Source organism: Paenibacillus sp. MSJ-34 (genome assembly GCF_018918005.1).
Taxonomy (GTDB): Bacteria; Bacillota; Bacilli; order Paenibacillales; family Paenibacillaceae; genus MSJ-34.
Map to the genome: position 1 here is coordinate 173014 of NZ_JAHLPR010000001.1, position 56112 is coordinate 229125.

Annotated in this window: 52 protein-coding genes (1 of these 52 only partly in view); 37 read left to right on the forward strand and 15 right to left on the reverse strand. The window is 51.4% G+C overall.

Annotated features, from left to right (window positions below):
• On the reverse strand, positions 1 to 1122 hold the 5' portion of the coding sequence (locus tag KQI79_RS00855; RefSeq protein WP_216536307.1) for an aminotransferase class I/II-fold pyridoxal phosphate-dependent enzyme. The gene continues 354 nt to the left of window position 1, outside the view; the window shows 1122 of its 1476 coding nt (coding positions 1–1122); its start codon is at positions 1120 to 1122; its stop codon lies off the left edge, out of view.
• Positions 1123 to 1251: 129 nt separating this feature from the next.
• Between KQI79_RS00855 and KQI79_RS00860 the strand changes: the two genes are divergently transcribed.
• Positions 1252 to 2589 carry an MFS transporter gene (locus KQI79_RS00860; RefSeq protein WP_253297884.1) on the forward strand — a complete coding sequence of 446 codons (1338 nt, stop codon included), beginning with the start codon at positions 1252 to 1254 and terminating at the stop codon, positions 2587 to 2589.
• A gap of 39 nt (positions 2590 to 2628) precedes the next feature.
• Entirely contained in the window at positions 2629 to 3807 is a 1179-nt protein-coding gene (locus KQI79_RS00865) for an MFS transporter (protein ID WP_216536309.1), read from the forward strand.
• Positions 3808 to 3866: 59 nt separating this feature from the next.
• Here KQI79_RS00865 and KQI79_RS00870 read toward each other — a convergent pair whose 3' ends face one another.
• Genes KQI79_RS00870 through KQI79_RS00880 form a run of 3 tightly spaced genes read right to left on the reverse strand, consistent with a single transcriptional unit; the run spans position 3867 to position 6360 of the window.
• Entirely contained in the window at positions 3867 to 4499 is a 633-nt protein-coding gene (locus tag KQI79_RS00870) for a YktB family protein (protein ID WP_216536310.1), read from the reverse strand.
• Positions 4500 to 4522: 23 nt separating this feature from the next.
• Positions 4523 to 5182, reverse strand: coding sequence for a response regulator transcription factor (locus KQI79_RS00875; protein WP_216536311.1), 660 nt, complete (start codon positions 5180 to 5182; stop codon positions 4523 to 4525).
• The gene (locus KQI79_RS00880) at positions 5179 to 6360 is read right to left on the reverse strand and encodes a sensor histidine kinase (protein ID WP_216536312.1); all 1182 of its coding nucleotides are present in this window, start codon (positions 6358 to 6360) and stop codon (positions 5179 to 5181) included. The genes KQI79_RS00875 and KQI79_RS00880 overlap by 4 nt, the downstream gene beginning before the upstream one ends.
• A 194-nt stretch (positions 6361 to 6554) precedes the next feature.
• On the opposite strand from KQI79_RS00880, the gene KQI79_RS00885 reads away from it, so the two are divergent.
• The 5 genes from KQI79_RS00885 (at position 6555) to gndA (ending at position 12576) form a co-directional block, all read left to right on the forward strand.
• Positions 6555 to 7490, forward strand: coding sequence for an ABC transporter ATP-binding protein (locus tag KQI79_RS00885; protein ID WP_216536313.1), 936 nt, complete (start codon positions 6555 to 6557; stop codon positions 7488 to 7490).
• 12 nt (positions 7491 to 7502) lie between these two features.
• Positions 7503 to 8687: an ABC transporter permease gene (locus KQI79_RS00890; RefSeq protein ID WP_216536314.1), complete on the forward strand. Its 1185-nt coding sequence runs from the start codon at positions 7503 to 7505 to the stop codon at positions 8685 to 8687.
• On the forward strand, positions 8680 to 9840 hold the full coding sequence (locus KQI79_RS00895) for an ABC transporter permease (protein ID WP_216536315.1): 1161 nt from the start codon (positions 8680 to 8682) through the stop codon (positions 9838 to 9840). Before KQI79_RS00890 ends, KQI79_RS00895 begins: the two co-directional genes overlap by 8 nt.
• Positions 9841 to 10075: 235 nt before the next feature.
• On the forward strand, positions 10076 to 10672 hold the full coding sequence (locus tag KQI79_RS00900; RefSeq protein WP_216536316.1) for a hypothetical protein: 597 nt from the start codon (positions 10076 to 10078) through the stop codon (positions 10670 to 10672).
• A 497-nt stretch (positions 10673 to 11169) separates the two neighbouring features.
• On the forward strand, positions 11170 to 12576 hold the full coding sequence (gndA, locus tag KQI79_RS00905) for an NADP-dependent phosphogluconate dehydrogenase (protein ID WP_216536317.1): 1407 nt from the start codon (positions 11170 to 11172) through the stop codon (positions 12574 to 12576).
• Here gndA and KQI79_RS00910 read toward each other — a convergent pair.
• Positions 12573 to 12875 (reverse strand): hypothetical protein, encoded by a 303-nt coding sequence (locus KQI79_RS00910; protein ID WP_216536318.1) that lies wholly within the window; start codon positions 12873 to 12875, stop codon positions 12573 to 12575. The genes gndA and KQI79_RS00910 overlap by 4 nt on opposite strands.
• Positions 12876 to 13031: 156 nt before the next feature.
• On the opposite strand from KQI79_RS00910, the gene KQI79_RS00915 reads away from it, so the two are divergent.
• Positions 13032 to 13556, forward strand: coding sequence for a shikimate kinase (locus tag KQI79_RS00915; protein ID WP_367398119.1), 525 nt, complete (start codon positions 13032 to 13034; stop codon positions 13554 to 13556).
• A 36-nt stretch (positions 13557 to 13592) separates the two neighbouring features.
• Here KQI79_RS00915 and KQI79_RS00920 read toward each other — a convergent pair whose 3' ends face one another.
• Positions 13593 to 13892 carry a rhodanese-like domain-containing protein gene (locus tag KQI79_RS00920; RefSeq protein ID WP_216536319.1) on the reverse strand — a complete coding sequence of 100 codons (300 nt, stop codon included), beginning with the start codon at positions 13890 to 13892 and terminating at the stop codon, positions 13593 to 13595.
• Positions 13893 to 13974: 82 nt separating this feature from the next.
• Between KQI79_RS00920 and aroA the strand changes: the two genes are divergently transcribed.
• Genes aroA through ptsP form a run of 4 tightly spaced genes read left to right on the forward strand, consistent with a single transcriptional unit; the run spans position 13975 to position 19365 of the window.
• Positions 13975 to 15273 (forward strand): 3-phosphoshikimate 1-carboxyvinyltransferase, encoded by a 1299-nt coding sequence (gene aroA / locus KQI79_RS00925; RefSeq protein ID WP_216536320.1) that lies wholly within the window; start codon positions 13975 to 13977, stop codon positions 15271 to 15273.
• 31 nt (positions 15274 to 15304) lie between these two features.
• Positions 15305 to 15730 carry a CoA-binding protein gene (locus KQI79_RS00930; RefSeq protein WP_216536321.1) on the forward strand — a complete coding sequence of 142 codons (426 nt, stop codon included), beginning with the start codon at positions 15305 to 15307 and terminating at the stop codon, positions 15728 to 15730.
• Between the two features lie 33 nt (positions 15731 to 15763).
• Complete coding sequence (locus KQI79_RS00935; RefSeq protein ID WP_216536322.1) at positions 15764 to 17650, forward strand: glucose PTS transporter subunit IIA; 1887 nt, start codon at positions 15764 to 15766, stop codon at positions 17648 to 17650.
• Positions 17647 to 19365, forward strand: coding sequence for a phosphoenolpyruvate--protein phosphotransferase (ptsP, locus tag KQI79_RS00940; RefSeq protein WP_216536323.1), 1719 nt, complete (start codon positions 17647 to 17649; stop codon positions 19363 to 19365). Before KQI79_RS00935 ends, ptsP begins: the two co-directional genes overlap by 4 nt.
• A gap of 59 nt (positions 19366 to 19424) precedes the next feature.
• Here the strand turns inward: ptsP and KQI79_RS00945 are convergent, their stop codons facing one another.
• Positions 19425 to 20054: a transposase gene (locus KQI79_RS00945; RefSeq protein WP_216536324.1), complete on the reverse strand. Its 630-nt coding sequence runs from the start codon at positions 20052 to 20054 to the stop codon at positions 19425 to 19427.
• 718 nt (positions 20055 to 20772) lie between these two features.
• Positions 20773 to 21297 carry a type 1 glutamine amidotransferase domain-containing protein gene (locus tag KQI79_RS00950; RefSeq protein ID WP_216536325.1) on the reverse strand — a complete coding sequence of 175 codons (525 nt, stop codon included), beginning with the start codon at positions 21295 to 21297 and terminating at the stop codon, positions 20773 to 20775.
• Between the two features lie 233 nt (positions 21298 to 21530).
• Here KQI79_RS00950 and KQI79_RS00955 point away from each other — a divergent pair, with 233 nt between their 5' ends.
• From KQI79_RS00955 to KQI79_RS00965, 3 genes are all read left to right on the forward strand, one after another.
• Entirely contained in the window at positions 21531 to 21935 is a 405-nt protein-coding gene (locus KQI79_RS00955) for a hypothetical protein (protein WP_230191920.1), read from the forward strand.
• A gap of 208 nt (positions 21936 to 22143) precedes the next feature.
• Entirely contained in the window at positions 22144 to 23154 is a 1011-nt protein-coding gene (ccpA, locus tag KQI79_RS00960; RefSeq protein ID WP_216536327.1) for a catabolite control protein A, read from the forward strand.
• 14 nt (positions 23155 to 23168) lie between these two features.
• The gene (locus tag KQI79_RS00965; RefSeq protein ID WP_216536328.1) at positions 23169 to 23876 is read left to right on the forward strand and encodes a 5'-methylthioadenosine/adenosylhomocysteine nucleosidase; all 708 of its coding nucleotides are present in this window, start codon (positions 23169 to 23171) and stop codon (positions 23874 to 23876) included.
• On the opposite strand, the gene KQI79_RS00970 is transcribed toward KQI79_RS00965, so the two are convergent.
• Together KQI79_RS00970 and KQI79_RS00975 are read right to left on the reverse strand one after the other, a co-directional pair.
• A complete protein-coding gene (locus tag KQI79_RS00970) occupies positions 23877 to 25058 on the reverse strand; it encodes an acetoin utilization protein AcuC (RefSeq protein ID WP_216536329.1) in 1182 nt (393 codons plus the stop codon). It lies immediately after the preceding gene.
• Between the two features lie 31 nt (positions 25059 to 25089).
• Positions 25090 to 25722 (reverse strand): GNAT family N-acetyltransferase, encoded by a 633-nt coding sequence (locus tag KQI79_RS00975; protein ID WP_216536330.1) that lies wholly within the window; start codon positions 25720 to 25722, stop codon positions 25090 to 25092.
• 257 nt (positions 25723 to 25979) lie between these two features.
• Here KQI79_RS00975 and acsA point away from each other — a divergent pair, with 257 nt between their 5' ends.
• The 4 genes from acsA to KQI79_RS00995 all read left to right on the forward strand — a co-directional run bounded on the left by acsA (position 25980) and on the right by KQI79_RS00995 (position 31255).
• Complete coding sequence (gene acsA / locus KQI79_RS00980) at positions 25980 to 27704, forward strand: acetate--CoA ligase (protein WP_216536331.1); 1725 nt, start codon at positions 25980 to 25982, stop codon at positions 27702 to 27704.
• 217 nt (positions 27705 to 27921) lie between these two features.
• A complete protein-coding gene (locus tag KQI79_RS00985) occupies positions 27922 to 29337 on the forward strand; it encodes an extracellular solute-binding protein (protein ID WP_216536332.1) in 1416 nt (471 codons plus the stop codon).
• A 150-nt stretch (positions 29338 to 29487) separates the two neighbouring features.
• Positions 29488 to 30390 (forward strand): carbohydrate ABC transporter permease, encoded by a 903-nt coding sequence (locus KQI79_RS00990; RefSeq protein ID WP_216536370.1) that lies wholly within the window; start codon positions 29488 to 29490, stop codon positions 30388 to 30390.
• Between the two features lie 19 nt (positions 30391 to 30409).
• Positions 30410 to 31255 carry a carbohydrate ABC transporter permease gene (locus KQI79_RS00995; RefSeq protein ID WP_216536333.1) on the forward strand — a complete coding sequence of 282 codons (846 nt, stop codon included), beginning with the start codon at positions 30410 to 30412 and terminating at the stop codon, positions 31253 to 31255.
• Between the two features lie 114 nt (positions 31256 to 31369).
• Here KQI79_RS00995 and KQI79_RS01000 read toward each other — a convergent pair whose 3' ends face one another.
• Positions 31370 to 34465 carry a transglycosylase domain-containing protein gene (locus KQI79_RS01000; protein WP_216536334.1) on the reverse strand — a complete coding sequence of 1032 codons (3096 nt, stop codon included), beginning with the start codon at positions 34463 to 34465 and terminating at the stop codon, positions 31370 to 31372.
• Between the two features lie 218 nt (positions 34466 to 34683).
• Here KQI79_RS01000 and KQI79_RS01005 point away from each other — a divergent pair, with 218 nt between their 5' ends.
• A complete protein-coding gene (locus KQI79_RS01005) occupies positions 34684 to 35874 on the forward strand; it encodes an MFS transporter (RefSeq protein ID WP_216536335.1) in 1191 nt (396 codons plus the stop codon).
• 70 nt (positions 35875 to 35944) lie between these two features.
• Here the strand turns inward: KQI79_RS01005 and rpsD are convergent, their stop codons facing one another.
• Positions 35945 to 36544, reverse strand: a complete 600-nt coding sequence (gene rpsD / locus KQI79_RS01010; RefSeq protein ID WP_216536336.1) for a 30S ribosomal protein S4 — start codon at positions 36542 to 36544, stop codon at positions 35945 to 35947.
• 454 nt (positions 36545 to 36998) lie between these two features.
• Between rpsD and KQI79_RS28115 the strand changes: the two genes are divergently transcribed.
• The 5 genes from KQI79_RS28115 (at position 36999) to KQI79_RS01035 (ending at position 41852) form a co-directional block, all read left to right on the forward strand.
• Positions 36999 to 38987 carry a sensor domain-containing diguanylate cyclase gene (locus KQI79_RS28115; protein WP_216536337.1) on the forward strand — a complete coding sequence of 663 codons (1989 nt, stop codon included), beginning with the start codon at positions 36999 to 37001 and terminating at the stop codon, positions 38985 to 38987.
• Between the two features lie 49 nt (positions 38988 to 39036).
• Positions 39037 to 39846 carry a hypothetical protein gene (locus tag KQI79_RS01020; protein ID WP_216536338.1) on the forward strand — a complete coding sequence of 270 codons (810 nt, stop codon included), beginning with the start codon at positions 39037 to 39039 and terminating at the stop codon, positions 39844 to 39846.
• Positions 39847 to 39957: 111 nt separating this feature from the next.
• Positions 39958 to 41082, forward strand: coding sequence for an aminopeptidase (locus KQI79_RS01025; RefSeq protein WP_216536339.1), 1125 nt, complete (start codon positions 39958 to 39960; stop codon positions 41080 to 41082).
• Between the two features lie 81 nt (positions 41083 to 41163).
• Positions 41164 to 41406 (forward strand): HPr family phosphocarrier protein, encoded by a 243-nt coding sequence (locus KQI79_RS01030; RefSeq protein ID WP_216536371.1) that lies wholly within the window; start codon positions 41164 to 41166, stop codon positions 41404 to 41406.
• Positions 41407 to 41564: 158 nt separating this feature from the next.
• The gene (locus tag KQI79_RS01035; protein ID WP_216536340.1) at positions 41565 to 41852 is read left to right on the forward strand and encodes an Fpa/YlaN family protein; all 288 of its coding nucleotides are present in this window, start codon (positions 41565 to 41567) and stop codon (positions 41850 to 41852) included.
• A gap of 72 nt (positions 41853 to 41924) precedes the next feature.
• Here KQI79_RS01035 and cax read toward each other — a convergent pair whose 3' ends face one another.
• The gene (gene cax / locus KQI79_RS01040) at positions 41925 to 42995 is read right to left on the reverse strand and encodes a calcium/proton exchanger (protein ID WP_216536341.1); all 1071 of its coding nucleotides are present in this window, start codon (positions 42993 to 42995) and stop codon (positions 41925 to 41927) included.
• A 166-nt stretch (positions 42996 to 43161) separates the two neighbouring features.
• On the opposite strand from cax, the gene KQI79_RS01045 reads away from it, so the two are divergent.
• On the forward strand, positions 43162 to 43542 hold the full coding sequence (locus KQI79_RS01045) for an Asp23/Gls24 family envelope stress response protein (RefSeq protein WP_216536342.1): 381 nt from the start codon (positions 43162 to 43164) through the stop codon (positions 43540 to 43542).
• 116 nt (positions 43543 to 43658) lie between these two features.
• On the opposite strand, the gene ftsW is transcribed toward KQI79_RS01045, so the two are convergent.
• Both ftsW and KQI79_RS01055 read right to left on the reverse strand, forming a co-directional pair.
• On the reverse strand, positions 43659 to 44834 hold the full coding sequence (gene ftsW, locus KQI79_RS01050) for a putative lipid II flippase FtsW (protein WP_216536343.1): 1176 nt from the start codon (positions 44832 to 44834) through the stop codon (positions 43659 to 43661).
• 10 nt (positions 44835 to 44844) lie between these two features.
• The gene (locus KQI79_RS01055) at positions 44845 to 45192 is read right to left on the reverse strand and encodes a YugN family protein (protein ID WP_216536344.1); all 348 of its coding nucleotides are present in this window, start codon (positions 45190 to 45192) and stop codon (positions 44845 to 44847) included.
• 300 nt (positions 45193 to 45492) lie between these two features.
• Between KQI79_RS01055 and KQI79_RS01060 the strand changes: the two genes are divergently transcribed.
• The 11 genes from KQI79_RS01060 to KQI79_RS01110 all read left to right on the forward strand — a co-directional run bounded on the left by KQI79_RS01060 (position 45493) and on the right by KQI79_RS01110 (position 55813).
• The gene (locus tag KQI79_RS01060; protein ID WP_216536372.1) at positions 45493 to 46629 is read left to right on the forward strand and encodes a M20 family metallopeptidase; all 1137 of its coding nucleotides are present in this window, start codon (positions 45493 to 45495) and stop codon (positions 46627 to 46629) included.
• A 241-nt stretch (positions 46630 to 46870) separates the two neighbouring features.
• The gene (locus tag KQI79_RS01065; RefSeq protein WP_216536345.1) at positions 46871 to 47296 is read left to right on the forward strand and encodes a CBS domain-containing protein; all 426 of its coding nucleotides are present in this window, start codon (positions 46871 to 46873) and stop codon (positions 47294 to 47296) included.
• An 18-nt stretch (positions 47297 to 47314) separates the two neighbouring features.
• Complete coding sequence (locus KQI79_RS01070) at positions 47315 to 49030, forward strand: DNA repair helicase XPB (RefSeq protein ID WP_367398120.1); 1716 nt, start codon at positions 47315 to 47317, stop codon at positions 49028 to 49030.
• A complete protein-coding gene (locus KQI79_RS01075) occupies positions 49027 to 51072 on the forward strand; it encodes a helicase-associated domain-containing protein (RefSeq protein WP_216536347.1) in 2046 nt (681 codons plus the stop codon). Before KQI79_RS01070 ends, KQI79_RS01075 begins: the two co-directional genes overlap by 4 nt.
• A gap of 44 nt (positions 51073 to 51116) precedes the next feature.
• Positions 51117 to 51569, forward strand: coding sequence for a YlbF/YmcA family competence regulator (locus tag KQI79_RS01080; RefSeq protein WP_216536348.1), 453 nt, complete (start codon positions 51117 to 51119; stop codon positions 51567 to 51569).
• 23 nt (positions 51570 to 51592) lie between these two features.
• Positions 51593 to 51856, forward strand: a complete 264-nt coding sequence (locus KQI79_RS01085) for a YlbG family protein (protein ID WP_216536349.1) — start codon at positions 51593 to 51595, stop codon at positions 51854 to 51856.
• A gap of 108 nt (positions 51857 to 51964) precedes the next feature.
• Positions 51965 to 52402, forward strand: a complete 438-nt coding sequence (locus KQI79_RS01090) for a hypothetical protein (RefSeq protein ID WP_216536350.1) — start codon at positions 51965 to 51967, stop codon at positions 52400 to 52402.
• A gap of 59 nt (positions 52403 to 52461) precedes the next feature.
• On the forward strand, positions 52462 to 53385 hold the full coding sequence (locus KQI79_RS01095) for a selenium metabolism-associated LysR family transcriptional regulator (RefSeq protein ID WP_216536351.1): 924 nt from the start codon (positions 52462 to 52464) through the stop codon (positions 53383 to 53385).
• 4 nt (positions 53386 to 53389) lie between these two features.
• Positions 53390 to 54250, forward strand: a complete 861-nt coding sequence (locus KQI79_RS01100) for a PHP domain-containing protein (protein WP_216536373.1) — start codon at positions 53390 to 53392, stop codon at positions 54248 to 54250.
• Between the two features lie 51 nt (positions 54251 to 54301).
• Positions 54302 to 54709, forward strand: a complete 408-nt coding sequence (locus tag KQI79_RS01105) for a DUF2500 domain-containing protein (protein ID WP_216536352.1) — start codon at positions 54302 to 54304, stop codon at positions 54707 to 54709.
• A 99-nt stretch (positions 54710 to 54808) separates the two neighbouring features.
• Positions 54809 to 55813, forward strand: coding sequence for a LacI family DNA-binding transcriptional regulator (locus KQI79_RS01110; RefSeq protein WP_216536353.1), 1005 nt, complete (start codon positions 54809 to 54811; stop codon positions 55811 to 55813).
• Positions 55814 to 56112 lie beyond the last annotated feature (299 nt).

Consider the following 56112-nt stretch of genomic DNA (forward strand, 5'->3'; position numbering starts at 1 on the left):
GACCGTATCCTGGGTATCGCCCGGCGTAACGAGGCAAAGGATGTTATACATATCGCTTAATTCGACTTCGATGTTGTAATGTTCGCGAAGCCAATTTTCCGTTTCGTAGCCGGTGATGCCGAGATGGCGAACGTGAACGGTTACTTTGGTCGGATCGTAATCGAACGTCGCCTCGTCACCGAGAATATCGTCTCCGAAGCAATACAGGCCCGGAATTTCGTTGATTGCGTCCCGCGCATAGTTTGCCAATCGGATCGCTTCCTCGGCGATTTTATGCCCGTTTAACGCCAAATTCCGGCGCGATGTGTCCAGCGAAGCGAGCAAAATATAAGATGTCGATGTCGTCGTCAGCATGCTGATGATCGTTTGAACCCGCTGCGGGTTGACGTATCCGTTCTTGACATTAAGGTTCAAAATCGAGCTCTGGGTCATCGACCCTCCCAGTTTATGAACGCTGGTCGCGGCCATATCCGCCCCCGCCTCCATCGCGGACATCGGCAATTGGTCGTGAAAATGGATCAGAACGCCGTGAGCTTCGTCGACAAGTACCGGAACGCGGAAGGAGTGGGCCAGTTCGACGATTTCCCGCAAATCGGCGCATATGCCGTAATAGGTCGGGTTAATGACGAGCACAGCTTTGGCGTCGGGATGTTTCGTAAGCGCCCGTTTTACCGAACGGGTCGTTATGCCGTGATCGATTCCCAAGTTGGCGTCGCGCGCCGGGGAAATAAAGACGGGCTTGGCTCCCGCGAAAATAATGGCCGACATGATCGATTTATGCACATTGCGCGGCACGATAATTTTATCGCCGGGCGAGCAGATCGACATGACCATCGTCATAATCGCGCCGCTCGTTCCTTGTACGGAAAAAAACGTATAATCGGCTCCGAAAGCGTCCGCCGCCAGGCGCTGCGCTTCTTCAATCACTCCGGTAGGCTGGTGCAAATCGTCGAGCGGGGCGATGTTGATCAAATCTATGGAAAGGGCGTTATCTCCAATAAATTGGCGAAATTCTTGGTCCGTTCCAACCCCTTTTTTATGTCCGGGAATGTGAAATTGTACGGGATTGCTTTCCGCATGCTTTTTCAATGCGGTGAATAACGGCGTGCGTTGATGATCCATTTCACTGTCACAACCTTTCATGTGCATAAACATATAAACAAAGTTGAGTATAACAAAATCACGACGGATTGCAAGAACCGTTTTGCACCGTATGCCGAGGGCCGCTTGGCATGCGAATATCGGCTTGAAATGCAAGTTTTGACATCGTATAGGTCAGACTATAGGATAGCTTATCCCCATACAAACTATCCGGAAAGTCGTGATCGAATGAAAACCGCAACAATGTTAAGGCATAACCGACACCTGTTCTCTCCGTTCGTTATTGAACTGTTAATCATTATGTTTTTGGTCGAATTTGTGAAAGGAGCGCTCCTTGTCGCCATATTGCCGGTCTATATGGGAACGGTGCTGGGATTATCGGCCTTTTCCATCGGATGGGCTTTCGCGCTGCAATATATCGGAGACAATGCGTTTCGCAGCCCGATCGGCTGGGTGGTAGAAAGAATCGGCTACCGGGCCAGTATGATCGCGGGTTTGGCGCTGACTTTGCTAGCCGTAGCGATAATCGCTTATACGTCTTCCGTAGGGTGGATCGTAGTCGCCTGCGCGCTGCTGGGTGTCGGAACGGCGCCGCTATGGCCGTGCGTCGTGACAGGAGCTACCCAGATGGCGGGGGAGAAGAAGCAGGGAACCGTGCTAAGCATCGTCAATGCGGCGTGGTTATCGGGAACGGGAGCCGGCCCGGTCATTATTAATTTTGTGATGAAAGATTCGTTTGCGCCGGCATTTCGCGTCCTTTTTGTTTGCATGACCGCGATTATTGTGATCGCGCTGTTTCTGCCGGGTCAACGTCAAACCGAGGCGATGCATGATCGGCAAAAGGACGGCGGCAGCGCGGATGCTCGATTGGCGCCGCGCGGTCTTTGGCGCAACATTGTCGGGTCGTACCGCCAAATCGGCAGAACGCTGCATGTAAGCAGATGGTTCTATCCCGCTTTGTTTTTGCAAACTTTCGCCGTCGGGTTATTATCGCCGGTCATTACGCTCTATGCGCGCACGGTGCTGCATTTGTCGCCTTCGCAGTTCAGCATGCTCCTCGTTGCGGGAGGCGGCATTACGCTTCTCGGCCTCATTCCGGCAGGGAAATTGGTGGACAAGTTCGGATCGGCCTGGTTTTTGCATATCGGCTTTGCGCTGTCGACCGCTGCGATCGTCACGCTTACGTGGACGCGTTCTCTCCCTGCCGTTTATTCGGTTGTCGGCATGATCGGACTTAGCTATGCGCTTATTTTGCCGGCCTGGAACGCTTGGGTCGGTTCGATCGTACCGAAGGAGGAACGGGGGGCGACTTGGGGGTTTTTTCTGACGATTAACGGTTCGGGAATGGTCCTCGGCCCGATTATTTCGGGCAAACTATGGGATTTATTCGGCCCGCAAGCGCCGTTTTGGGTAAGCGCGGCAACGCAGGCCGTTTTATTTGTTCTTCATTTGTTCATTACCGCAAAGGAGCGAATTGTGGTAAGATAACGATGGATTGTGATCTACGTCACGAATGGAGGAATCATAATGAAGAAAGAAATGACGATTGTCATGCTTATCCTTATGATGGTCTTTATCGGCTTCGGCATCGTCATTCCCGTACTTCCCGTCATGATTACGGATACGGGGGCGAATGAATTTCATTTAGGCTTGATGCTGTCGATCTATTCGGCGGTTTCGTTTATATTATCGCCGTTCTGGGGCGGATTGTCGGACCGGATCGGCAGAAGGCCGCTGATCGTCATCGGGACGCTCGGCTTCAGCGCAAGTTACTTGCTGTTCGGTTTGGCGGGGGGCAGCCTATGGATCATGTACGCTTCCCGCGTGCTGGGCGGCATTTTTTCCGGGGCGGTTACGTCCGTCATTGTCGCCTATGTAGCGGATATTACGACGGCGGAGCAGCGAACGAAAGGGATGGCCCTCGTCGGCGTATCGATCGGAATGGGCTTTACGTTCGGTCCGGCTTTCGGCGGATTGCTCAGTAAATTAGGAATGAACGCGCCGTTTTTTGCCGCTTCGATTTTGACGTTTTTGACTTTTGTACTAGGGTTTGCTTTCGTGAAAGAATCGTTGCCCGCGGAAAAACGCAGAACGAAATCGGACAAGTCCCCTTCGCGGTGGACGGCCTTTACCGGACGCATGAAATATTTGTACGTGCTTGCGTTTTTCGTAACGTTCACGCTGGCGGGATTGGAGGCGACGCTACTCTATTTTACGGCGGCCAAAATCGAAGGCATCGACGCTTTTCAAGTCGGGCTCATGTTTTTCTTCTGCGGCCTCGCGGGCGCCCTCGTGCAGGGAGGAGTCGTGCGCAAATTTATTAAGAACGGGGCGGAGAAAAGAGTCATTGTTATCGGCCTTGTCGTTTCGGCGGCCGGATTTTTCCTGCTGCTGTTCTCCTCGAATCTAGTGAACGCTACCGTATTTTTATGCGTATTCGGAGTGGGAAACGCGCTGCTGCGCCCATGCGTAACTTCGCTGATTACACAGAAAACGACCGTCGGGCAAGGCGTCGCATCCGGGCTTAGCTCGTCGATGGACAGCTTCGGACGAATTACCGGTCCGCTGCTCGCGACGTTCGTATTCAACTTTAATATTCATTTGCCGATGCTGATCGGCGGCGTGCTGTGCATTGCGGCGATCGGACTCATCATCCGGTTCGGAATGCTGGACAAAGCGCAATCGCCGGTGGAAACAGCCGTATAGCTCGATATCCGGGACGAAGATAGCCCGCGCCTTTCATTCAGGCGCGGGCTATCTTCGTGTTACTTCGCGTCGCGGGCCAGCTTGTAGAGCGGCATCAACGTTTCGAACGTTTCTTGGGCCAGACGGACAAAAGCTTGTCCATCCTGCAAGACGGGATCGTCCGCCGCGATATGGCGGCCGATCAGCAGCTCCGATTTTTTGACGTCGCGGAATCGCTCGAGCGCTTCGCGCCAACGTTTCTCGGTAAGCTCCTTGGCGGAAACGGCCTCTTTTTTCATATGATCGTAGGATACGACATAATGTTGCGGCACCGTCCGTTTGACCGTCCGGACGCGCTTCAAATAATGGTCCGCGATTATCCGTTTGCCTTGCACTTCGTAAATAAGGGCAAGCCAAAGAAAAACATGGTCGTCGAACAAGCCGACCTGAAAATGCGGATATTGCTTATAGCCGCGTTTATTATGGCAGACGGCCAGCCATGTATCCTTCGGCGGATTCACGGTGCGTCTGGCATGCTTCGCGATATGCACAAACATTTCGTTCCCGGCAAGCAGCGCGATATTGCCGCACAACGCCTCGCCGATCGTTTGAAATTTCGGCTGGATTCGCGTCCGGATCGCTTCCATTCTGGCATCCAGACCGTCAATGTGAAACGTGTCGAAATCGGATTCGGCAAAACCTTGAAATACCATGTTCGATACCTCCTGCAACGATGCTAGTTTTGGGATTGTTTCAAATAAAAGATGGCAATTTGCGTCCGGTCGCGCAATTGTAGTTTGCTCAGGATGTCGGATATATAATTTTTGACCGTACCTTCGCTCAAAAACAACGATTGCGCAATTTCTCTATTCGATTGCCCTTCGGCAATTAACGCAATAATCTGCCGCTCGGTCGGCGTGATGCCGTACGACTCCAGATTCGGTCCGGAGGCAGGGCGGCTCGGTCTTTTGCGCGCATCGCCGATTAAGCCCGCCAGCTTGCGGGCGACGTCGGGATGAATGAGCAGATCGCCTTTATGTACCGTCTGTATGCCTTCGACAATTCGTTCCGGCGCAATGTTTTTGAGCAAATATCCGCCCGCCCCGTTGCGGATCGCCTCGACAATGTAATCGTCGTCGTCAAATGTCGTTAATATGAGCACGGCGATATGCGGAGCGACGCTTTTAATGAGCCGGGTGCCTTCGACGCCGTCGCACTCCGGCATCCGAATATCCATCAGCACCACTTCGACGTCCGGGCGTTCCCGCACGAATTCGAAAGCTTCCCGCCCGTTTCCGCATACCCCTGCCACTTCGATCGCGGGATGATATTCGAAAATCATTTTTAAACTTTCGCGAATAAACGCGTCGTCGTCTACTATTAAAACGCGAATCATGCTGTTCCTCCTTCCCGGCCGTCTTGGCGGTAATGAGGGAGAACGGTTGTTACGGTAAACGAGCCGTCTCCCCCCAAATCGACGCGTCCGCCGACAAGCGATACGCGTTCCTCCATTCCCCGAATTCCGAGACCTTTGCGAACCTTCGACTCGGGATCGGGCAAGCTTCCGTTGTTGCTTACGCTCATCGCCACATGATCCGGAGTATACGCAAGGACGATATCCACTTCCGTCGCTCCGCCGTGGCGTATCGCATTCGTAATGGCTTCCTGGGCGTTCCGGTATAAAATATATTCCAGGCTGGGATAAAGCGCGTACGGCAGCCCTTCCGTTCGATAGCGCACGTCAATCCCAAGCTGGGTTCCCGCAGACTCGATCAGCTTCTCCAGCGAATAGCGCCCGCTCGCATGCGTCTCCGGCGACATATTGCGTACCGTTCGGCGCAGCGTGTCCATACTTTCCGTCATTTGATCCCGCACCTGTTCGAGCATGAGCGCAGCTTTCTCCGGTTCCGCCGCGCGAATGCTCAAAATGGCCTCGACCATCATTTTTTGCCGAATCAGGCGATGCCCCAAATCGTCGTGGATATCTTTGGAGATGCGGTTGCGTTCCACCAACTGCGCGTATTCCTCGACCTGTTTGGCATACTGCATCAACCTTTTGCGCGCATGTTGCAATTCGAGATGATTGCGGCTCAATTCGTCGTACAACGATTCGACCTCCGATTTTTGCACGGCCGCCGTTTGTATAACATACAGCAGCAAGCCGAACGAACCGAAGACGACGTTGGCAAGCAGGAAGGTCTCGGGCGATTGTATCGGCTGTCCCGCCAAGGCAGCGTTCATGGCCGCGGCAGGCAGCAAGGCGGCGAGCCAAGGCGGCATTGGAAACGTCAAGCCGGCCGGCCGCCGTTCGAAGATCGAGATAAGCGCGGACAAATGGCATAAGAAAAGAATGCCGCCGAATGAATAGCTCAAATAGCCGACAAAGGCGACTTCCCCGCAGAACAACACGGCGGGAAGAAAACGGGGCCATTGGATGCGAATGCGGACGATCAATAAAGCCAATAAAACGAGCAGCGTGTATACGGAATGGGATGCGATTCGATCCGAACCGAGCGAACCGATCGCCGGCACGACGATAAGCAGGTGGCGAAGCCACGGCAACACGATATTCATGAACCAATCGACCTCTGGCGCGCAAAATGTTGTTCCCATTATAACATAACCAAGCCGGCTATGACTTTCGCCATTGACGCTAAGGTGACTTTCGTCACCCGAATTGATGACCTTTCGGACGTGTCCGGCGGCTTTCCTTCGTAATACAATCAAATTAACAAAAACGAATGGATTGCGCAATGGGAGGCTTGAAGATGGGATTTGTTGTCATGCAGGACGTTTTGAAACGTTACGGAACGAAAATTACGGTGAATCATTTGAATTTGACGATTGAACAAGGGGAAATTTTCGGGCTGCTCGGGCCCAACGGGGCGGGAAAGAGCACATTGATCAAAATGATGAGCGGTCTGCTGCCGATCGACCGGGGGGAAATCCGCGTTGGCGGCGTATCCGTCGCGGAACGTCCCTTGGCAGTGAAACGGAAAATCGGACTCGTTCCGCAAGAGTTAGCCATCTATGAGATGTTGACGGCACGGGAAAACGTCCATTTTTTCGGAAAATTATACGGATTGCGCGGCAAGCAATTGATGCAGCGCGTCGACGAAGCGCTCGAGTTCGTCGGCTTGACGGATCGGCAGAACGAGAAACCGGCCGCGTTCTCCGGCGGGATGAAACGGCGCTTGAACATCGCCTGTGCGATTATGCATCGCCCGGAATTCATTATTATGGACGAACCGACCGTCGGCATCGATCCGCAATCGCGCAACCATATTTTGCAGTCGGTGCGCCAATTGAACGAGATGGGTTCGACCATTATCTATACAAGCCACTACATGGAAGAGGTGGAAGCGATCGGCACGCGGGTCGGCATTATCGATCACGGCGAGCTCATCGCATGCGGCACGAAGGATGAACTGCTGCAAGAGCTGGGCGGGGAAGAGAAGCTGTCGTTCTCCGTGCAAGAGATGAACGAAGAGGCAGCGGAGGAGCTTCGCCGCCACCCGGGATTGAAAATGATGCAAATCGAGGAGCGCTCGATCGAGATTACATTAAAAGCCGCGGACAGCGTATTGCAGGACATTATGTTTATTTTGGCGAAGCATCAAGTCCGCGTCCAATCGTTTACGCGGACGGAGCCGAATTTGGAGTCGCTGTTTTTGACGCTCACGGGCCGCACGCTGCGGGATTAGGAGGCGACGGATATGCACATTTGGACGATTATGATGAATGAATTGCGGAAGATGATGCGGATGAAAACGGTAATGATATTAATGATCGTAAGTCCCTTGCTCATTATTTTCATTCTCGGGCTTGCGCTCTCCGGCGAATTTGCGACGGAAGAGCGGCAGCCGCCACAGGCGGCGGTTGCCGTGCTCAATATGGATACGGGACCGATGAAAGACGGTTTGGACCGTTATCTGGACGCGCCGGAGACGAGGCAATACGTTCGGGTGATGGAAGTCGGTTCCGTCTCCGAATTGGAAGAAGCGCTGCGGGAGGGAGAGGCGGATTACGGCCTGGTTGTGCCGGCCGATTTCTCCGACAAGCTGTTTCGCGCGGAAACGAGCGTATGGACGCTGTATCCCGGCCGCAGCCACGATCGGAATATTTCGGCGGAAATGGTCATCAATCTGTTTCTCGAGAAGACGCAGCAATCGTTCGCGAACCATACCGTGCTCGATCGCCAGTCGGCGGCGCAGGCGGACCTCATGGCCGCGGAGGGAGCGAAGGCCGCAGGCGGCGGGAGCAGGGTGGAGATCGGCAAGCTGCATGATAAATTGCAGAACGCGTCGGCCCTCGAATATTATTCCGCTACGATGTTGATTATGTTCTTGCTGTTCTCCGGCATGTCGGCGGCAATCAGCCTATTGGACGAAAAGGAAAAAAAGACGTTGGAACGGATGTTTGCGCTGCCGATCGCCCCTTGGAAAGTCGTCCTCGGCAAATTGCTCGGAGCAGGCCTGTTCGCGGTTCTGCAGGCGGCGATCATCATCTTGTTTTCGGCTTTCGCGTACGGCGTCGATTGGAGCGGGAATTTGCCCGGAGTCGCGGCGGTCATCGTATTGACGATCGTCGCTTCGATCAGCTTGGCGGTTATTCTCGCCGCGTACGCCAAGACGAGCAAGGCGGTCGAATCGATCTACTCGCTGCTCATCGTTTTGATGACGTTCCTAAGCGGGGGCATGATCGTTTTTTTCAGCGAAGACATGGAAAAAATCGGGCAGTTCACGCTCAATCATTGGGCGAATGGAAGCATGCTGCGGTTTATGCTGGGAGGCGAGCAGGCGGTCGCATATCAATACATGAGCGTGCTTGCGTGGATTTCCGCCGCTCTGTTCGTTTTGGCGCTGTTCAGCTTCAGAAAGGTGGGTTCGATCCATGAATAGTTGGGTCATCGCAATGCATTTGATGAAACGGGTCATCGGCAACCGCAAAGGTTTTATTACCCGCATTTTGCTCCCTGTCGCCGTTATTTCCGGCATCATCGCCGTCATCGGCGGCGTAGGGCCGGGACCGGTCAAAGTCGCGTATGTGAATGAAGACCGGGGGGAACTCGGCGCGCATGTCCTCCAAGGTTTGACGAACAAGATGAGCATCAAGCTCGTCGAATCGTCCGGCACCCCGGACATGAAAGAAGCGGTCATCTCGCATCGGGTTGCCGGAGCGCTGGCGATTCCTTCCGACTTTACGGCGAATTTGCTGGCGGGGGAACCGTCCAAGGCGATGATGTATCAATTGAACGAGAGCGAGGAATCCGTCAAATTGCAGCTTTATATCGATCTGGAAATACAGCGGATCGAGCAGGCGGTTAGCGCGTCCGGGTTCGCCGCGGCGGACGGGAACGAACAGGAGCAAACGAAGCTGCTCGAAGCGCTGCTTCAGGCTCAGGAAAAGCGGATCGTCGAAACGAAGGAGGCCGATTTCGGGTTGGCTCGCAATCCGCTCGCTTCTACTGTGATCGGTATAATGGTGCTGTTTATTTTGCTCGCTTGCAACGGTTCGATCTATTCGGTGGTCGAGGATCGGGAGCAGTTGACGATGGCGCGCATGTATACGGCTCCCGTCAACGCGTTCGAAATTGCGGCGGGCAATTTTATCGGCGCGTTTCTGGTCGGTACGATCCAAATGGCCGTAACGCTGCTATTTACCCGCTATGCGATCGGTTACGATTACGGTATGCCGCTCGTTCAATTGTTCGTCATTTTGGAATGCTTCCTGCTGGCGGCGATCGGGGTGGCCAGCGCGACGGCGAGCATGGTCAAAAACCCGGCGGGACTCGGGCACATCAACACGTTGATCGTTACGCCTACCTGCATGCTCGGAGGCTGCTTCTGGCCGCTGTACATTATGCCGGATTATATGCAGAAAATCGCCAATTTCGTACCGCAAAAATGGGCGATTGACGCGGCGGGCAAGCTTGCGAACGGCGGGGGATTCGAGAGCGTGATCATCCATATCGGAATCTTGCTGTTGTTTTCGATCATATTGCTTGCTTTCGGCGCATTCGTCTTAAAACCGGGGCAATCCGCGGCACGATAAAGGAGTGAAACCTTGAAATCGCACAACGGTGCGGTTTCAAGGTTTTTTGCATCCATCTTTCGTTTGGACGCAAAAATAGTCAATAATCCAAGTTACCGAAACATAAGATGGAGTATAAGATATGAAGTAAGAAGGAATGATCACAATATTTCGTGAATTATCGTAGGTTTCCGCTCGGATTTGCAATCGGATCAATTCATGAAAGCTTGACCCATTTCGTTTAGGAGGGATTGCCGTGAATAAAAGTTATGAAGTTGAATATTGCAATTTGGAATTACGATTCGAACGTCGGCATATCCAAAATCTCATTCGCGATTTGATTCATGAAGGGTATTCCTTATACTGGAGCGAGAACGATTCTTCGTTCATCATCTCCATCCGGACCGGGCGCAAGCTCGTTAAGCTTCGGTTTCAACGGCTGCAGAACCGTTATAAAATCGTCGGCGATTATACGATCAAAGATGAGAAGCTCGGCGAATTTATCGAACGGCTCATTGGGGATACCCGCGGACATGCGGTAGTGAAGCGATTCAAAGACAGGCAAATTTTGATCGAAAATATTTTGTTCGGCGAATTGATCCGCCAGGTTGAAGTATCCGGAATGGAGCATCGGGTCATCTTCCAGAAACGTCCGCTTGTGACAAACGAAGAAGTGGCCAAGGCCTTTCAATCGAAGCGGGCGGAAGAACGGGCCAAGGAGGTCAGGGTGGAACTGGATTACGAGCTCGCTTGTCTGTACGACGCGATGCGGCGGAACGATGCCGAGGAGACGGAAAAGTGCAAGGAAAAGCTGGCCGAATTGCGGCACGAGATGCTTTTGTTGGAATTGTAGAGAACGGTTGCGAGAAATGTAAGGGAGATGAAACATGATCACACGCAGACCACGACGAAGCGCCCTGGTATAAGAAGCCGCGAAGAGCGGACGAAGCCTGGGGCGTTTTTTTGCGTTTTTAAAGGTTGTTCAAAAAGTCCCCTTTTGATCACGAAGCATTTATGAGAGTGCACTCGACATCGAATCTTGCGTTCACCCTCGAAGAGCGTATGCTTACGAAGTATGTTTCCTCCGGAAACATTTCAGGTGCTCATGTAGGTTTGCCTACACTGCGCTCCTCCTGAAAGTTTTGCGCAGCAAAACTCGCTTCGGAAGCATGGGCTTCGGGTTCTCGCAACCTTCTCGGTGCTGAAAAGTTGACTTTTTGAACTCGCATGATTAGGGTGCGATCACTTATTTTTATCGTTATTTTCGGTCTGAACGTTCACATCTTGGGCGAAAAAGAGTAAAATAGATGTATTGCGAAAAATAATCTAGATAAAGGATGGAAGAACCAAATGTCAAAACAGCAAATTGGTGTGATCGGTTTAGCGGTTATGGGCAAAAACTTGGCCTTAAATATTGAAAGCAGAGGGTTTACGGTTTCGGTATTCAACCGTTCTCCCGAGAAAACGAAAGATCTGATTGCCGAAGCGCAAGGCAAAAACTTGGTGGGCACCTACTCCATCGAAGAATTTCTCCAATCCTTGGAAAGCCCCCGCAAAATTCTCATTATGGTTCAAGCGGGTCCGGCGACGGATGCGACGATCGAGCAGTTAATTCCTCATTTGGACGAAGGCGATATTATTATCGACGGCGGCAACGCCTACTTCCCGGATACGCAGCGCAGAAACAAGGAACTTGAAGCGAAAGGCATCCGTTTCATCGGCGCCGGCGTTTCGGGCGGCGAAGAGGGCGCGCTCAAAGGTCCTGCCATCATGCCGGGTGGGCAAGAAAGCGCGTATAAGCTTGTCGAGCCGATTTTGACGGCTATTTCCGCGAAAGTTGGCGGCGACCCTTGCTGTACATATATCGGTCCGGACGGCGCAGGCCATTACGTGAAAATGGTTCACAACGGCATCGAGTACGGGGATATGCAGTTGATTTGCGAAGCTTATCATTTGTTGAAGTCGGTATTGAATGTGGGCGCGGAAGAATTGCATCACATCTTCTCGGAATGGAACGAAGGGGAACTCGACAGCTATCTGATCGAAATTACGGCAGACATTTTCTCCAAAGTCGATCCTGAAACGGGCAAACCGATGGTTGACGTGATTCTGGATTCGGCCGGACAGAAAGGCACCGGAAAATGGACGAGCCAAAGCGCGCTCGATTTGGGCGTTCCGCTCTCCATGATCACCGAATCGGTATTCTCGCGTTTCCTGTCGGCCATGAAGGAAGAGCGGATCTATGCGAGCAAAGTACTCAGCGGGCCGAACGCTTCGGCATACAGCGGAGATAAGGCGGAGCTTGTGGAGATGGTGCGCAAAGCGCTGTTCGCAAGCAAAATCGTATCCTATGCCCAAGGTTTCGCGCAAATGCGCGCAGCTTCGGAAGAATACGACTGGAATTTGAACTATGGCGGCATCGCAATGATTTTCCGCGGCGGCTGCATCATTCGTTCGCGTTTTCTGCAAAACATTAAAGACGCGTACGACCGCGAGCCCGGCTTGAAAAACTTGCTCCTGGACCCGTATTTCAAACAAATCGTCGAAACGTATCAAGACGCGTGGAGACAAGTCGTGTCCGTCGCGGTAACGCAAGGCATTCCGGTTCCAGGCATTTCGAGCGCCTTGGCATACTACGACAGCTACCGCACGGAAAGATTGCCCGCGAACCTGCTGCAAGCGCAACGCGACTATTTCGGAGCGCATACGTTTAAACGGGTAGACAAGGAAGGCGTCTTCCACTTCAACTGGTTCTAAGATTTATGAACGTACAAGCCGTGAACGGCTTCCGCCAAGTACGATCTTAACCCATCGATTTCCTGGTCGTACACGGTGCGGCGGTGTATAAGCGATAGAGCGACCTCGGCGAAACAATGGAAATTTTTTAATAAGCGTGGCTGAGACAGATCTAGCAGGCTCGGATCTTCATCGGCCACCTTTTTTTTAATATATTCCAATATCCAGACGACGTCCTCTTTGCAGAGCGGATGATCGGGATCGAAGATCCGTTCCAATCGCCGTGTCGTGGAATTGGCGTTGAAGGCCGCTGATGGCATATTCCATTTTCACTCCTACTATTGAAAATTTTGGTATTAACATCTTTACGAAAATAACGGGTCTTTTATACATGTTTTTAAAGATTGTCTGATCTTTTGTACCTATGGTATGATATGGGAAGTTTAGCGGATGATATAGGCAAAGAAGGTGTCTTGGTGAACCCGGAAGAGATTTCGAAGAAGCGTAACATTATTTTAATCGGATTTATGGGTACGGGTAAATCCAGCGTCGGCTGCAAGCTTGCAGAGAAGCTCGGCTGGACGTTTGTAGATACGGATGCGTTGATCGAACGCAAGGAATCGCTCACGATTCCGGAAATTTTCGCGCTGCACGGCGAATCGCGATTTCGCGAAACGGAACACGAAGTGCTGCACGAAGCGCTGCGGCAATCCAGCCAAATTATAGCGACAGGAGGCGGAGCCGTTCTTCGCCGCGAGAATCGCGAATTGATGCTGGAGCGCGGCTGGGTGGTGGCGCTCACGGCTGCCCAAGATATCATCGTGCGCCGGGTAGAGCAAGATCCCGCGCGGCCGCTGTTGCAGGGCAACGCACGCCAACGGGTGGCGGAATTGATGGAACGGCGCAAAGACGCTTATGGATTTGCCGATGTGACGATCGATACGACGGATCTAACCGTCGAGGCCATCGCCGAACTCATATTGGCAAGGCGTCAAGTATGAATCGGCGACGGCGGCGATAAGCTTTGCAACGTTACTTTAAAGTTCTTGCCAAGCGAGCATTCCGCCTTGCATATTTTTGAGGCCTTGGAATCCAAGCTGCTGCAAATATTCGCAAGCCCGCTCGCTGCGGTAGCCGCTGCGGCAAATCATAATGATTTCGCCTGTTTGCTCGATTTCTTCAAGCCGCTCTGGAATTTGGCCGAGCGGAATATGTTTGGCGCCCGGGATCATGCCTTCGGCCACTTCTTCGGCCTCGCGCACGTCGATCAGATTCAAACGTTCGCCTTGATCCAATCTGGATTTGATTTCCTCGGGCAAAATAATATTGACCGTCATTTCGTTTTCCTCCAAAGAAGTGAAGTTTATTTTCATATATATCATAATCATATTAGCATAGATATTGGAAGGAGAAAAATTTATGGATGTCATCGTTCGACCTACCCCTCGATTGCAGGGCGAAATTCAAGCCTTATCTTCCAAAAATTATACGACGCGTTACTTGTTGGCCGCGGCATTGGCGGAAGGGACAAGCACGATTCTATATCCGGCGCATAGCGAAGACAGCGACGCGATGCGCCGCTGCATTCGCGATTTGGGAGCCGTATTGGAAGAGGATGATGAGAAGATCGTCATTACCGGTTTCGGAGGCCGTCCGAAGCATATCAGCGAATTGAACGTAGGCAATGCGGGAGCGGTCTTGCGGTTTTTGATGGCCATTGCGTCGTTATGTCCTGCACTGACGTTCGTCAATACGTATCCCGACTCCCTCGGCAAGCGGCCGCATGACGATTTGATCGATGCGCTGGAACAAATGGGCGTCGGGGTAGAACATCATAACGGCAAGCTCCCGATCACCATTCGCGGCGGCCGTCCGCGCGGCGGGAAAATTCAAGTTTCGGGCAGCGTAAGCTCGCAATTTTTAAGCGCGCTGCTCTTTTTGACGCCGCTGCTCGAGGAAGACAGCGAAATCGAAGTGCTGCACGATTTGAAATCGAAGGTCGTCGTCGGCCAGACGCTCGAAGTGTTGGAGCAAGCCGGAATTACGGTTGAAGCGCGCGAAGATTATATGTACTTTAAAGTGCCGGGCAGACAGAAATATAAAGCGCAGACGTATACGGTGCAAGGGGATTATCCGGGATCGGCTGCCGTTCTTGCTGCGGCGGCGGTGACGGAATCCGACGTAACGGTTCACCGCCTGGCCGAAAACAGCAAGCAAGGCGAACGCGCGGTCGTCGACGTGCTCCGAATGATGGGAGTGCCGCTGACGCATGAGAACGGTACGGTGCGTGTACGGGGCAACCGCAAATTGAAGGCGGTCGAGTTCGACGGCGACGCGGCGACGGACGCGGTTCTCGCGATGGTGGCGGCCGCCGTATTTGCGGAAGGAACCTCCCGTTTTTACAATGTGGAAAATTTACGCTATAAAGAATGCGATCGAATTACAGACTATTTACATGAATTGCGCAAAGCCGGCGCCCATGTCGAAGAGCGGCAAGCGGAAATTATCGTGCACGGCCGTCCGGAGGGCGTCGAAGGCGGCGTCGAGATCAATGCGCATTACGATCATCGCGTCATTATGGCGCTGTCGGTTGTCGGATTGCGATCCGAACGGGAAATCCGCATTAAAGACGCGCATCATGTCGCGAAGTCGTATCCCCAATATTTCGATCATATCCGCGCGCTCGGCGCGCAGGTGGAATGGGTCGAAGGTTCGTAAACTTTGCTCGATTTGAAAGGAGAGAAACGGTATGGCATTTGAAAATCCGACTCGCGAACAAATCAAGGAGATTTTAATGGCGTCCCATACGATTGCCGTCGTCGGTCTTTCCGACAATCCGGAAAGGACGTCGTATATGGTGTCCGCCGCCATGCAGCAAAAGGGTTACCGCATTATACCGGTCAATCCGAATGCGACCGAAATTTTGGGCGAAAGATGCTATGCTTCGCTCAAAGAGATTCCGGAGCCGGTCGATATCGTCAACGTATTTCGCCGCAGCGAATATTGCGCGTCCGTTGCCGGAGAGGCGGCGGAGATCAAGGCGAAGGTGCTGTGGCTGCAGCTCGGGATCGTGAACGAGGAAGCGGCTGACATTGCGGCGCGGCATGGCATGACCGCCATTATGGACCGCTGCATTAAAGTAGAGGATTCCATCCTTTTGCCGCACGGCAAATAAAGTTTCCAGCGCTCTCGGAAGGAGAGGATACGCTTGAATGGTGTAGGAGCGTTGCAGCATTTCGGAAGAGCGATCATGCTTCCTACGATGGTGCTGCCGGTTGCCGCCATCATGTTAAGCTTAGGGCATTTGCCGTGGGAACATGCCGGCATGCCCGCAATCGGCAACGTCCTGGTGGTGGCCGGTCAAACGATATTTACGTTTCTTCCTTATTTCTTTGCCGTGGGAGTCGCCCTCGGCATGGCGAACAATGCCGGTACGGCCGGTATTGCGGCGCTCCTCGGCATTTTTATTTACCAGCAAATGATGGAGCAGATCGCCCATATCGATTCCCATCCGCCGAATTTGGTCGGCGTCATCTTAGGCGTTATTGCGGGCAGCGTCCATAATCGGTATAAGGATTTGAAACTGCCCGAATATATCCAGTTTTTCGGCGGACCGCGTTTCGTGTTGTTGTTTATGGGAATCGCTTCGGTTTTCATTTCTTTTCTAATGATGTGGCTGTTCCCGTATTTGCAGGCGGGCATCCAAGCATTGGGCGATCTGTTGCTGGCGTCCGGCGGAATCGGCGTGTTTCTATTCGGTGTTTTCCAACGGATTCTGGTTGTTTTCGGCTTGCATCATTTATTGAACTATGTCATGTTTTTTGAAGTCGGCACCTATGACAACGGCAGCGGGGACGTTATACGCGGAGATTTGATGCGCTTTTTTGCGGGGGACCCGACGGCCGGACAGTTCATGACGGGACTTTACCCGATGATGATGTTTGCAATTCCCGCGATTGCCTTCGCTATCATTCACGAATCGCGCGAAGATCTTAGGCCGAAAATTCGCAAAACGTTTCTCACCTCGGCATTTGTCAGCTTTTTGACGGGAATTACCGAACCGATCGAGTTCGCTTTTATGTTCGTAGCCCCGTATTTATTCGTTATTCACGCTTTGTTGTCCGGCTTCGTCATGTGGCTTACCTATTATTTGGATATCCATCACGGGTTTTCTTTTTCGGCGGGCGCGATCGATTATGTGCTCAACGGGTATTTGGCGAAGAAGGGCCTGCTGCTTATTCCGATCGGCCTATGTCTGGGGCTGGCTTACTATTTTTTGTTTCGCTTCGTTATTCGGAAATTCCAAATTCCGACCCCGGGACGGGAGGAAGGATCGGTATTGGACGATTGGGCGGGCAGTTTGCCGTATCGGGCGCCGCTCATCTTGCAGGCGCTTGGAGGGAAAGAGAATATTGTCCGCATCGAAGCTTGCGTAACAAGACTGCGCCTGACGCTTGTGGACGACCGCAAGCTGGACCGCAGCGCGCTCCGCTTATTGGGCGCGGCAGGCATGATCAGGCTGGGAGGCGGCAATATTCAAGTCGTCTTCGGCACGTATTCCGAAATTATCCGGGCGGAAATTGAGAAACTGATGCATAAGAAAGTAAATCAGGTTCTCTTCAACGCTCCGGTGCAGGGTCGCATGATTCCGTTAGAGGACGTTCCCGACCAAATATTCGCCCGGAAGCTGGTAGGCAACGGCGTTGCCTTCATACCCGACCGGGGAGAAGTCGTAGCGCCCGTCGCGGGGCGCATCATGACCGTCTACCCGACGAAGCATGCGATCGGCATCGAAACGCCGGAAGGGTTGAACGTTCTGATTCACCTTGGAATCGATACTTCGGAGTTAAACGGGAAGGGCATTACGGTAAGCGCCCGGGAAGGAGACGAGGTCGCGCCCGGACAATTGCTGATGAAATTCGATCTCGCCTATATCCGTAAACATTGCGCGTCTTTGGCGACGCCGATGGTGATCACCAATCCGGAACGGGTTAAATCGTGGAGCTTCGCTCCGTTCAAAGCGGTTAAAAAAGGACAAGCTTCGGTGATGTCCGTTGTAATCAACGACAGTGATGTTGGAGGGGGTACACAATGATCCAAGGCATCGGCGCATCGACAGGAATTGCGATAGGCAGAGCCTTCGTGCTGCCTACGTGGGAATGGGATTTGCCCGAGCAGAAAATGGATGCGGTAGATTTGGCCAAAGAATTCGAACGGCTGTACGAAGGAATTCGTACCTCTAAAAACGAAATCGAGTTTTTGAAAAATGAAATTCGGGAAATCGTAGGACCGGAGCAATCGTCGATCTTTGACGCCCATTTGGCCATATTGGACGATCCGGTCTTTATGAATGAAATTCAAGGCATTATCGAACGTCAATATAAAGCGGCGGAAGTAGCGGTCAAAGAAGCGATCGATCATTTCGTCATGATGTTCGATCTTCTCGACGACGAATATATGAAGGAACGGGCTCTGGATATTAAAGATGTCGGCAACAGGCTGCTCAAGCATTTGCTCGGCGCGCCGGAAATTACGCTGCCGTCCGACAACCAGCCGTACATTCTCGTGGCGAAAGAATTGTCCCCTTCCCAATTGGCGAACTTGAACCCGAACAACGTGCTGGGTCTGGTGACGATGCTCGGAGGCAAAACATCGCATGCCGCCATTATGGCGCGCGCGCTCGGCATCCCGTTAGTTCTCGGCCTGGAAGGCAAGTTGATGCAGCCGATTCAAACCGGGGACATGCTCGTCATCGACGGGGGAGCCGGGACGATCAATATTCATCCTTCGGACAAGGTCTTGGAGCGCTATGCGCAGCTCCAGCGCGATCTCCACGAGGAGAAGAACCGGCTGGAGCGTCTGGCGCATGTGCCGTCGGTTACGCCGGACGGAGCGGTCATGCGTCTTTCCGCCAATATTAGTTCCGCAAAAGAATTGGATCTCGCGCTCAAGCACGGAGCGACCGGGGTCGGATTGTTCCGCACGGAATTTCTATATATGGACCGCAGCCAGTTTCCAAACGAGGACGAGCAATTCGAGGTATACCGCAGCGTTGTTGAACGGCTAGGGGAGGAGAGCGTCGTCATTCGAACGTTAGACATCGGAGGCGACAAACATTTGGACTATTTCGATCTGCCCGAAGAAGACAATCCCGCGCTCGGATACCGGGCCATTCGCGTTTGTTTGGACCGCAAGGAAATGTTCAAGACGCAATTGCGTGCGATCTTGCGCGCGAGCCGCTACGGAAACGTGAAAGTGATGTTTCCGATGATTTCTTCGATTGACGAAGCAAGGGAAGCGAAAAGGCTGCTGGAAGAGGCGAAGCAGGAATTGGAGGCAAGAGGCGAAAAAGGGATTGCGGATATTCCCGCCGGCATTATGATCGAAGTGCCGGCTGCTGTAGCGATTGCTGATTTGCTTGCGGAAGAAGTCGACTTTTTCAGTATCGGCACGAACGATTTGGTGCAATATGTGCTGGCGGTCGACCGGATGAACGAACAAATTGCCCATATGTATGAACCGTTTCATCCCGCCATATTAAGAATGTTAAGAACGATCGTCGAAGCGGCGCGGAACGGGGGCATACCGATTAGCGTTTGCGGCGAAATGGCCGGGGACGAAAGAGCCGTTCCGATCTGGCTTGCGATGGGCGTGCGTAACTTAAGCATGTCCGCTCATTCGATTTTGCGGGTGAAAAATCGTATATTGCAAACGGATAGCGGAGCTTGCGCCGAATTTTTCCCTTCGCTGTTCGAATGCCGGACGAATGGAGAAGTCGAACAATTGCTCGATACGTTCGCTCTTGAATAACATAAATATTGAAGGGGCTGCCGTGAAGCGGGCGGCCCTTTTTGCCGTCTTGCCGCATTTCAGCGATACGCCTGCGTACCGGGAAAAGATAAATAAAGTCCGGCTCTTACAAGCACGGGCAAGGCCAGTTTGTTATAGAAGTTCCGGGCAAACCGGAAATAGTATTCGTCAACATAGCTCTGCAAATAGGCCGGGCTGACTTTGCGATAGACGGACCGAATAAACCTAAGCGCTCTACGCCTCGAAATTTCTCTCGCTTTTTCAATAACAGGCTCCGTCTGCGGCCGAACGGGTTTCTTCCTGGCGGCTTCGGATAAAGGGTGAAATCCGTTGGAATGTTGCATCGCCATTCGAACCGCTCTTAGCATCCGGCTTGCGCTACGATAATTCAGTTGCAACGTTGCCGCCAATTTGCGCGCAGTACAAAGTTCGCCGGATGCGATCCAGCAAAATGTAAACATCCAATAGGATAGGGGCAGCTTGGTCCCATGCATGACGGTTCCCGATGTAACGGAAATTTGGGCGTGACAATCGAGACATTCGTGTACATGACGGGATTCGATGTAGCAATGCCGGTTACTATCGCATCTTGGACAGCAAAAACCGCTTGGCCAACGCAGTTCGCTCAAGTACGACCGGCAAGCTTCGTCATCTCCGAATTGCCGCATAAAAGCGTCCAGCGACATCATCCTATCACATCCTCATCTCCTTGTTATACATATTATAGCAAACATACGTTCGTTTATCAAGCCATAATTGGGATATCGAGGATCTTTTTGGCGAATGTATCTCTTTTACGTACCTTCTGATCAAGGTACATATATTATAGCCATGAAAGATATCGCAATACATGTTTCTATGGAATCGAAAAGGATGGAAACTATATTCAAGAAAGCGAATGGAATGCATATTCGAAGGGCAACGGAAAACGTTATTAAATATGAAAAGTGCATGCTGTAAAAGGCGAATGCGGAGCTTCTTCTGTGGAGAATAAGTAAGAACCGATATATGTATCAGAGTCAGACGGCAAAAAATCGAGATACTAATGCTGCTCTCAGTGCGATCAATGTGCATGATAAAAACGGGCAAACCGGATACGGCGATCAATTAGTACAATAAAGTTGTGATATGGAAGAAAGTTTCGATACATATTTGGCGAAACTAGGTAATGCGTGGAAGTGACATTTTCATGAAAATGTTGAAAATAACCATGAAATAAAGTGAAAATCGATGAAAATGAGTTGTGCTCGCCCCCTTTTTTCGTATATGATGAAATATAGGGAAAACGGTCGTTTCATGGAAACCGGAGCGCATCCCGGCGAACAGGCCGAACTGTATCGACGATTCAGGCGTTGCTTGGCAAATAGAATAACCGCCGGGAATGGTACCGGCGGTCTATCCGACGTGCTAACGCGCTGCCAGCGCATCGCAGAACGCTTTCGCGTATGGCGGCAAATCGGGAGGGCGGCGGGCGGAGATGATATGGTTATCGACAACAACCGCTTCGTCGAACCATTCGGCTCCGGCATTTTCCATATCGTCGCGAATGCCTGGCGTGGACGTAACTTTGCGATTTTGCAAAATTTTCGCGGAGATGAGCACCCACCCCGCATGGCATATTTGCCCGATTGGCTTACGGTCCGCATCCATTTCGCGAACAAGCGACAGTACTTTGTCGTAGCGGCGCAGCTTGTCCGGCGCCCAGCCTCCGGGAACGAGGATGCCGTCGTAATCGGCGCTGTCCGCTTCGTCGAACGAAAGCTCGGCTTCGGCCGGAACGCCGTATTTGCCGATGTATTTTTTGCCCTTTTCCGGGCCGACCAGCGTCACGATCGCGCCTTCTTCCCTTGCTCTATACACGGGATACCATAGTTCCAAATCCTCGAATTCGTCATCGACGAGCGCGATAATTTTTTTACCGGTTAAACGCATTGACCATCAACTCCTTCACAATCTTAGCTAGTTGCTATGTCTCTATTGTACCAAAGAATGTGATCAAGATCATTGCTTTCCTATAGAGATAATAATTACTACCATCGGGATAGAAGGAGTTCCGCCGAACAAGTCGAATGTATAAATTATTATTCTGATCGCAATAAAGGACGATCATTTTGACATTCAACGGGGTGGTCAGTGTGCACAAACGTTGCCAATGCGGTAATGAGATGAAATTGTTGCTTCGAACTGTCGTTTATGCAGGCAAAACGGAAATCGCCAATGTTCCGATTTTCTCATGCGGCTCTTGCTCGCAAAGCGAAGTGCTCTACGACGTGAAGCGGGATTTGAAGGAATTGATAGCGAATCTGGGTTCGAATCCGGACGAGCACCCGATTCGTTTCGAAGATTGCAACGAACTGGTCGACGTTCTGTACGAAGTCTTTACGCAGGGCCTCGCTTACGCCAATGTTCGCAATATTGAGGCGATGCTGGAAGAGAGAATTAATCAATTGCTGGATCTTTATTTATTGGCTCGATCGTTGAGCGATCGACATTGGACGGCGGAGATCGAGAAACGATTAACGCAAATTACGTCGTTTTCCTTGCATGCCTATCGATCGAATGCGAAGTAAGCTCCTAGCGATGCGCAAGCTTGAGGGAAGGACCGCCGCTCGCGGAGCTACTTTGGAGTATGATACAATAAGGTGAATGCGCTGTTACGTTGCGAAAAGTAAAAAATTGTCGTATTATTACATTTAATATGTACTGCAATGAAACGACCCATTTGGAAAATTTGCTAAATATGCTCTAAAAAATCTGTAGATATTGGAGAGAAGGAATGTGACGGTAACTATTTACGATGTAGCAAGAGAAGCGGGGGTATCGATGGCGACAGTTTCTCGGGTCGTAAACAACAACCCGAACGTTAAACCGCAAACCCGCAAAAAAGTGTACGAAGCAATCGAACGTTTGGGCTATCGCCCGAATGCGGTAGCGAGAGGATTGGCCAGCAAGAAGACGACGACGGTCGGAGTAGTCATTCCGGACATCTCCAATCAAATTTTCGCGGAAATTGCTCGAGGCATCGAAGATATCGCGAACATGTACCATTACAATATCATTCTTTGCAATGCCGATAAGAAGAAAGAGAAGGAGATCCGCGTCATTAACACGCTGCTCGAGAAGCAGGTTGACGGATTGCTGTTCATGGGAGGCACGGTCACAGACGACCATATTCAAGCGTTCCAAACATCGTCCGTGCCGATTGTGTTGTGCGCGACGAAGGACGAGCATGGCGCTATACCTTCGGTAGACATCGATCACGAAGGCGCGGCGTTCGACGCGGTCAGCACGCTCATTCGCCACGGCCATCGGGAAATCGCGATGATCAGCGGCACGCTGCAGGATCCGGCGAACGGTTATGCCCGCTTCCAAGGCTACAAACGAGCTCTGGAAACGGCGGGTATTACGTATCAGGAGGATTTGGTGCGTATCGGCAACTACCGTTACGAATCCGGCGTCGAAGCAATGAAATACTTCCTCGGATTGAAACGAAGACCGACGGCCGTATTTACGGCAACGGACGAAATGGCGATCGGCGCCATTCACAGCATCCAAGACGCAGGATTGAGAGTTCCCGACGATTTTTCCGTGATCAGCGTTGACAATATTCGGATGGCATCGATGGTTCGTCCGCAGTTGACGACCGTAGCCCAGCCTATGTACGATATCGGCGCGGTAGCGATGCGCTTATTGACCAAGCTCATGAAGAAGGAGAACGTGGAGCAATCCCATGTCATCTTGCCGCATGAGACGATCCTTCGCCTGTCCGTGAGCCATGTCAATTCGTGATGGGGAGTAACGGGATGAAACATCAATACCGCAAAATTGGAATCATCGGAGCGATGGACGAGGAAATCGAGCTGTTGCTTCAGCAATTGGAACAAGTGCGGCGTACTGAGCGGGCGGGCGTCGTTTACCACGAAGGAGTGTTCCGCGATCGCAACGTCGTCGTTTGCAAGTCGGGCGTCGGCAAAGTGAACGCCGCGGTTACGACGCAAATTTTGATCGACGCTTACGGCGTCGATTGCATATTGTTCACCGGCGTAGCGGGCGCGTTACACCCTTCGTTAAACATTGGCGATATCGTCGTGTCCACGACTTGCATGCAGCATGATATAGACGTAAGCGCGCTCGGCTTTCCGCGCGGCGTCATTCCTTTTCAGGAACGCTCGGAATTTGCGGCGGCTCCCGACTTGGTCGAGCTTGCCGCCGCAGCATGCGAAGGACTGTTCGGCGGGCGGCATATGCTCGGCAAAGTATTGTCCGGGGATCAATTTATCGCCGACCGTTCCATCGTCAAGGAGTTGTTCGAAACGATGGACGGCGCATGCGTCGAAATGGAAGGAGCCGCCGTCGCTCAAGTATGCGCGATGAACGGAACGCCGTTTGTCGTCATTCGTTCGATGTCGGACAAAGCGGACGGTTCCGCGCATACGAATTTTCCCGAGTTTACGAAACAGGCTTCCGAGCATTCGGTTCAAATTATTAGCGAAATGATAAATCATTTCTAATTAAGGAATATCTTGCATGGCGATTTCGATCGTGCGCAAATTTCTGTTGCAAATTTCCGTACGCCTCGGTATCGCTTCCCATTCGGTTAGGTCATCCAACCAGGTTGCGGGGAGCGGTAGCGAGGTTTTTTGCTGCCAGCGCTCGAGCCATGGGCGCGGCAAAGGCGTAAGCGGATTTTCCTTGATTGCGCGCAGCAGCGGGTCATCGTTCATTTCAAGCCATAGAAGGCTCCATGCCCGCGGAACGACTCGCCATATGTCATAGCCTCCTCCGCCGAGCGCAATCCATCGCCCGCCGCAGAAACGATGCGCAAGCTCGTGTATAATCGCCGGCATTTCGGCGTATATGCGCATGCTGCAATGCTGATGCGACAGCGGATCGTAGGCGTGGGCGTCGCAGCCGTGCTGGCTGACGATGACGTCGGGCCGGAAGACGGACGTGACGCGAACGACCGTTTCGCGAAAGCATTGCATCCACGACTCATCCTCGGTAAACGGTTCCAAAGGAATGTTGAAGCATGTCCCGTAGCCGTCCGATTCGCCTCGTTCATGCACGAATCCGGTGCCGGGAAACAAATATTTGCCCGTTTCGTGGATCGAGTAGGTGCAGACGTCCGGATCGGTATAGAAAGACCATTGCACGCCGTCGCCGTGATGGACGTCCGTATCGATGTACAACACTCTGGCGCCGTAACGTTTGCGGATATGAGCGATGGCGATGGAAGCGTCGTTATAGATACAGAAACCGGCCGCTCTCCCGGATAATGCATGATGCAGCCCTCCGCCGAGATGCAGCGCATGCAAGCATCGGCCGGACATCACCGCATCCGCCGCCGTCAGCGACCCGCCGACAATCGCAGCCGCCGCTTCATGCATTTGCGCGAAGTAGGGAGTTTCTTCGGTATTCAGCCCGAAAAGTTCCGCAAGCCGGGTCCAATCGGCCGCAGGCTCGGCTTCGCTGAGCGCCTTGACGGCTTCGATATATTTCGGTTGATGGATATGAAGAAGATCCTCGTCCGCCGCCGTACGGGGCAATACGATTTGCTCCTGGCGAAGAGCGCCGATCTGTGTCAGCAGATCGCCCGTCAGCTTCAGCCGGTTCTGATTGAACGGATGATCATCGTTGAAGCGATATGTTAACGTATCGTTATGGTGAACGAATAAAGCGTTTGCAGACGACATAAGTCGAACGCCACCCCCTCGCGAGCTATAATTAATACATGAATCTCCGTTGGAAACGGACGCGGTCGAATTGCTGTTCCGAGGAATTCGGAACGTCCTTGCCGATGCGGACCATCAAGCAGTTGGCCGGATGCGAGCAAATTTCCGGATCGTCCGTGGCGTACCAAATCATGCCGACCGATTGCATCAGTTTCTCCATCATTTTGCGGTAATCCCATACGCTCAACCCGCTGCCGTCCAAATCCCAATGCCAGTAATATTCCGTTGTGAACACGATATAGTTTTCCATCTGATCGTCTTCGAACGCGGTTTGGATCATTTTTTTGCCAAGGCCGAAACTGCGGTATTCTTTGGCTACTTCAACCGCCCCTAGTTCGATCAAATCTTCCATGTTGCCTTCCGACCAGCGCTCCAATTCGTCCGGATAGTGAAATGTTACGTATCCGACGATCGTATGCTCGTCCCTTGCGACGATAATTCTGCCTTCCGGCAGCTCGCTAATTTCGATCAAGGCTTCATGCTGTTCCTTCGGCCTTCGAAAGGCGCGCAGACCCGGGTGCATCTGCAGCGTTTTGAGCGTTTCGGCGCGAACCGGACCTTCGACGATCAGCACTTTATCCTGAAACTGCAACACATGGGCGTGATAAATTTTCCGATGTTCCACGAGCACAACTCCTTTCATCTCTATTAACTTATAACAAAAAAACGATTTTTTGAAAAGGAATAGGCGAATGAAGTCAGGTATGCTATAATGGTTGTTGCCATAAAATATACAAACTTTTCTGATCGATCGTATTGACAGCATGAGATTCATCCTGCGACCTACGTTTTATTTCCCTTGAAAGCGTTTAAATTGCCGTTTTTGACCTAAATTGCGAGTAAAGGAAACTTATATTTGTAAATGAAATGGGAGGATGGAAAATGGAGAACATGCAAGACGAAGTACTGCAAGTCGTGGCGACAAATTCGAACTTGAAAAATTACGAGGAAGAGTATGCGGGTTTCAACTGGGAGGAAGTCGAGAAACATTTCTCCTGGTACGAAACGGGAAAAGTGAATATGGCGTATGAGGCGCTCGACAGGCATGTGGAGAACGGGCTCGGGGATAAGATCGCATTGTACTACAGCAATGCGGAGCGCGACGAGAAGTACACGTTCGCGCAATTGTCGCGCAAATCGAACCAATTCGCCAACGTGCTGCGCAAGTATGGAATACAGAGAGGGGACCGCGTCTTTATTTTTATGCCTCGCTCCCCGGAATTATATATCGCTTTGTTCGGCATTTTGAAAGTAGGCGCGGTCGTGGGACCTCTGTTCGAGGCTTTCATGGAAACGGCGGTCAAAGACCGGCTTGAGGACAGCGGCGCCGTGGCCGTCGTCACGACGCCTGAGCTGGAATACCGCGTACGCCGCGACGAATTGCCGGAATTGAAGCATGTCGTGCTCGTCGGGCAAAATGTGGAGGCGAGTGCCGGGACGATCGATTATTTCGCGGAAATGCAGCAAGCTTCCGATGAGACGGAGATTGAATGGCTGGGACGCGAAGACGGCCTCATTATGCATTACACCTCCGGTTCGACCGGCAAGCCCAAAGGCGTATTTCATGTGCAGAACGCCATGCTGCAGCATTATTATACCGGGAAAGTCGTGCTCGATTTGCAGCCGGACGACGTTTATTGGTGTACGGCCGATCCGGGTTGGGTAACCGGAACTTCGTACGGCATCTTCGGGCCGTGGCTGAACGGGGCGACGAACGTAGTCCGCGGCGGCCGGTTCAACCCGTCCGATTGGTACAACACGATTGAGAAATATAAAGTAACCGTATGGTATACGGCACCTACGTCGCTTCGGATGCTGCTGGGATCGGGCGAGGAAACGCTCGCCAAATTCGATCTGTCCAGCTTGCGGCACGTTCTTTCCGTCGGTGAGCCGCTTAATCCGGAAGTGGTGCGCTGGGGCATGAAAGCGTTCAATCAGCGCATACACGACACGTGGTGGATGACGGAAACGGGCGGTCAACTCATATGCAACTATCCGAGCATGCCGATCAAACCGGGATCGATGGGACGTCCGGTACCCGGCGTACAGGCGGCGATTATCGACGATAGCGGCAATGTGCTGCCTCCGTACCGGATGGGCAATTTGGCCATTAAGACGCCTTGGCCGTCGATGATGCGCCAAATCTGGAACAACCCTGCCAAATACGAGGAGTATTTCCGCTTTCAGGGCTGGTACGTATCCGGCGATTCGGCTTATATGGACGAAGACGGTTATTTCTGGTTCCAAGGCCGGGTGGACGACGTCATTAATACGGCCGGCGAGCGGGTTGGGCCGTTCGAGGTCGAGAGCAAGCTGATCGAGCATCCGGCGGTGGCCGAAGCGGGCGTCATCGGCAAGCCGGATCCGGTGCGCGGGGAATTGATCAAGGCGTTCATATCGCTGCGGGAAGGGTATGAGCCTTCGGACGAATTGAAAGCGGAGATCGCCAAATTCGTCAAAGAAGGCCTCGCTGCGCATGCCGCGCCGCGGGAAATCGAATTTAAGGATAAATTGCCGAAAACCCGGTCCGGCAAAATTATGCGCCGCGTATTGAAGGCATGGGAATTGAACTTGCCGACTGGCGATCTTTCGACGATCGAAGATTAACGAACAAATATATTCAACTTTTTGCAAAAAATGTATTGACAAATTTATGAAGCAGACGTTATGATTTCTGTGAACAAAATAATTCATGAACATAACATGTTACCTTGACAGGGCATGCGTTATGGAGGTTGGCTAGCAAACTTCTTTGACGTATGCCCTTTTTGTTGTGTCGAATTGTTTTGTAAAATTTTAAACGACGCTGGAAGGAGTTTAAAAAATGAAAATCAGATGGGGGAAATCAATAACAGTGCTGCTCATCGCCATGCTCGTTCTTACGTTGGCGGCAGCCTGCGGTTCCAAAACGGCGGAACAACCGAACGAGGGAGCGAAGACGGAAGCGGGGTCCGATTCCGGTACGGATACGAATACGAACACGAACAACAATACGGACAGCGGTACGACGGAAGGCGGCGGCGAGCCCGCCGCGAAAGAGATTTCCGGCGATTTTGAAATTCAATACTTTGTAGGCGGTTACGGCGACCAAGGTTGGAAAAAAATTCTCGCCGCGTTTAAAGAAAAATACCCGAATGTAAACATTAAAGAATCCGCCGGACCGAAAATTAACGAACAAATGAAGCCGCGCTGGATTTCCGGGGATACGCCTGATTTCGTATACATCGACGGAGCGGGCTCGAACGCGACGCAAATGGTGCTCGACGGCCAATTGATGGATTTAACCGATTACATCAAGGAAGCTAAAAACGCCGACGGCGACAAAATTATGGATCAGTTGCTGCTGCAGCCGATCCAATACGAAGGCGACAAATATTATGACATTCCGTTTGTCTTCGGTTCGTGGGGCATATTTTACGATAAAGCCGAATTTACGAAAAACAACTGGAGCGAACCGACGGATTTCGAAAGTTTCATGAGCATTTCCAAGCAAATTCAAGACTCCGGTAAAATGTATCCGTTGATTTTCACCGGCAAATACCCGTACTACTTCCACGGCGGCATTTTGGATTCGGCGTTTGTCGTCAATAACGATAACGACACTTCCATTTTGCAAAGAATGGCGGCGCTCGAAGAAGGCATCTTCAAAAGCGAGCCGGTCAAAAAAGCGTTGGATCAAATGGTGAAAATCCGCGATGCCAAAATTATCGATCCGGCTTCGGCGCAAATCAATCATACCGATTCGCAAGCGATGTTCTTGCAGCATAAGGACGCATTTATTCCGAACGGCTTGTGGCTGGAGAACGAGATGAAAAAGGATGTTCCGGAAGGTTTCGATTTCGGCTTCATGCCTTCCATTACGCAAGCTCCGGGAGGGAAATATATCGCTATTCCGTTTACGGCTACGGTCGCCATTTCGAAAAACGCGAAAAATCCGGACGCTGCGAAAGCGTTCCTGGAATTCCTCTTCACGAAACAGTCGGCAACGACATGGGCCGTTGAAACGGGCGCATTAGGCAACATTAAAGTGGACTTGGAAAATTCGGATGCGAGCGCATTATCGAAGAGAGCGATGAAGTTTTACGGCTCCGACAACACGATTGTCGCACCTTACGTCCAATTGAATGCGGATGTCGACACGGAAAAGCAAAATGCTACGTTAGCGCTGATGACGGGCAAAATCCAACCGGAAGAGTGGATGGACCGGCTGGAAAAAGCGGCGGCGAAAGCGCGGAAATAACAACAATTCAACGTCTTGGGGGAAAAGCGTTTCCCCCGGGACGCTTTAACATGTTGAAAATCGATACGGAAATGGAGGGGAAAGCCGTTGAACGGAAGCTCGGACTTGGAGAGCGCGACAGGGAGAACGGTGAACAGGACCCCGAGTACAATGAGTTGGAAAACGAAACGGAAAATTTTCATTTTTATATTTATCGTACCAACATTCTTGTTTTTTTGCTTGTTTACGATTTACCCGATCTTTGACGGGCTTTATATTAGCTTTTTCGACTGGTCCGGTTCCAGCAGCCGGGCGAATATGGAATTTATCGGCTTGGACAACTTTAAGGAACTGCTGCTCCATGACAATATTATCGGCTGGGCCATCTTGAACGACTATTTTCTCGTCGTCGGCAAGACGATCGGGATTATGCTGCTCGCTACCTTTTTCGCGGTGGCGGTTACGAGGCTGCGCATGATATGGTCCGGATTTTTCCGCTCGATCTTCTTTATTCCGAACGTCATTTCGGTCGTTGTGATCGGCGTATTATGGAATTATATTTACAATCCGACCATCGGATTTTTGAATTCGTTTTTGTCGCTATTCACGAAGGAACCGGTGACGACGCCGTGGCTCGGCGACGCCGCCTATGCGATTTGGTCGCTCCTGCCGCCATCGATTTGGGCGGGGATCGGGTTTTATATGATTTTGTTAATCGCCGCGATATTGAACATTCCCGATTCGATCTACGAAGCGGCCGGCCTGGACGGGGCATCGCAATGGCAGCAATTTATTCATATTACGATGTCGCTCACATGGGAGCAAATCAAAGTGTCCGTCTTGCATATCGTCATGACGACGCTGAACGGCTCTTTCATTATCGTCTGGATTATGACGGAGGGCGGCCCGGACAACGCAACGCAAGTAATGGGCTCCTATTTGTATCAAATGGGTTTCAGGCAGTTCCATATGGGATATGCGGCGGCAATCGGCGTGCTGATCCTTGTGCTGTCTTTAATTACGATATTGTCGCTTCAACGCTTGATGCGCAAAGAAACGTACGAGATTTCATAAGGAGGCAAACGATCGAACTATGGACAATCGAAAACGATTTTCGTTTCTGCGCGCCATTGCGCTTGCCTTCATGATGATATGGGCGGTATGCGTTCTTTATCCGCTTGTATGGACTATTCTAGGCGCGTTGAAAGACAATCAGCAATTTCTGCTTAATAAACCTTGGAGTTTGCCGCAAATTCCGCTCGTTTGGGAGAATTTCTCCAATGTTTGGAACAATTATCATGTGGGCACTTATTTTACGAATTCTTTGATTGTTACGGTAGGAAGCACTTTGCTCGCATTGCTGCTTTCCTCGACGACATCTTACGTTATCGCGCGTTTCCGGTTTACCGGCAGCCAAGTTCTGTACAACACCTATTTGGCTTCCATGATGATTCCGATGATACTCGGGCTCATCCCGCTCTTTTTCCTCTTGAACAGATTCGGGCTTATTAACAATTTATTCGGTTTAACGCTTGTATACGCTGCGAGCGTCCTTCCTTTCGGCATGTTCGTCATGGTCGGATTTTTCAAAACATTGCCGAGAGAATTGGACGAATCCGCATCGATCGACGGCGCTTCGTTTTACGGCTCGTTCTTCCGGATTATGCTGCCGCTTGCGCAGCCCGGATTAATTACGGTCGGAATTATGAATGTATTAAACATATGGAACGAATATATTATGGGGACCGTGCTTGTCAACGATCCGTCCAAATATACGCTGCCGATCGGCATCGCGGTCATGCAAGCCGAAATGCAATACCGCACGGAATGGGGGCCGCTCTTCGCCGGTCTCGTACTGTCCATTCTGCCGGTATTGATCATTTATATCGTCTTCCAACGACAAATCGCGAGCGGCATGACCGCAGGCGCTGTAAAATAAACGGAAAGCTCTAGATTGCGAACGGCATCTGTCGCAATACGTTTCGAAGCGAAAATAAATCCCGTATCACGCCCGGCGTGATACGGGATTTTGCACGTTGTTGCGAAGGATTCGTTACTCTTTAAACTCCACGGCTTCGGAAGGCGAGGATTCGCCGAAACTGTTCGAGGCGGTAATGCGATACCATCCGGATAAACCGGCCCCGATATAATCAAATTTAGGTACGGTCGTGGTCGACAATTTTTTGTATGTGCCGTCTTTCGATTCGCTGTAATAGATCGTATACTGTTTAATTTGCTCGCCGGCGCCGTTTTCTTTCCAAGATAACGACAGGCCGAGCGCATTGGCCGCCACGGTCGGCTTATGCGGCGTACTGGGCGCACTTGTTGCCGTAGTATCCGAATCTTCGCCGCCATCCGATCCTTCCTCGCCGAGGCCGGGCAAATCCGGGAAGACCGGGCTGCCGCCGCCGTCAAGGGAGACGATTTGGCTTGGGGCCGATTCGTTCCCGGCGATATCCACTGCGGTTACATAATAGCTATATTGATTGCTTGACGATATGTCGTTCTTCAATTGCAGCTCATCGCCTGTGAGCACCGTGCCAATCTTCTGATAGGGCGCGCCGTTCATTGAACGGTACACGCGGTAACCGGCCACATCCGTTTCCCCGGAGGCGGTAAAAGAGATGCGCACCGGTCCGTCAAGCTTCTCCAGGCGTACGTTTTGCGGCGGATTCGGCGTCGCTCCGTCGTCGATCCTCGGATCTTCGGAAGCAGGAGCGTCGAGACCGGCATCTTTCGGCAAGTACGACTGCAAGGATCCGCGGTTTTTGCTCGTCACTCTCGGCAATGCTTGCTCGATTTCCTTCATCAGTTCTTGCAACGGCTTTTCCCGTTTCACGACGATCTTCTCGCGCAGCATGTCATCCGGCGTAGTCGGATGCGGTATATAATTGACTCCGTTGTAAGTAACGTATTTCATGCTGACAAGCACGTCTTCCTGCTCGGTAGGGACGTATTTTTTATTGAAAATATCCGTAACGAGCCGTCCGGATTGTCTCGTTAATTCCGACGGCAGCTTGCCGCTGTATCCGGAGACGGTCATTGACACGATGCCGTCCGGCTTTTCGAAACTTGTCGTCTTGAATAGATCCGGCCGCGCATCCGTTACCTCGTTCATAATGGTTGCCCAAATTTTGCGGGCGCGCGTTCTGCCGTCCGTCGAAAGCGTATGAATCGGCTGGTCGTAGCCTGCCCATACGCCGAGCGTAATATCCGGCGAGTAGCCGAGGAACCATACGTCCGCATAGTTTTGCGTCGTTCCCGTTTTGCCTACGATCGGAATTTTCTTATAATTTTTAAATTCGGAAGTAAGGCGGGAAGCCGTTCCGGACGTAACGACCGTTCTAAGCATATCGGTCATTAAGTAGGCAGTCTGTTCGGAAACGACCGTTTCCGGCTTCAATTCGTGCTGGTAAACGATATTTCCTTTCGAATCCACAATTTTGCCGATGATATAAGCGTCGTTGAACACGCCGCGGTTGGCGATCGTGCCGTACGCATTCGTCAACTCCTCAACCGATACGCCGTACTTCAATCCTCCGATGACGCCGGTCTGGGCATGGTAATCTTCCGGTTGAATGGAGTGAATGCCGACTTTTTTGACGAATTCCCATGATTTCTCGATGCCGAGCTTTTCCAAAAATATTTTCAGAGCGGGCAAGTTCAACGACTTATTCAGCGCGTGGCGCGCCGTTACCAAACCTTCGTATGTGCGATTCACGTTCATTGGTATATGATAGCCGTTCGTGCCGTTCTTCAGCACAATCGGCGCATCGTCGATAATGCTGCCCGGTTGGATTAAGCCTTCCTCCAATGCCGGCAAATACGCCGCGATCGGTTTCATCGCGGAGCCCGGCTGCCGCAGCATTTGCGTTGCAAAGTTCATTTGTTCCAAGTAATAGTCTCTGCCTTCGATCATTCCAAGAATCGCGCCTGTTTTATGATCGAGCATGACGGCGGCAATTTGCTCCACCCCTTTGACGTCGTGATTGGGGGAGAAGTGATCCGGATTGCTCGATATTTGATGCATGAGATCGTAAATTTGCTTGTCGATCGTCATATAAATTCTGTAGCCGCCCCGCAGCAAATGTTCGCGTCCTTCTTCCAAAAGTTCGCTGTATTCCTTTTTGGATAAATCCGCAGCGGTCAAGGACGAATCTTTTTGCATGACCAGAATTTTGGCCGCTTCGCGTTCGGCTTCCATCATGAGGTAAGGATATGTATTATATGCTTTGTTCGCCGCCGGTTTGGCCAGAGAACTTTTTATGTCGAATCGCAAAGCCTCATCGTATTGTTCTTTCGTAATTTTCGACTCTTCCAGCATGCGGCGCAATACCAATTGTTGTCTTTCGATCGCTCGCTTAAAGCCTTTCTCGCTAAATTCGCCTTTGCCGTTAAAGGCGGAGTAGACGGAAGGAAGCTGCGGCAATCCCGCAATATAAGCGCTCTGGGCGATGTTCAATTGGTCGAGCTGGTCGATGTTGAAAATGCCTTTCGCCGCCGCCTTGACGCCGTGCAATTGATAACCTTGGGAGCCGCTGCCGAAAGGAACTTTATTTAAATAAGCCGCCAATATTTCGTCTTTGGATAAAAAACGTTCCAGCCGCAACGCCAGGAAAATTTCCTTCACTTTCCGGTCGTTGGTCCGGTCCAAATTAAGAAAAACCCTTCTGGCCAATTGCTGCGTCAGTGTGCTTCCGCCCGTTTGCGTTTCTTTGTTCAGCACTTTTTGCAGCACCGCTCGCGTCGTTCCCTTGAAGTCGATTCCAATATGGTTATAGAAATTGTTGTCTTCCGTAGCCAAGAGCGCGTCGATCAAGGGCTGTGGAATTTGCTTTAAATCTACCAGTCTTCGGTCTTCGTCGGTCCGAAGCTGGCCGATTAAGGTGCCGTCGTTGAAATAGACAAAACCGGTTTCGGTATTTTCGCTAATTTTCTCTTGGATGAGCGCTTGGGAACGGATCGGTTCGTCTTTCACGATCGAAGCGACGTAACCGAATACAGCTCCTCCGCCGAACAAGCCGATGATGAAGATGACGGCAAACAACCATTTGGCAATATTCCAGATGATTCGGCCTGCCGACCTGCGCCGCTTTCCTTTGTTCGGTTCGGAACTGTCCTTTTGCTGCTCTACATTGTCTCCAACCATGTATCGGTTCCTCCTTTATAACAGGTATATTATAGCATAAAGCCTTTGACTTTTGGATAATTGTTCAAGAAAGGGGAGGAAAGACCGATAATAAGGAGGGGGCCTCCGCCTTTGACTTTAGTCCAGTATGAAACTGGCCTTAAGTCATTTGCGGCTGTTCCTGCGCCGAATATATAATAAATTTTGGAAATCGAGTCAGGAAGGAAGAAATCGATGATATGAAGCGGAATCGAATCCGGAACTCCACATTTATCCATGCGGTCTCTATTTTATTTTTTATCGAATTTGCGCGGAGCGGGTTTGTGTTTTCCTATTTGCCGGCATATGCCGCGAATGAGTTGCAATTGTCCGCGTCCGTGATCGGAATCGCGATATCGATTCATTATGTCGCGGATACGCTCATCAAATGCGTCGCCGGCTTCTGGCTTGACCGGCTGAATCCGAGGTTGATTTTATACTTCTCGCTTGCTTGCGTAACAGGGGGCTTGCTGCTCGCGAATTATGCCGGATCCGTTTGGTCTTTCGTGACGGGGACCGCTTTGATCGGCATCGGGGTGTCTCCGATATGGCTCATCTGCTTAAGCGAAGTAAACCCGGTCGGCCGGGCGTCGCAGATGGGAATGTTGTATACCGCCTGGTTTGCAAGTCTAGGGGGCGGACTCGTCATTACGAATTTTTTGATCGATCATGATATATTTACTGCTTTTACCGTGCTGATGGCGATGTGCTGCGCAGGATGCGCTGCGGCATTGCCGTTCGAGCCCGAGGCGAATTCGGCGCTCCGGCAAATTCCGTTGAAACGGCAATGGATCGAATTGCGCAATAAGCTGGTTCGGATGAAGCCGCTCATTCCGGGAATGGTGCTGCAGACGACGGCGGGCGGGATGCTTGTGCCGATATTGCCCGGCTTTGCGGCGAATACGCTTGAATTGAATTATTCCCAATATTCGCTCTTGTTGTTGGTCGGCGGGATATGCGCCACGGCATTGCTCATTCCGATGGGGAAGTGGACGGATCGTCTGCATTACAGAGTCTTTCTGGTGATCGGTTTCGGGGCGATCACGGCCTTCTTGTTCGGCATCACGTTTATTCGCGGTCTCGCCTATATGATTCCCTTCGCCGTCCTGATCGGAATCGCCTTTGCGGCCGCGATGCCCGCCTGGAATGCGCTTATGGCGCGCTATGTGCCGCAGGAACATCCGGGAATGGGCTGGGGCGTACTGTCCAGCGTGGAAGGGATCGGCGTCATGATCGGACCGGCGATAGGTGGGGCGATCGCCGGCATATACGGCGAGACGGCCACCGTTTGGATCAGCGCGGGTTTGCTCGGCGTCATTGCGTTGTTTTATTTCTTCTTTACGCCGGCGGAAGACAAAGAAGGAGCGTCCCGGCACATGCCGGCGTCGTAAGCGGGGAAGCGGGCAAAGAAAAACAACCTTGCTTCGGCATAACCGAGGCAAGGTTGTTGTTTTGTCGTTCTTATCGGCTGTAGAACTCGACGATTTGCTTCTCGTCGATTTCTTGAGGAAGCTCGGAACGCTCAGGCAAACGGATATATTTGCCTTCCATCGCGTTCTCGTTAAACTCAAGATATGCCGCAAGATGATTGCGGTTTTCGAGCGCTTCTTTTACCGTGGCAAGGTTTCTGCTTCTTTCGCGAAGGCTGATCACATCGCCTGTGCTTACGATATACGAAGGAATGTCAACCTTTTTGCCGTTAACGGTAACATGGCCGTGAGCGACCAATTGGCGAGCGCCGGCACGGGAGTTGGAAAGTCCCAGACGGTAAACGAGGTTGTCCAAACGGCTTTCCAGCAAGATCATGAAGTTTTCACCGGCGATGCCTTGCATTTTGGCAGCTTTGTCAAACAAGTTGCGGAATTGTTTCTCGTTCAAGCCGTACATATGGCGCAATTTTTGCTTCTCTTGAAGCTGCATGCCGTAGTTGCTAATTTTTTTGCGTTGTCCCGGGCCATGTTGGCCTGGAGGGAACGGGCGTTTCAATTCTTTGCCGGTGCCGCTCAAGGAAATGCCAAGACGGCGGCTTAGTTTGAATTTCGGACCTGTGTAACGTGACATGTATAAATAGACTCCTTTGTCAGAGACGATCAAAAAAGTGCTTTTTGAACGCTCGTTTTGTAGTGTGATGTTGGGCATGGCTTTCATTGCGCCGAATTTTGTTTGCGTCAAACGAGGGGATAGCGCCCTTATCGACTCTGACAAGAAAGTTCAGCCGCTGTCTTGTCAGCAACAAAATTCGCGAGGGTGACACAATCGCTTCGCCCATGTGCTATCAATATTTGTACATTTGTACTCAACAATAAATATTATATGAAAATAGAAGGCAATGTCAAGGGAAGATTTGCATAACGGACTCATAATGAAAAACTAGTTCTTACGACCTAAAAAAATAATTGAATTTGCGATAATACTAGTGCAAAAATGGTAGAAACACGGTATGATGAAAGTGAGTCATTAGAATTATGAACGTCTTTATTGTAATTTTTGGACATTAGGGTGGGGGGAGCAAAGTGTGATTGAAAATCTACGCGATACGAATGTAGAAAATAAACATGATCATACAGGCCAGTCGACCGATCCGCCTTTAAGCGTATATTACAGCGATTCTTGGCTGCAAGAGCAGGATATTACCGCTTTCGATTTCCCATACATCCGGCCGATGCTCGTGCAAAGCTTCAACGAATGGCTCCGGCAGTCGGAATCGTTGCCCTTCGTTCAACAAGCGTCCATCGCCTTATTCGACCATGAAGGCAATTTGGCGGCAAGCAGCGGCGAACAGACCGGCGCCGATTCCGGGCTGCCGTGGGACGAGCAAGCGGTTGCGTCTTGTCTTGCGGCCAAAGCCCCCGTCATTTGGAAAGGCGGCCGCCATTCACGCGTAGATTTGCATTCGTATGCCACAATCCTCGTACCGGTAATGACGCGAAGCGGAGCGGAACTGTTTGCGCTCTTCGCTTGCCGCATTCCGTTGCAATCGTTTGAAGCGTACATGCCGGAATTGCTGACGAACGGATCGCTTCATTTCCGCAATTGCTTTTACCGGCGATTCGAACTCGTCTTTATACGCGACGTCATGAGATTGCAGCGGCAAGCCGACGAGGCGGCGCGCAAGAAAACGATTTTATTCAACGCCGTACAAAAGATTCACGGTACGATCGACGTCGACTCCGTGCTCACGGAAGTCATAGACAGCATTGCTCACATATATCCTACCGTACAGTTGGAATTATACATCTCCCAAGATCAACGCAGCACTAACATCCATGTCAAACCGTTACGATTCCGAAACTCGAAAGACGATTTGCGCGTCCGCGCTTTTATGGAAGGAAAAGTGGTACAAGAGACGGTTATCGGAAAGAATGATTCCGCATTGTTGAAAATCGCCGTTCCGCTCAGCGGCAAGCAAGGGGCTTACGGCGTTCTTCTTCTCACAGCGGAGGAACAATTGCTAGGCGATCTGGACATACAACTGATCACCATGCTTGCCGATACGGCGGGTACCGCCTTTGAGAACGCCAAGCTGCACGAGCAGGCGAATTTATTGATCAGCGAGCTGCGGTTAATTAACGAATTGACGAAAAGATTGAACCAAAGTTTAAGTTTGCATGAAATATTCAATTTCGCGACATACGAATTGTTGACGATATTTAAAGCGGATTATTGCTGCATATTGCAACTCGATAAAGACAAAAACAATTTTAAAGTGATGGCGTGCAACTTGGCGACGATCTCCAAAGAATTGTTCACGCTCGATTACGGCTTCGGAGGATTGATCTATTCGACGAAGGAACCGATTATTTTGCCGGATTACCGCGCTCAATCCAAAGTCCGTTCCATGCTGATGGATGAGACCGAATCCAGATCTTTAATCGCAACCCCGCTTGTCGTCAATTCGGAAGTTAACGGGGCGATTTTGCTCTCGCACAAAGAATCGAATTATTTCTCATACGATAATTTCAAGCTGCTGCAGACGCTATCGGCCCATATCGGCGTGGCGATCGCGAATGCGTCGCTGCATGCGAAAGTGCAGCTCATGGCGAACCGGGACAATTTGACCGGCTTATACGCCCGCCATTACTTGGACGGCCAAATTAACCAGAAGCAAAAAATCGATTTCTGCGGATCGCTCGTCGTCATCGATATCGATCATTTCAAACAAATTAACGATACGTACGGCCATCAGGTCGGGGACAAAATTTTGAAGCAAGTATGCGATATTATCCGCACCGCCATCCGCGAAACGGATATTGCCGCGCGTTGGGGCGGGGAAGAGCTCGCCGTTTATTTTCCCCAGTTGAACGCGCAGCAGACGCTGCATGCCGCCGAACGAATCCGCTCGAGGGTTGCGGAGGAGACGGAACCCGGCGTCACCGTATCGTGCGGAATCGCCGATTGGAACTGGGAGGACGAGAAGGTAAGCGTGGAATCGCTATTCTACAAGGCGGACATGGCATTATACCGTGCCAAGAAAAACGGCAGAAATCAAATTAAAATCCATTAAAATGGTTGATGCCTCATTAGCGCCCGTTCAAGAGACGGGCGTTTTTCATATGCGTATAAGTTGGGAAGAAAAGGAGACGATAAGGGACGAAGTCCAAACGATGAACGGAGGCGAACATCGCATGAAAAACAAATGGAGAACGATCGCTGCCGGAACGCTGGCTTTATGGATCGCATCTCTGGCGACGGCCGGCTGCACGCTATTCTCGCCACAACCCGAGAAATTATTCTCTATGGCATTGTCGGGTCTGTCGGGCGTCGACGATTTCACGTTTAACGGAAATGTGAAATCGCTGTCGGGGCATTCGTCCGCACCGCTGCAGCATCTTGAATTCGAAGGCGTTGTACGGAACCATAAGCAAATCGCGGTCAGAGGGCAAGGGATCAATTCCAAGCAAACGAACGTATCGGAGCGATGGAATCCGCTCGTACAGATGGAGGCGATCCACGCTTCGCGCAAAACGGTCTCTTTGCTTGAAGATCAATCGGGCCGCGGCTTCGCGGTACTGAAGATCGTGCTCAATCCGGAGGATGCGAAAGAACTTCTGGGCCGGCAGCTGCGCGATGAGATGGACAAGCTGAGCGCACCATTGCTGCAAACCTCATCCCGCCCGGTTTTGTCCGCTGCGGAAACGAAACGGCTGCGCTCGGAGCTGGCGGATGTTGTCAATCAGGGACGCAATCAGCTTGAACAGATGCTGAAAGACGCGCAGGTGGATACGACATATACGTTATGGATTCATCGGAAGACGAATTTGCCGCATCGTCTCGTGTCGGTCACCGCTTCCCGATATAAAGCGGAAGGAACGGATCGCCGCGAAGAACTGATTACGGACGCCTATTTCAAAAATTATCGATAAACTTCGCAACGAAAAGATGACGAATAGATTTGACCATGGTACAATAGATTGTATTGCTGAATACATAGCATTATTAAGTTTTTTTCGATTAGGAGGAGGGAATATTTAGCAATGAGAGATACAAGATTGCAAAAATTGGCCCAAAATTTAGTATGCTACTCCGTCGACGTTCAGCCCGGCGAAAACGTACTCGTCGAAATGATCGGTTCCGAACGCGAATTGCTCAAGTGCATCCTTGAAGAAGTGGCCAAGCGCGGCGGGAATTCGTTCGTGGAACTAACCGACCGCAATGTTCACCGCACGCTGCTTACGCATGCGAACAAGGAGCAGATTGAAACGTGGGCCGAACTGGATTTGGAACGAATGAAAAAAATGGATTGCTATATCGGCATTCGTTCGGGCGAGAACGTTAGCGAACTGTCCGACGTTCCCGACGAGCAAATGAAATGGTATCAATCGATCTATAGCCATAAAGTTCATTTGGATGAACGGGTAAAACGGACGAAATGGGTGATACTCCGTTACCCGAGCCCTTCCATGGCGCAGCTCGCCAACATGAGTACGGACGCGTTCGAAGATTTCTATTTCGATGTATGCAACCTCGATTATGCGAAAATGGATAAAGCGCAAGATTCGCTGGCCGATTTGATGGCCCGCACCGACCGGGTGCGCATCGTCGGGCCGGGAACCGATTTGTCATTCTCCATCAAAGGAATCGGGGCGAAGAAATGTTCCGGGCATCGAAACATACCGGATGGCGAAGTGTTCACCGCGCCGGTCCGCGATTCCGTAAACGGTTCGATCACCTACAATACGCCGACGGTATATAACGGCATATCGTTCGCCAATATCCGCTTCCGTTTCGAAAACGGAAAAATTGTAGAAGCGGACGCGGAATCGGGCAGCAAAGAGCAACTGGACGCGATTCTTGATACCGACGAAGGAGCGCGGTATATCGGGGAGTTCGCAATCGGCTTCAATCCGTATATTTTGACGCCGATGAAAGATACGCTGTTCGACGAGAAAATAGCCGGCAGCTTGCATTTTACGCCGGGGCAAACCTACGACGAGACCGATAACGGAAACGAGTCATCGATTCACTGGGATATCGTATTGATTCAACGTCCGGAATACGGAGGCGGGGAAATCTACTTCGACGACGTATTGATTCGCAAAGACGGCATCTTCGTCCTGCCTGAACTGCAAGGATTGAATCCCGAAAACTTAAAATCGTGAAACTTCTTCTTGCTAAAAAATAGGAAGTCAATGTATCATTAAGGGAGATTCATTATAATGAACATTGACGGAGGGATTGTCATGTCCAACAATACCGCAATTGTAGAAATCGCGCAAACGGCCAGCAAATTCAGATCGTCCATCGTACTTCAAACCGAAAACAAGTATATCGATGTCAAAAGCATTCTCGGATTGTTCACGACGTTGTTGAACAACCACCAATACGAATTGCATGTGCACGGTCCCGACGCGGATGAAGCGAAAGCGGCGATGGCAGAAGTGTTTGCCAAGCATAACCTTAACGTGACCGTTGTAGAAGAATAAGAGAGCATCCCGTTCCCTACGGATCGGGACTTTCTTTTTTTCGGCGTTTCGCAGCCGCTTATATTTAATTGTTTTACAGAATTCCTTGTGTAAACTCTCGTTTTCGTCTAATATTAGGGATAGAAAGATGATGAAGTTGGACACAGGGGGGAAGTTACATGTCTTCATCGGAAATTATGGAGCATTTACACCATAAAGCGTTATCTCTTCTTCAAGGGGATGCAGATAAAATCGAGAAATTGATTGAAGTTCAGATGGAGAATTTGACGACGCGCAAATGTCCTTTATACGAGGAAGTGCTCGATACGCAAATGTACGGCTTTTCCCGCGAAGTTGATTTTGCCGTCAGAGCCGGATTGATTCAGGAGAGCGTCGGCAAAGAACTGATCAGCAATTTGGAGCGCAATTTAGCCTCGCTGTATGAAGCATTAAACCAAAAAGAGTAGCCTTCCGTCGAAGACTACTCTTTTTTTCATTAAAAGGGGTTGTTCAAAAAGTCGACTTTTTGAACTTTACATTTAAATTAAAAAAAATGCGACGCCCAAAATCGCGTAAACGCTCACGAGAAGGAAGCCTTCGTACCAATTCGTCGCGCCGTCTTGCGTGATCGATTTGGCGATAATGACGGCAACGCCGATTGCGACCAATTCGATCGTCGTAAAGACAAAATCCATCGGATTGCCGAACAAAAAGCTGACAAATACGAGGACGGGGGCGACGAACAGGGCGATTTGCAAACTGCTGCCGACCGCGATTTCCACCGAAGCGCCGATTTTGTTCTTCATCGCAAGCATAACGGCGGCGCTATGCTCGGCGGCATTGCCGATAATGGCGATAATGAACGCGCCTACGAACAGCTCGGACATGCCGAATCGATCCGTGAAGGCATGAATCGTTCCGACGAGCCATTCGCTGACGAAAGCGACCATCACCGTTGCGACGACGAGAGCGACGATCGACATCGATCTCGACCAAGCGGGCTTTTCCTCTTCCGGTTCACGAGTTTCGCCGGGATGGGCTTCGTCCGCCAAAAACCGCTTATGCGTCCCCAAAGAAAATAAGAGCCATAATATGTATGCCGCGATTAAAATTCCCGCCACGGCAAAGCTGAGCAACTGCGTCTCCTCATGCGTGATCGCTTTCGTGCCGGCGAACATCGCCGGAATGAACAGAGAGATGATAGCGATCGACATTAAAGAACCGTTATGACCGGCAAGCGTTCGGTTGAACGTTTGAATTTTATGCTTTAAGCCGCCCAGGAATAGGCTAAGGCCGAGAACGAGCAGCAAATTGCCGATAATCGCGCCGGTCAGGCTCGCCTTGACCATATCGAACAATCCTTCTCTGATCAAGAAGATGGCGATGATCAGCTCCGCCGCATTTCCAAACGTTGCATTCAACAGTCCGCCTATGCGCTGCCCCGCGTAATGCGCCACGTTTTCCGTCGCTTTCCCTAGAAAGCCGGCTACGAAGACGATAGCGACCGCGGAAATAACGAACTGCACCGTTTCGTTCCATCCGGCATAATGCGCCGCCCCGCTCAAAATAAACGAAACGGCCAGTAAGGCGAAAAACAGTTTTTGGTTCAAAATGGACACCTCAATTGCAATTGAATGAAGCTTGCGCGCTTCTATGGATTATAATATACCCCAAATCCGGCAAACATGTGAAGCGAATCGATAATCGCCGCATTTGCTTTCCGCTCCAAAAGGCTTTAAACTAATGTCATAGAAGGTTGAAGAAGGAGTGAGAAGTATGTCTGAAGAGCTTCAAAATGGACTAATTCGTATTTCTGATGATGTAGTGGCTACGATCGCGGGTTTGGCTGCTTTGGAAACTCCAGGAATAACGGCCATGTCGGGCGGCATATCGGAAGGATGGGCAAAGCGGCTGTCGGGGAAAAACGCGCAAAAGGGCGTTACCGTTGAAGTCGGCCAATTAGAGGCGGCTATCGATTTGCGCGTCATCGTCCAATACGGCACATCGATTCATAAGGTTTGTCTTGAACTTCAGCAAAACGTGCGTGAAACGGTGGAAAATATGACCGGGCTTCGCGTCGTCGAAGTCAATGTGAAAGTGGAAGGCGTCTCCTTTAAAGAGGAAGAAACCGAAGAATTGATGAATCGGGTTAAGTAGCGAATGACCGCAGAAGCGAATGAAGATAATAGTTATCATTACGATGTTCGTTTGAAAAGAAAGAAACATCCCGAGTCGCTTACGCCATAGCGTCGAAAGGATGTTTCTTTTTTGCGTTAGAACCGTTTCGGCTTCTCCGTTCGCTGTACCCGGTTGTATTCGCGTGAAATGCTTAACAATATGCCCATGCTGGCCATCATAATCAACAGCGAGGAACCTCCGTAACTAATGAACGGCAATGTAACGCCGGTAATCGGTATCGTATGGGACACCCCGCCGATATTGATAAAGGCTTGTACGGCGATTAAGCCGACGATGCCAACTCCGACGAGCGTACCGTACGGATCGGGGCAACGCAAGGAAACGATAAGCCCCCTCCATATAAAGTACAAATAACAAAGCAAAAATGCGGCGCTGCCGATAAAACCGAATTCTTCGCCGATGACCGCAAAAATAAAATCATTATACGGATACGGGAGATAGTGCAGCTTTTGAATGCTTTGTCCGAAACCGGCTCCCGTTAAGCCGCCGTGGCCCAACGCCTTTAGAGAACTGAGCAGATGATATCCGGAGCCTTGCGGATCTCCCCACGGGTCGAGGAAAGACGCGATCCGGCCTGCGCGATAGTCCGAGCCTCGATCCGGGTTGAACAAAGCATTGACGCTGACGACCAGGCTCGCTCCGATGATTAGCACAAGAATCGAGGCGAAGATATGCTTCAAGTTCGCGCCTCCGGCAATGATGATAATGCCGCAGCAGGCGACGAGAATGAGGCATGAACCCAGATCGGGCTGGAGCATAATTAAGCCGGCAATAAAACCGACGATCAGCATAACCGGAAGAAAGCCTTTGCGAAAATTACGGAAATGATCCCCTTTTTTCGTGATCAAGGCGGCTAGGTAGAGAATGGTCGTAATTTTGGCAAGTTCCGTAGGTTGAATGCCGAGCGACCCTACGCCGAACCAGCTTCTCGCCCCGTTTCTGACGACTCCGATATAAGGAACGAGCATTAACATAATAATCGTAATGACGAAGACGGGCACGAACAGCTTTTTATATTTGGCATAATGAATATTCATGGCGACGAGCATGGCGAGCCCGCCAAGACCGGCCCACAACAGTTGCCGTTTCGTAAAGTATAAGGAATCGTAATTGAAATTTTTGCTGATCACGGTAATGCTAGAGCTTGCGCTGAAAACCATAACTAAACCGAATCCCACCAACATCAAGGTGAGGATCAACAGTTGGAAATCCGGTGCACCTTTCTTCGTTTGTGGCTCAGTTTCTCTCATTGTTTACCTGCTATGCATCCAACAATCTTTTGAGATCTTCCAGTCTCTGCGTCGCATTGGTCAGCAAATGCTGCGGAATCGGGCTTTCGTATTCGATGCCTTGCGGGCGCATCGCTTTGCCCATGTAGACCGCTTCAATCTCCAATACGGCATGCGGGCTTTCCAGTTTTCCGTCAATCGGTCTCGTATTGATGCGCAAATAATAATCCGCATTGTTCTTCTTGTCTTCGAATTTGAGGTCGTATGTAGCGAAATTGTAATCCCATTGCGAACGGAAAAATCCGACTTTATCCATCGATTCGTCCAAATAGGCCAGATCGCTTTTCAATCCAACCAGGCCTGTATTTTCAAATAGCATCGTTATCGTTCCCCCTCATAATTTTGGAAAATGCTTCGGGCTGCGCTTCGCAGCGGAAGCATACGCCATCATCCTTAGCGTTCATCTTCTCTTTTCATGATAGTATGTTTCCCAAAGTTGTGCAAGCCTTGAGTCCCGACAGTTGGTGAATTATGGTTTTGAATATTTTGTGAAATGGGTATAGACAAATTCGGATCGAATGGGCGAAAATTTATGAACAGAGATATTTCAATTCTTGCGGGGGTGTTTTGAGTGAATAAGGAAATCGATCAATCCCTATTGGATCGCATATTTCCGCGAATGGTGGAATGGCGCAGATATTTGCATCAACATCCGGAATTGTCGTTTCAGGAATATAACACTTCCCGATTCGTGGCCGAGACATTGCGGAATTTGGGTATGGACGTTCGAACCGGCGTCGGGGGACATGGAGTGGTCGGCATATTAAAAGGAAGCTTGGAGGGGCCTGTCGTCGCCTTGCGCGCCGATATCGACGCGCTCCCCATTCAGGATGAGAAAGAGTGCGGATATGCATCGAAAACGGAAGGGGTCATGCATGCTTGCGGGCATGACGGGCATACGGCGACGCTGCTCGGAGTCGCTTCGTATTTCAGCGAGCGCCGCAGCCTGCTCCGCGGGGAAATCCGCTTTCTGTTTCAGCCGGCGGAAGAGGTGATTCCGGGCGGAGCGATCCGAATGATCGGCGACGGTGCGCTTGATGGCGTCGATGTCATCTACGGCGTTCATTTATGGACGCCGCTCGAGGCAGGGAAAGTATCGTCCGCTCCCGGGCCGATGATGGCTTCGGTAGACGATTTCGTCATCGATGTCATCGGCAAAGGCGGACACGGCGGCTTGCCGCATGATACGGTGGACAGCGTCGTCGTCGGGGCGTCGATCGTCCTCCATCTGCAAACCGTCGTGAGCCGCAGCGTCGATCCGCTTCAACCTGCGGTCGTGTCGGTCGGATCGATTCAAGCCGGGACGACCCAGAACGTCATTGCCGACCGCTGCCGTTTGAAGGGGACGGTCCGAACGTTCGACGAGCATACGCGGACATTGATTCGCGACCGAATCGAAGCGACGGTGCGCAACTCCTGCGCAATGTACGGCGCGGAAGCCGAGATCCAATATTTGGAAGGCTATCCGACGCTGGTGAACGATGAACGGGAAACGGAACGGTTTTTCCGCGTTGCGACGGCATTGTTCGGGGAGGCGAAGGTCGAGCGCTGCCGGCCGGTCATGCCGGCTGAAGATTTCGCCTATTATTTGCAGCGCGTTTCCGGTTGCTTCCTATTCGTAGGAGCGGGGAACGAGCGCGACGGGATTGTGCATCCGCACCATCATCCCCGGTTCGATATCGACGAAGCGTCGATGATGAATGCGGCCAAGGTGATGATTCGGATGGCGGTCGACTATGCTTTAGACGGCAAATAAAGAGTTTCCGGCCGCGCCGAAAAGTTTGACTTTTCGGTTGCGGTCTATGAATGTTTCCTCCCGCTTTCGGGCAATCTATTTGCAGTGCATATGCAAAGCGTATGCTTCCGAAGCGAGTTTTGTTGCGAAGATCACCCAAGAAGCAAAGCTTCACAAAACTTAGGCATATGCTTCCGAAGCGAGTTTTGTTGCGAAGATCACCCAAGAAGCAAAGCTTCACAAAACTTTTAGGAGGATTCACATGAGAAATGTAAGAGACATTATGTCCAAGGATTGCGTAACGGCGAACCGGAACGATAGTTTATACGAAATCGCGGTGAAAATGAAAGAGAACGATATCGGCTTTATTCCCGTCCTGGACGGCAAAAAAATGGTCGGGGTCGTTACGGACCGCGATTTGGTGTTGCGCGGGTATGCGGAGAAGCATTCCGGCTCGGAAACCGTCGATAAAGTGATGACTTCCTCGATTCGGACCGCGTCCCCGGATATGTCGGTGGACGATGCGGCCCAATTGATGGCCGATCAACAAATCCGGCGTTTGCCGATCGTGGAGAACGGCGAATTGGTCGGCATCGTTTCGCTGGGCGATCTGGCGATCAGACATATATTCGTGAACGAAGCCGGGCAAGCGCTCAGCGAAATTTCGGAAAACCATTACGTCCACTAAATGTTAGGAGGAAGACAGGTGCCGTTTCATCGATCAGCCAAACCTTGCATCGTACAAACGGATTTTACCGTACTGTTGGAGACGGAACATCCTTCGTTCGAAGAGGCGCGCGACATGCTGTTTCGCTTTGCCGAATTGGTGAAAAGCCCTGTCTCCGTACATACGTACCGGATTACGCCTTTATCTTTATGGAATGCGGCCGCATCCGGCTTAACCGCGGAGGAGGTCGTCTCCGCGCTGAGAGGGTATTCCAAATGGGATCTTCCGTCTGCGGTCGAGCGGCAAATTCGACTGTGGATGTCGCGTTACGGGAAGCTCCGCCTGGAGAAAGCCGGCCAAACGCTGCAACTGGCAGCGGCGGACGAAGAGACGCTCGACGAATTGCACGCGGAGAAAACCGCGTGTTCTTATTTCGGCTTGCGGACAAGCCGCACAACCGTCTCCGTTCTGCCGCGCCATCGCGGCTTGTTGAAACAGGAATTAACCAGACTGGGCTATCCCGTCGTCGATCTCGTCGGATACCATGAAGGAAGGCCGCTTGCCGTGTCCTTACGGCAGGAGCTGCCCGGAGGAGGGGAGTTTCGCTTGCGCGACTATCAGCGGCTGGCGGCGGACGCATTTACAGGCAAAGGGGGCGCGGACCCGGGAGGAAGCGGCGTGCTCGTTTTGCCATGCGGCGCCGGCAAAACGGTGGTAGGCATCGCCTCCATGGCGAGATTGCAATGCGAGACGCTCATTCTGACCTCGAATGTAACGTCCGTGCGCCAGTGGAAGGCGGAACTGCTCGACAAAACGACGATCGCGGCGGACGATGTCGGCGAATATTCCGGCCTTACGAAACAAGTAAAGCCGGTTACGATCGCAACGTACCATATATTGACGCACCGCAAACGGAAAACGGACGATTTCTCGCATATGAAGCTGTTTAACGAACGGGACTGGGGTTTGATCATATACGACGAAGTTCATTTGCTCCCGGCACCCGTCTTTCGCGCGACCGCAGACATCCAGGCGACGCGGAGACTCGGGCTTACGGCGACCTTGGTTCGCGAGGACGGTTGCGAGAAGGACGTTTTTTCGCTAATCGGCCCGAAACGGCTGGAATTGCCTTGGAAGCGGTTGGAGCGCGAAGGATGGATCGCTCGCGTCCGTTGCCGGGAAATTCGACTGCCGCTGCGGCTCCCTTCCCTCGAGCGCTACCGGCTGGCGGAGCCGAAACATCAATTTCGCATCGCTTGCGAGAATCCGGACAAGCTGCATTGGGTTCGCCGTTTGCTTGCGCAGCATGACGGAGTGCCTACGCTTGTTATCGGGCAATATTTGGATCAGCTTCGCTATATTTCGGACGCGTTATCCGCGCCGCTCATTACCGGTTCGATGCCGCAGGAGCGGCGCAACGAGCTATACGCCGAATTCCGCAGCGGGGCGATTAAACTGCTGGTCGTGTCCAAGGTGGCGAATTTTGCCGTCGATTTGCCGGATGCGACGGTGCTGATCCAAATTTCGGGCAGCTACGGTTCGAGGCAGGAGGAAGCGCAGCGGCTCGGACGCATTTTGCGGCCGAAGCGGGGCGGAAGCGATGCATATTTTTATACATTGGTTTCTTCGCATTCGAAAGAACAGGATTTTGCGATAAAAAGGCAGCTGTTTCTCGTTGAACAAGGCTATACGTACGAGATTGAAACGGTCGGCGAAGATGCGATGCGGCGCTATCAGGAGGTGGCGGGAACATGAATACGAATGAAATATTTCGCCGGTTCAAGCGGACGGCGGAAGGGGAGGAAGCGCAACGGTTCGGCGGACGGCCGGACGCGTCATCGGCGATCGCCAGGCTTTCCCCGCTTGAGCTTGCCGCCCTTGAGCGCATTGTAAAAAGGCATGCTCTTGCGCCGTTCGAGATGGCCGATCTGGATAAGATGGCGGATGGACGGTTGAGCGGAGCGCAAATCAAAGTGGGCTGGATGCGCCTGAGACAAAAAGGTCTTCTTTACGCGGTCAAAAAAACGTGGGGAGAGCGGCTTTTTTTTATTCCGATCGATCTGTTTCCGCTCTTGCAGCGGGAAGTCGCTCCTCTGCGCCTGCAGCCGCTTGACGAGAACGAAGCCGGCGCGGCGAACGTTGTTCGCGAAGCGAAGCGGGGACTCGTCTACGAATTGTTCTATACCTTGTCGTTTACCGCCAAACACGGTCTTCCGCTGACGGGCAAAGGGACGGTTCATAAACGAAACATACAGAAGCTTTCCTCCGAGTTGGAGCTTAGCGACCGCGACGTCGCGCCGCTTAGGCTTGCGTATGCGCATGCCGAAATCTATTCGCCCGCCTTCGTTTTGGTTCTGGATATGGCGTTGCGGCTAGGACTGCTGCGCAAGGAATCCGAGCGGTTCCAGTTGGTTTTCCCGCGCCTGAACGAATGGCTGCATCTGCCGGCGGAGCGGATGCAGGCCGAATTGCTCCGTTTGTTCGTCGAACGGTATACTCCGCGCGAAGGCTGGCTGCAGCATTTGGCATACGCTCTCTGCTTCGACGAATTGACGCCGGGGCGTTGGTACCGCGCGGAGGATGCGGCTGAGTGGATTCGTCTGCACGAATTCGGACCGCAAAGCGAACTGTCCCGGGAGATGACGGCGGAGACGATTTGGGAAGGCTGGCTAAGCGTGCTATGCGCGCTGGGCTGGATGGAGCTCGGGCGGGGCAAGGAAGGCGATTTGCTGTTTCGCTGGATTTGCGGTACGCGCTTTGAGGCGGACCGGGGATATGAGGCGGATTCGCTGGAACGAATGGGGGATTGCGCGATCGGGGCGCATTTTCGCCCTTCTTTTTACGTACAGCCGGACTTTGAAATTATCGTTCCTCCGGATGTGCCGTTTGCGGTGCGATGGGAATTGGAATGCTGCGCGAAACGGCTTAAAAGCGATATCGCCGTTATTTATGTTCTCGCTAAGGAAAGTTTCGTCCATGCGGTGGAAAACGGCAGATCGCCGCATGATATCGAACGGTTGCTCGGCGAATGGTCCGCCGCGGGCATACCCGACAACGTTCTTATCGCGCTGGAACAATGGAAGTCGCAATACGGCAAGGTGCATTTCGCCGAAACGACGCTATTGCGCTGCGAAGACGGCGAAGTCGCCGCCGCGATACGGAACTCCTCCCTGCTGAACGGCATGCTGCAGCCGCTGGGCGAGACGGATTTTATCGTCGCCAAGGAACGGATCGAAGAAATTCGGCCGTTGTTGGAACAAATCGGATATACGCCGAAAAGGCAAATTGCGGGGGAAGGCGCCCTGCCCGCCCCATCGTTCCCGCGTCTGGATTCGGCGCCTGCGGCTAACCGTTTGCTTGACGACGGCGCTTGGAACGGGGCGGGAGACGATGCCGGAGACTTCGCTTCCCAAGGAATCGTTTACACCGGCTCTTCATTGGTTTATTATGATCTGGATATGGAAATTCCCGATTTGAACGAACTGTTTCCGAAACTGGAAACGTTGCCGAATATGTGGACGAAGCAAATGCGCTCTTATCATGCGTCGACGCGCAAAGAAATGATGGAGCTCGCGGTCGAATGGCAGACGCAAGTCGTGCTGCAAAAAGACGGGCAGGCGATGCCCTTCCTCCCTCTTCGCGTGCAATCGACGAAAGAAGACTGGTCGGTGGAAGGATATTGGTACGGCGCGGACGATGCGGGAAAACAACGGCTGTTTCCGAGCGATTGGGAGGAAATGAAGCTGGTCGTTCCTGGAACGGATGAAAAAAAATTCGAACAACATCCTTTTTCATGATATGATAGAGTTGCAACAAATTTATAGTAAAGCGAGATGAGAATATGAGCGTGTCCCAAGTGAACACGATCGATATGGCCTCGCTGCTGACGAACGCCTATGAGTTGGGCGATATGATTAATAATTCTGCCGATGTTGCAAATTATTTGTTTTGGAAGCGGCGGGTCGAAGGAAACGAGGCAATTCAGGCGGCGATCCGGCAGTTCGTCAAGAAAAAGGAGCTTTTCGAGGAATGCCAACGCTTCGGCCATTTCCATCCCGATTATCATGCGGCCAAGGACAGCATGGAGCAAGCGGAGAAGGAATTGGAATCGTACGAGGAAGTCAGACGGTTTAAAGAAGCGGAAAGACTGCTGGATGAAATGCTGTACAATATATCTGCTACGATCGCCTATTCGGTATCGGAAACGATCAAGGTTCCCAGCAACGATCCGAACCCGAAACGGGGCGGCTGCAATTGCGGCGGCGGCGGCGGTTGCGCCGGATCATGCGGTTAGTAGGTTGAAAGAGGGGGTTATCGATGTTTGCGGAACGTACGGGGTATATTATTTGGGTGTCGGATCTGAAAGCGGCCAGAAATCTGGAGAAATACGGAACCGTTCATTATATTTCGCGTAGAATGCATTATGTTGTTATGTATGTGAATGCGGACCGTGCGGAAGAGGCGATGAAAAACGTGCGCAGGCTCGCTTTCGTCAAACGCATCGAACGTTCTTACCGGAATGAAATCAAAACGGAATATTCCAAGGATATTCCGGATAAAACGAGGTTTTACAGTATATAACTTCATCATATTCATTAAAATAAAGTCTTGAGAAATATTCAGCAATCATGTAATATAATGGGTATATACTTAGGTAGTAAGACCTATCTAATGGAGAGTGGTACCCCAATGAGAGATAAGGTTATGGAGCGTTACAGCACGTATGAGCCTTTCTACGTAACCTTAGGCGATAAGAAGGTTGCGGACGTCGTGATTACGAACCATGCACTAAATCGTTGGGCCGAACGTGTTGAGCGCGACAAAACCGGCTATGACGATATTGCCATGTTTATTTGGGAATGCTTGAAACAGAACCGCATTCAACCTTACTATCGTAATGAACAGGACGTATATCTTATTGATGAAGATCTCGTTGTTGTGGCGGAATTTCCTATTTTGGAAAATGAAATCGACATTGCGGGAAACCCTCTGCATAAAATGATTATCGTTACGTTTTTGGGGCGCATGTCCGAAACGATCGAGCTCCGCGATTTGAAAACGTATTATTCCTGGCTGCGCCACTCTCGCCGGATGACACTGATCAAAAATAGCCGTAAACGCAAATAAACCGTTTCAAATATGCAAGCATGCGGATAAATCGCCGCATGCTTTTTTTAGGAGGGGAAATGGCGTTTAATTTTCACCAGCTTCACATATTTTATACGGTAGCGGAAAAGGGAAGCTTCTCCGCGGCAGCGCAAGCATTGCATATGACGCAGCCCGCCGTGACGATGCAGATTCAAGGGTTGGAGGATTATTTCGGCACCAAATTGCTGCACCGTTCCACGAAAAAAATCGAGCTGTCCGAAGCGGGAAGGGCGTTGCTGCCGTTCGCCCGTAAAAGCATCGATCTCGTGAAAGAAACGGAAGTGACGATGTCCAAATTTACGCATATGCTGCAAGGCAGGCTCCAACTCGGCGCCAGCTTGACGATCGGCGAATATGTGCTGCCGCGGCTGCTCGGCCCGTTCGGCCAACAATATCCGAAAATAACAATCAGCATGAAAGTGATCAACACGGCGCAAATTTTGGAGGAAATACGCAGCCACCAGCTCAATTTCGGTTTGATCGAGGCGCCGGTGGAACATCCGGATATGCAAATCGATGCCGTTATGCATGACGAATTGAAGCTGATCGTTCCCGCGGGCCATCCGCTGGCCGAATTCGAGCAGGTTGAGATGGAGGAAGTGCTGCAATATCCGTTCATTTTGCGCGAGCAAGGCTCCGGAACGCGGCAAGTGATGGAAGAGGAGCTGCGGCTTCGAAACATCGAGATGAAATCCGTTCGCGCCGTCATGGAGCTTGGCAGTACGGGAGCGGTCAAATCGGCGGTGGAAGCGGGCCTGGGCATTGCCGTTTTGTCGCCGTCTTCCGTGAAGCATGAAGTGGCGCTAGGGCTCGTCAAAATCATCGATATTCGCGGCATTGAATTTAAACGCCGCTTTTATTCCATTTATTTAAAATCGACAATATTGCCGATTACGGCCGTTACGTTCTTAACGTTTTTGCGGGAACAGGCGCCCGCGCCCATACCATCAAGAGAGGATTGAGATGATGTCTAACGGTTCGAATGACGGGCGTGCCGATCTGCATACCCATACAAGCGCTTCCGACGGCATGCAGCCGCCTGCTGAGAACGTGCGACTGGCCAAGGCTGCCGGGCTCGCCGCGGTGGCCATCACCGACCATGATACGGTTGCGGGCGTCGAAGAAGCTTTGCAGGAAGGAAAACGGCTCGGCATCGTCGTCGTTCCCGGCGTGGAAATCAGCACCGTCCTGTCCGGAACGGATATCCACGTTCTCGGTTATTATATCGATTGCGAGCAAGAGACATTTCTGGAACGGCTCGGGGAACTTCGCTCGATACGCGAACGGCGCAACGATATGCTGATCGCCAAGCTTCAAGAACTCGGCATCCCGATTACGATGAACGAAGTCGTTGCCCAACTCGGCCGCCCGCTTATGCCGGACGAATCGATCGGCCGGCCGCATATTGCCGACGTTCTCGTGCGGAAAGGGTATGCCGCCGATCTACGCGATGCGTTCGACCGGTATTTGGGCGAGCAGGGAGCGGCCTATGTGAATCCTCCCCGTATTTTGCCGCATCAAGCGGTTCAATGGATACGCGAAGCCGGAGGAACGCCGGTCCTGGCTCACCCGGGGCTCTACGGCGACGACGCGCTGGTGGAGCGGATCATCCGCGAAACGAACATCGCAGGCATTGAAGCGCATCATTCGGATCATTCGCCAGCCGACCAAGCACGGTATACGGCGATGGCGGAACGTCACGGATTGATCGCGACGGCAGGATCCGATTTTCACGGCGCCAGGCAAGGGATCGTATTTCACGGCGATATTGGGGGACGCACGGTGAGCGTCGATATATTGCCGCGTCTGCGGCGCGGGGAACGATAAACGTACGTTGAAGCGTGTCGGACTATATGAATGATAGAGGTGGGATTCGTCATGGATGTGGGAGGATTCGGAAGTCCGTTCGGGGGCATATGGGATCTTTTTCCGGTTTTTTTCTTTATCGTATTCGCCGTCATTATTATCGCGATCCTTTTCTCGGTTTTCAAAGGCGTGTCGCAATGGTCGCATAACAATAAGCAGCCGGTGTTGTCGGTAGATGCGAGGCTGATCGGCAAACGAACCGATGTTAGGCATCGTCATAATACGCATGACGGGCATATGCATAGCCATACCGACACGACGTACTATGTGACATTCGAAGTGGAAAGCGGGGACCGGCTCGAATTTCGAGTGGCCGGGAATGAATACGGGCAGTTGGCGGAAGGCGACACGGGGAAATTAACCTTTCAAGGCACAAGATATTTAGGGTTCCAACGAGATATGAAACGCGGGTATGTATAGCCTGCGTTTTTTTGTTGTTGACAACCGGATCGGGATCGAATATGATGAAAGCATAAGAAATGCCATCGTTGGCAAAGCTGAATTTAGAGGTATGAAGCGATGAAAAAGGTTACGATTAAAGATGTCGCCGCAGCAAGTGGAATCTCGATCCGTACCGTCTCGCGCGTCATTAACAACGATCCGAACGTCAAGAAAGAAACGCGGGAAAAGGTTCAAGCCGTTATCGAAGAACTGGGCTTCTCGGTCAATATGATTGCGAGAAGTTTGAAGGAAAAACGAACGAATCAAATCGTCGTTTTTATCGATCAACGTCAGGGGGTGTACTGGGGGGCGTATCATAACGAAATTTTGGTCGAACTGCAGCGGTTGGTGAAGTCGAAAAATCTTCGCATGCTCATATCGGCCTCGTCTCCCGACAGTTTCGAGGAAGACGAGAACGACGGGTTTTATTTGGTCAAGCACGGCCTGTGCGACGGCGCGATTATTTTCGACCCGCAAGTCGGGGATAAGCGGATTGAATATTTCCACGAACGGAAAATTCCGTTCGCCGTCATCGGCAAGGACAATAGCCACTACGAAACGTCGTATGTCGATCTGGACAACAAATACGCGGGTTATTTAGGGGCAAAGTATATTTATGAAAACGGCTTCGTCCACTTCGCGTTTTTGCTCGGGAACGAAAAATCGGTGGTCAATCAGGAAAGGGCCGAAGGATTTCGCCAATTTTGCAATGAGAAACAGCTGACGAATCCGGTCATATTCGGTTTGACCGATCTTGAATCGAGTTACCGCGCGACGTTGAAGCTGATCAACGATGTTAGCGGCGTGCAAACGATCTTCGTTTCCGGCGACGAACGCGCGCTTGGCGTATATCGCGCACTTGCCGAGAACGGGGTGAAGATCGGCGAGGATATAGGCATTCTCGGCATCGATAACTTGAAAATGGGGCAATACTTGTTCCCGGCGCTTAGCACGATCGACCAGCCGAAGGCGGAAATCGCCGAAACTGCGCTGCAATTGCTGATCGAACAGATCGAGCGGAAAGACGTGTCAGCCAAACGCATCATGATTATGCCGACCATTGTTGAAAGGGAATCGATCTAAGAACCGAGTTCCCCGTTCGGCAGTCAACGTTATTCAAACGGATCGGCTGTTCCCTTTTAAAATTGCCAACGATAGCAATAATGTCGATAAGTTTATTCATCGCTTTCAATCAAATCGGCCGCAAATGTTCGCCGCACGGATTGTTTGGAAGCAGTTTTACAAACACTATGAATACAAAATAGTCCAGCGGTAAGATGTCAAGCCCCTGATTCATGAGAATTGGAAATTTACTTTAAGGAACAGGTCAATGAGTCAGGAAAAAAGACAACACCAAACTAAACCCAGTTCAAAAATCGAGT

Excerpts from the sequence above, each read along its gene's own strand:
- KQI79_RS00865 (WP_216536309.1), top strand. The coding sequence starts at position 2,629 with ATGAAGAAAGAAATGACGATTGTCATGCTTATCCTTATGATGGTCTTT.
- KQI79_RS00875 (WP_216536311.1), bottom strand. The coding sequence starts at position 5,182 with ATGATTCGCGTTTTAATAGTAGACGACGACGCGTTTATTCGCGAAAGT.
- gndA (WP_216536317.1), top strand. The coding sequence starts at position 11,170 with ATGTCAAAACAGCAAATTGGTGTGATCGGTTTAGCGGTTATGGGCAAA.
- KQI79_RS01105 (WP_216536352.1), top strand. The coding sequence starts at position 54,302 with ATGGATGTGGGAGGATTCGGAAGTCCGTTCGGGGGCATATGGGATCTT.
- KQI79_RS01030 (WP_216536371.1), top strand. The coding sequence starts at position 41,164 with ATGTCCAACAATACCGCAATTGTAGAAATCGCGCAAACGGCCAGCAAA.
- KQI79_RS01025 (WP_216536339.1), top strand. The coding sequence starts at position 39,958 with ATGAGAGATACAAGATTGCAAAAATTGGCCCAAAATTTAGTATGCTAC.
- KQI79_RS01090 (WP_216536350.1), top strand. The coding sequence starts at position 51,965 with ATGAGAGATAAGGTTATGGAGCGTTACAGCACGTATGAGCCTTTCTAC.
- KQI79_RS01055 (WP_216536344.1), bottom strand. The coding sequence starts at position 45,192 with ATGCTATTTGAAAATACAGGCCTGGTTGGATTGAAAAGCGATCTGGCC.
- KQI79_RS00910 (WP_216536318.1), bottom strand. The coding sequence starts at position 12,875 with ATGCCATCAGCGGCCTTCAACGCCAATTCCACGACACGGCGATTGGAA.
- KQI79_RS01000 (WP_216536334.1), bottom strand. The coding sequence starts at position 34,465 with ATGGTTGGAGACAATGTAGAGCAGCAAAAGGACAGTTCCGAACCGAAC.
- KQI79_RS01045 (WP_216536342.1), top strand. The coding sequence starts at position 43,162 with ATGTCTGAAGAGCTTCAAAATGGACTAATTCGTATTTCTGATGATGTA.
- KQI79_RS00920 (WP_216536319.1), bottom strand. The coding sequence starts at position 13,892 with ATGACGGTCAATATTATTTTGCCCGAGGAAATCAAATCCAGATTGGAT.
- KQI79_RS00950 (WP_216536325.1), bottom strand. The coding sequence starts at position 21,297 with ATGCGTTTAACCGGTAAAAAAATTATCGCGCTCGTCGATGACGAATTC.
- KQI79_RS00970 (WP_216536329.1), bottom strand. The coding sequence starts at position 25,058 with ATGTCGTCTGCAAACGCTTTATTCGTTCACCATAACGATACGTTAACA.
- acsA (WP_216536331.1), top strand. The coding sequence starts at position 25,980 with ATGGAGAACATGCAAGACGAAGTACTGCAAGTCGTGGCGACAAATTCG.
- KQI79_RS01060 (WP_216536372.1), top strand. The coding sequence starts at position 45,493 with ATGGTGGAATGGCGCAGATATTTGCATCAACATCCGGAATTGTCGTTT.
- KQI79_RS00895 (WP_216536315.1), top strand. The coding sequence starts at position 8,680 with ATGAATAGTTGGGTCATCGCAATGCATTTGATGAAACGGGTCATCGGC.
- KQI79_RS01065 (WP_216536345.1), top strand. The coding sequence starts at position 46,871 with ATGAGAAATGTAAGAGACATTATGTCCAAGGATTGCGTAACGGCGAAC.
- KQI79_RS00955 (WP_230191920.1), top strand. The coding sequence starts at position 21,531 with ATGAAATTGTTGCTTCGAACTGTCGTTTATGCAGGCAAAACGGAAATC.
- KQI79_RS01110 (WP_216536353.1), top strand. The coding sequence starts at position 54,809 with ATGAAAAAGGTTACGATTAAAGATGTCGCCGCAGCAAGTGGAATCTCG.
- KQI79_RS01080 (WP_216536348.1), top strand. The coding sequence starts at position 51,117 with ATGAGCGTGTCCCAAGTGAACACGATCGATATGGCCTCGCTGCTGACG.
- KQI79_RS01020 (WP_216536338.1), top strand. The coding sequence starts at position 39,037 with ATGCGTATAAGTTGGGAAGAAAAGGAGACGATAAGGGACGAAGTCCAA.
- aroA (WP_216536320.1), top strand. The coding sequence starts at position 13,975 with ATGGATGTCATCGTTCGACCTACCCCTCGATTGCAGGGCGAAATTCAA.
- rpsD (WP_216536336.1), bottom strand. The coding sequence starts at position 36,544 with ATGTCACGTTACACAGGTCCGAAATTCAAACTAAGCCGCCGTCTTGGC.
- KQI79_RS00985 (WP_216536332.1), top strand. The coding sequence starts at position 27,922 with ATGAAAATCAGATGGGGGAAATCAATAACAGTGCTGCTCATCGCCATG.
- KQI79_RS00880 (WP_216536312.1), bottom strand. The coding sequence starts at position 6,360 with ATGAATATCGTGTTGCCGTGGCTTCGCCACCTGCTTATCGTCGTGCCG.
- KQI79_RS01035 (WP_216536340.1), top strand. The coding sequence starts at position 41,565 with ATGTCTTCATCGGAAATTATGGAGCATTTACACCATAAAGCGTTATCT.
- KQI79_RS00965 (WP_216536328.1), top strand. The coding sequence starts at position 23,169 with ATGAAACATCAATACCGCAAAATTGGAATCATCGGAGCGATGGACGAG.
- KQI79_RS00890 (WP_216536314.1), top strand. The coding sequence starts at position 7,503 with ATGCACATTTGGACGATTATGATGAATGAATTGCGGAAGATGATGCGG.
- KQI79_RS00860 (WP_253297884.1), top strand. The coding sequence starts at position 1,252 with ATGCAAGTTTTGACATCGTATAGGTCAGACTATAGGATAGCTTATCCC.
- KQI79_RS01100 (WP_216536373.1), top strand. The coding sequence starts at position 53,390 with ATGTCTAACGGTTCGAATGACGGGCGTGCCGATCTGCATACCCATACA.
- KQI79_RS01095 (WP_216536351.1), top strand. The coding sequence starts at position 52,462 with ATGGCGTTTAATTTTCACCAGCTTCACATATTTTATACGGTAGCGGAA.
- KQI79_RS00990 (WP_216536370.1), top strand. The coding sequence starts at position 29,488 with ATGAGTTGGAAAACGAAACGGAAAATTTTCATTTTTATATTTATCGTA.
- KQI79_RS00870 (WP_216536310.1), bottom strand. The coding sequence starts at position 4,499 with ATGGTATTTCAAGGTTTTGCCGAATCCGATTTCGACACGTTTCACATT.
- KQI79_RS01085 (WP_216536349.1), top strand. The coding sequence starts at position 51,593 with ATGTTTGCGGAACGTACGGGGTATATTATTTGGGTGTCGGATCTGAAA.
- KQI79_RS00930 (WP_216536321.1), top strand. The coding sequence starts at position 15,305 with ATGGCATTTGAAAATCCGACTCGCGAACAAATCAAGGAGATTTTAATG.
- KQI79_RS00885 (WP_216536313.1), top strand. The coding sequence starts at position 6,555 with ATGGGATTTGTTGTCATGCAGGACGTTTTGAAACGTTACGGAACGAAA.
- KQI79_RS00995 (WP_216536333.1), top strand. The coding sequence starts at position 30,410 with ATGGACAATCGAAAACGATTTTCGTTTCTGCGCGCCATTGCGCTTGCC.
- ptsP (WP_216536323.1), top strand. The coding sequence starts at position 17,647 with ATGATCCAAGGCATCGGCGCATCGACAGGAATTGCGATAGGCAGAGCC.
- KQI79_RS00945 (WP_216536324.1), bottom strand. The coding sequence starts at position 20,054 with ATGATGTCGCTGGACGCTTTTATGCGGCAATTCGGAGATGACGAAGCT.
- KQI79_RS01075 (WP_216536347.1), top strand. The coding sequence starts at position 49,027 with ATGAATACGAATGAAATATTTCGCCGGTTCAAGCGGACGGCGGAAGGG.
- KQI79_RS01005 (WP_216536335.1), top strand. The coding sequence starts at position 34,684 with ATGAAGCGGAATCGAATCCGGAACTCCACATTTATCCATGCGGTCTCT.
- ftsW (WP_216536343.1), bottom strand. The coding sequence starts at position 44,834 with ATGAGAGAAACTGAGCCACAAACGAAGAAAGGTGCACCGGATTTCCAA.